Raw genomic sequence first — 57,671 nt, 5'->3', positions numbered from 1 at the left:
TGCCAAAAGCATGCTCATAAAGGCTACAATGGTTTTCCCAGAGCCTACATCACCTTGTAACAAGCGATTCATTTGAGCTTGGCTACCCATATCCGATCTAATTTCTTTAACGACTCTTTTTTGAGCATTTGTCAATTGAAAAGGCAAATGATTTTGGTAGAAATCATTAAAATACTGACCAACAGTAGTAAAAGGATGCCCTTTGATTTTGTGCTTTCGAACTAAGTTTTTAGTTATTAATTGCAGCTGAATGAAGAATAGCTCTTCAAAGATGAGTCTAAATTTGGCTTTAGCCAATACCTCCGTATTTTTTGGAAAGTGAATGTTGAATAAAGCAGCATTTTTTGGAATTAATTTTAATTCATCAATGATTTTTGCAGGCAAAGTTTCAGTAAACAAAGTGTGCGTTTCATGAAACAATTGTTGCATGAGTTTATTAATCACTCTGTTTGTGATACCTCTGTTTGTCAAGGTTTCAGTTGATGGATAAACGGGTTGCATGGCCGATCTTAAGCTTTTTTCATGCTCGCTCAACAATTCAATTTCTGGATGCGCCATGTTGAAGTTACTACCAAAAGCAGTACATTTTCCGAAAATAACGCACATTTCATTCAGCTTTAGACTTTCTCTAATCCACTTGTGACCCTGAAACCACACAAGTTCCATTTGGCCAGTATCATCAACAAAAGTAGCTACTAATCTTTTTTGGTTTTTACCAAATTCAACCGTTTTGATGTTTATAATTTTACCAATAATTTGAATTTCAGCAACAGAACCGGCACTTCTAGAATGTAGTTCATTGATTTTATAGTAGCGTGTTCGGTCAATATATCGGTTTGGAAAAAAATTCACTAAATCCTGATACTTATAGATTCCTAATTCTTTCCTAAGTAGTTCAGCCCTGTTGGGACCAACGCCTTTCAAAAATTCAATAGGTGTAAGTAAGAGGTTGTTTGACATTGAAACTTTATTAAATGAATCTATTTTAGTGGACAATTATACGAACTGTAAAAAAAAATACTGTTTTGATAATTTGTAAAATGCGAAGATAGTTTATTGAATGTAAATTTGGAAATGAGTTCTTTTGGAAATGGAGTAGCAATCATATATATTTGGTTCTAAAATTAAGGGGTTGTTTTTTAATGATCTTCTAAAAGCTTATTATCTAAAAAAAAACTACTCAAAACTCTTTTAAAAAAATATAAAATGACAACTCATCTCGCATTGCTTCGTGGTATAAATGTATCTGGTCACAGCATGATTAAAATGGAAGCACTAAAATCAGCTTTAGAAGCAATAGGTTTTCATAATGTACAAACATACATTCAATCTGGTAATGTTTTTGTAGATACTCATGAGGAGAGCGGTGCAGCTGTGGGATTCAAAATTAAGCAAGAAATTTTTAAAGTTTTTGGGCATGAAGTTCCCGTTGTAGTCATCACAGAAGATGATTTAAAAAACTGTTTTAAGAACAATCCATTTTTAAAAGAAAAAGAAGTGGATACTAAGAAATTGTATGTCGCGTTTTTGTCGTCTACTTTACAAGGAAACAGTATGAATGATCTTAAAACCAGCCAGTTTAAACCTGACGAAGCTAGTATTGATGGAAATAAAATATTTATAAAATACGCAGTAGGAGCAGGGAAAACGAGATTAGATCAAAAATACATAGAAAAGAAATTAAATGTTATTGCAACCATTAGAAATTGGAATACCGTAACGCAATTACTTCAAATTTTTGAGGATAGAAAGATTGTATAGATCAAAATGAGGTTGTTGGTATTAAAAATTTACTAATAAAAGAACCAACTCGTTATAAAATTACGTAAATTTATTAATACACATTAAAAAGAAACTCATGAAAAAAATCATAGCAATAGTTATTCTTAGTATTTCGTTGCATTCTTGTATAAAAGAACAAGAAGTAAATGGCTCCAAAGAGGATTTTAATGGGAAATGGACGCTAAGCCGCATGTCTAGTTCAAGACCTAATACTGAAACAACTGGCGAAGCAATGTTATGGCAAGAATCGTACACGTTTAACAAAGACAGTACTTTTACTAAAACTCGGGTTGAAAACGAAAAAAGTACATCAGTATCAGGAACATTTTCTTTTAAAAAAGAAACTGATGGTGAATACTTAATTCTTACTCATGCAAAGAAAACGGAACTCATAGGCAGTTGCATGGGAAATTTGCAAGAGATTTTCTATTTTTTAGATAAAAATACCCTTTCAAGTACTTGGAAAAACTGTGATGGACCTGGTTTAGAATACAAGAAGTAATTTTACTAAATGTTATTTTTTGTGTTTTAAGTGTTCAATGAAGTTTCTAAACTACTAAATTTTCTATAAATTTTTTTCATTGTAAATCCTTTAAAAATGGAATAGTTTACCTTTGAAGTATACTAAAACAGGTAAATATTCTTGAAATAATTTACTTACTATTTGCTAAGAATACTTAAATGTTTTGGTTTAACCTCAAAAACGAACCATGATAAAGACAGATGCATACAAACATGAATACGAGCGTTTACAAGCACTTGAATCGTATTCAATTTTAGATACTTTGCAGGAAGAGGAATATGATAATTTAACGTTTTTGGCTTCGCAAATTTGTGGTACACCTGTAGCTTTACTTGGTTTTGTTGATGAAACAAGACATTGGTTTAAATCAGCTGTAGGAATTAATAATCTAACTCAAAATCCTAGAGAATATTCTTTTTGCACACATGCAATTCAAGAGCCTAATACTGTTTTCATTATTCCAGATGCTCGCTTGGACAACCGCTTTCTTAATAATCCCTTGGTTACGGGAGATATGAAAGTTGTTTTTTATGCTGGTGTTTCTTTGGTAAATGATGAAGGTTTTCCATTAGGGACTATTTGTGTAATTGATCATAAACCTAATTCTTTGTCGGCAAACCAGATTAAATCGTTAGAGGCCTTGTCTCAACAGACAATGAAACTACTTGAATTACGAGTTAATAAAATTAAATTAGAAAGAGCGCTTCACTCACTAGAAAACAAGAATATTGAGTTAGAACAATTTGCATATACTGCAGCTCATGATTTAAAATCTCCATTGGCTAATATCTCTGGTCTTACAGATTTTTTAATCGAAAATTACATTGACAATATTGATGAAGAAGGCATCGAAATCATTCAATTGATTAAAAGTTCCTCTTTAAAATTAAGAGAAATGATAGAGAGTTTGTTGCAGTATAGTAAATCAAACAAATTGTCCCACGAAAACTACACCAAAGTATCCATTTCTAAACTAGAAAAGGAACTTATTGATCTCTTTTCTTTTAATAAAAATTGTGATTTTGTATTACAATCTGAATTACAATTTATAGAAACTAATAAAACAGCATTAGAGCAAATTTTAATTAATTTAGTTTCTAATGCTATAAAATACAGTGACAAAGAACGAACCAAAATAGAGATACTCATTTCTGAAGATGTTGATTATTATAAAATTACCGTATCAGATAATGGTGCTGGTATTGAAAAAGAACATCAAAAAGTAATTTTTGAAATCTTTGAAGTAGCTATAGATAAAGATCGTTTTGGAGAAAAAGGTCACGGAATAGGATTGGCTACGGTTAAAAAAATAATCGATAATATGGGAGGGAGTATTATGGTTAATTCAATAATAGGATTTGGTTCTACCTTTGATTTTACTTTGGCGAAAGCCGAAAAAAAGTAATATTTTATGGCTACAGTTTTAAAGATTTACTGGAATTAAATCACAATACCAAAATCCAAATTCATACACACTTTCATCAGAAGTATCACAAGCTGTATTAGAGGACTCGTTTGTTGCTGGTTTTTCATATTTTCTGTAGACAATTTCCCCTTTTTCGAATAGTATAGGTGTAGAGAATATTGGTCCATCATACGTAAAAGTATGAAATTCTCCGTTTTCTCCACATACATCAACATCGTTAGGCAAATCATTCAAAAAATCTTGATCTATAGTTCTTCCTACAAAACTTTTGTCTAAAAACCGTTCGCTTACACAAACAACAATGGTTTTAAAACCTAGTGCAAGAAATTCTTGAATTAAGTCATGAGTTGGTATTTTCCAGAGCGGGAAAACGCCTTTTAATTCCATTTCAGCCAGTTTGTCTTCGCGATATTTGCGTAAATCTTCTAGGAAAATATCGCCAAAAATAGAATGTGTGATGCCTTGTTCTATGCACTTTTGTAATGTGATTTTCATAGCTTCTTCATACGCTTCCATAGTGGGCATTTCGGGAATTTGCATGATTTCAAGAGGCAATCCTATACTTTTTGCCTGTTGTTCAAGCAGTGTCACACGTATACCGTGCATAGACACACGCTGGTATTGCTGGTTTACGCTCGTGAGCAAGGTTGTGATTTCAAGCATAGGATTTTGAAGTGATTTGTATAAGGCTAGTGCAGAGTCTTTGCCACTGCTCCAGTTAAAAAGGGCTTTGTTTTTCATATGATTTAGTTATACAAAAGTTTTGACGAAATATAAACGATTTTCATATAGAAAACCTTTGTAACTTTGGATTTTAAAGGATTATTAAGCAATGAAAAAAGTTCTATTTTTATTATTTTCAACAGTTGCTATGGCGCAGCAATCAAATCACGTTGATTTTATAACTGCTTTAGGCAAAGTTACAATAAATGATACTTCCAAAATTGTAAAAGGTACGGTTGAATTTGAATTTAAAGTGTTAAATTCAATTGACACCATAAAAATTGACGCTCAAAATATGGAGTTTTCTAATGTGAAACTAAATGATAAACCGGTTCCATTTATAAATACTCGTAAAGAAATTCAAATTGTTTTTCCATTTGTTAAAGGAAATAACAACTTGACTTTTGATTATCAGGCAAAACCCATACAAGCAATGTATTTTATAGGTTCAAAATCTACAGATGATTTACAGATATGGACTCAAGGGCAAGGAAAGTATACTAGTAATTGGTTTCCAAGTTTTGATGATGTAAATGAAAAAGTAGTGTTTAATTTGGATATTATTTTTGATAATAGATATGAAGTTTTGTCGAATGGGGTATTAAAAAAACAATCCAATCAAGGCGAAACTATGAAATGGGAATATAGAATGGAAAAACCCATGAGTTCCTATTTGTTGATGTTAGCCATTGGGAAATTTAAAAAACAAACGCAGCGATCAAAATCAGGTGTTCCTCTAGAACTGTATCTGGAAGAAAAAGACAGTTCCTTGCATACAACAACTTATAAGCATACTAAGGAGATATTTGATTTTTTAGAAAAAGAAATTGGTTTTCCTTATCCGTGGCATGTGTATAGGCAAGCGCCAGTTAAAGATTTTCTTTATGCGGGTATGGAGAATACAAGTGCAACTCTTTTCAATACGCGCTATGTTGTGGATGCTATAGGGTTTAAAGACCGCAGTTACCTAAATGTAAATGCACATGAGTTAGCGCACCAATGGTTTGGCAACTTGATTACAGCAGAAACGGGTAAACATCATTGGTTGCAAGAGGGCTTTGCAACCTATTTTGCATTACTAGCGGAACGTAACATTTATGGAGAGGATCATTTTTATCATGCCTTGTATGAAACAGCGCAGCAATTAAAATTTGCATCTAGAACTGATACAATTCCGGTTTTAAATCCAAAGGCAAGTTCTCTCACTTTTTACCAAAAAGGAGCTTGGGCGCTCTTTGTAATGCATGAAACTTTAGGAGATAAAGATTTTAAGAAAGTGATTAAAAACTATCTCCAAAAGAACGCATTTCAAAACGTAAATACACAAGATTTTTTTGATGAGATTACAAAGGTTTCAAAATTTGATGCTGAAAATTTTAGTAAAGTATGGCTAGAAACCACAGCATTTAATACATTAGAAGCTAATGAATTATTGCTGAAAAATAAATCAATTCAGGAGCTTTTTGAAGTTAACAAACTAAAAAACACACCGTTTCAAGAAAAGAGACAGTACTTAGAAAAAGTAATGCAATCGGATGTTTATTTTAAAGTCAAAGAAGCAGTTTTAAGTCAAATTCAAAATGAAAGCTGGAGCGATAAAATTAAACTCTATGAAATGGCTTTAAGGTCTAATAATACATCTTTACGACAATTGCTGGCTGTTGTGGTCTCTACCATTCCAGAAAATTTTAGATTGCAGTATGAAACCTTGCTTTTAGATGCCTCTTATGAAACCCAAGAAATTGCATTGACCACTTTATGGAATAATTTCCCAGATCATCGAACACGCTATTTGGATGTATCCAAAAACTGGATTGGTTTTAAAGATTTAAACTTAAGGATTGTTTGGCTTTCACTGGCGCTGGCAACACCAAACTATGTTTCGGATCAAGATATTTTGCAAAAGGAATTGATATCCTACACATCTCCAATTTACGAAGCAAGCGTGAGGCAGAATGCATTAGAACAGCTTTTACTCAATCAAATTTTGAGTGATGAAGTTTTACGGAGTCTAGTAAATGCAACCACACATCATGCTTGGCAGTTTTCTAAATTTGGTCGAGATACAATCCGAAAATTGATAAAAAATTCAGAAATAAGAATTGTTTTTCAAACCTTGCAACCTACGCTGCTGGAACAAGAAAGGTTACAATTGCAACGGTTATTAAATGAATAGTTTATGAAGTTAAAATTAGTTGGTTACCACAACTCACTTACTTCGTTTTTTAGGTAAGCCAGCGCAGCATTACTTGGAGATTGTTTGTCTAGTAAATCATTTAAGATTTTTTCTCGCATGGCGTCAGCATTTACAATATCTTCTGTTCTACTTACTTTGCGAATCATTTGAATCGTACTGTTTTTTGCAGTCAAAATAATAGTCCAAGAAGCATCTGATAAATACAACTGTTGTGTTAAATTATGTTCAAATTCTTGTTCAATTTGCGATATAATCAAGTTTTCATAATCACTTTTTTCTTGAGAAATAGGAGCAACTCTCAACAACATTTTAGTGGGATTGATACGCTCCAAGAATAGCACCATACGCTCGTATGCTTGAATTCTTTGCGGAAAAGCTAGTTTTTGATTTTCTTTTTGAATCAACCATCTTCGGGTATTTTGTTGATCTTTGAAATAAGATATAAAAATAGAATAAGCAACACCTCCAGTAATTAATGAGGGTAATGTATAGGCCAGTATTTCAAGAATTTTTGTCATGTTTCTATTTTCTAATTTTTTGCAACAAAAATATACTTTTTTAATCATAAATCAACTCCTGTTTAAATGAATAACTGCAAATGGAATCTTATTTTTGCATACATTTTTTTAGAAAATAATAAGACAACTCAATGGATTCATATGTTTTACCATTATTATGCTTAGCAGCATTTGCGGCCGGTTTTATTGATGCAGTAGTAGGAGGAGGTGGTCTTATTCAAACTCCTATGGGGCTTGTTTTATTACCAAGCTTGCCCGTTTCAACGGTTATTGGTACTCTAAAAGTTCCAGCTTTTAGTGGAACATCTTTTGCGGCCTATCAATATTTAAAAAAAGTAACATTAAACTGGAAATTACTCGCTATAATGATGGTATTAGCGTTTCCCTCGGCATATTTAGGGTCTACCTTGCTCACGTATGTAAGCAATGATTTTATGAAACCAGTGCTTTTAGTTGTTTTGTCACTGTTAGTGGTGTATACTTTTGCAAAAAAGAACTTTGGCCAACATATTGAGAAAAATCAATCCACGAGAACCCAAATTGCGAATGCAATAGGAATAAGTTTTGTGATAGGGATGTATGATGGTTTTATTGGGCCTGGAACGGGAAGTTTTTTGGTTGTAGCCTTTATAGTTATCATGGGTTTTGATTTTTTGCAAGCTTCCGCCAATGCTAAAATGGTCAATTTAGCAACAAATTTTGGATCTATTTGTTTGTTTATTTCTAAAGGAAAAATTATTTGGTCTATAGCTTTGCCTATGGCTGCATGCAATGCTTTAGGAGGCTGGCTTGGTGCAAAAGTTGCTATAAACAAGGGGAATTCCTTTATTAGAATCTTCTTTTTGATTGTCATAGTGGGTACATTGATCCGTTTTGCTTACGATGTTTTTTGGAAATAAAAAGAAAGTAATTCAAAGCATTTAGATACAAATTTACAAATGTAAATGTTGTCTTATTTACGTCTAAAACTTCGTCCAAATTCGTTATTTTTGCTTTATAAAATATACAACTATCCATGCATAAATACATAGATCAACTTAATGAAGCCCAACGCGAACCTGTTTTACAAAAAGATGGTCCTATGATCATTATTGCTGGTGCAGGCTCAGGAAAAACCAGGGTGTTGACCATAAGAATTGCCTATTTAATGCATCAAGGGGTTGATGCATTTAGCATCCTTTCCCTTACGTTTACCAATAAAGCAGCTCGTGAGATGAAAAAAAGAATCTCAGATATTGTAGGAGCTGGTGAGGCCAAAAACTTATGGATGGGTACTTTTCACTCGGTTTTTGCCCGAATTTTACGGTCAGAGGCTGAGCATTTAGGATATCCATCTAACTTTACTATTTACGATTCGCAGGATTCTCTAAGAGCAATTTCGGGAATTATTAAAGAAATGCAACTCGATAGAGATGTGTACAAACCCAAACAGGTTTTAGGTCGTATTTCTAATTTCAAAAATAGTTTAATAACGGTTAAAGCCTACTTTAACAATCCCGAATTACAGGAAGCCGATGCTATGTCTAAAAAACCTAGAATGGGCGAAATTTATCAAAATTATGTAGACCGCTGTTTTAAAGCTGGTGCTATGGATTTTGATGATTTGTTATTAAAAACAAATGAATTACTTACACGGTTCCCAGAGATTTTAGCCAAATATCAAAACCGTTTTAGATACATACTTGTTGATGAGTACCAAGATACCAATCACTCTCAATATTTAATAGTAAGAGCCTTATCAGATAAATTTCAAAATATTTGCGTTGTGGGAGATGATGCTCAAAGTATTTATGCTTTTCGAGGTGCAAACATCAATAACATTCTTAATTTCCAAAAGGATTATGAAGGTGTAAAAACCTTTAGACTAGAGCAAAATTACCGTTCCACAAAAAATATTGTTGAAGCTGCGAATACCATAATCGATAAAAATAAGGTTAAGCTAGATAAGATTGTTTGGACCGCAAATGATTTTGGACCCAAAATTAAAGTCCATAGAAGCTTAACAGATAATGAAGAAGGGCGCTTTGTGGCCAGTACCATTTGGGAACAAAAAATGCAGCAACAATTACCAAACGGTGCTTTTGCCATTTTATACAGAACCAATGCTCAATCCCGTGCTATGGAAGATGCTTTGAGAAAAAGAGATATTCCTTATCGTATTTATGGAGGCTTATCTTTTTACCAAAGGAAAGAGGTAAAAGATGTTTTGTGCTATCTTAGACTAGTTATTAATCCTAAGGACGAAGAAGCCTTGATGCGTGTGATTAATTATCCTGCAAGAGGAATAGGAAATACAACTATTGAAAAGCTAACCATTGCTGCAAATCATTACAAGCGTTCTATTTTTGAGGTAATGCAAAATATTGAACGAATTGATTTAAAATTAAATTCGGGAACCAAACAAAAACTATTGGATTTTGTAACCATGGTTCAGAGTTTTCAGGCCATTAATGAAAATCAGGATGCCTTTTATCTTGCCGAACATGTAGCCAAGAAAACAGGATTAATTCAAGAACTTAAGAAAGATGCTACTCCTGAGGGAATGGCTAAGATTCAAAATATTGAAGAATTGTTAAACGGTATCAAGGACTTTACCGAAGGCCAAGTTGAGGTTGATGGCGCCAGAGGATCTCTAGCGGAGTTCATGGAAGATGTAGCCTTGGCAACAGATTTAGACAAAGATACTAGTGACGAAGACCGTGTCGCGCTTATGACAATTCACTTGGCAAAAGGATTGGAATTTCCTCATGTTTTTGTGGTAGGAATGGAAGAAGATTTGTTTCCAAGTGCCATGAGTATGAGTACCCGAAGCGAACTTGAGGAAGAACGTCGCTTGTTTTATGTAGCTCTTACTAGGGCTGAGCATCAAGCGTATTTAACTTATTCTCAATCTAGATACCGCTGGGGTAAATTAACAGATAGTGAACCGTCTCGATTTATTGAAGAAATTGACAGTCAATATCTGGAATACATGACACCTCCAGAGAATAATTATAGATACAAACCCATGATTGATAGTGATATCTTTGGGGATATTGATAAATCTAAATTACGTCTTGCAAAACCCTCAAATGGAGTTCCACCCGTTAAAAATAACACTGAACCAGAACGTAATAATGAAATTACAATTCGAAAATTAAAACCTTTAAATAGTAATGCGCCCTCAACTAATACAGGAATGCTAGATTCTGGTCTAATGGCTGGTAAAATTGTCATGCATGAACGTTTTGGCAAAGGCGAAGTTTTAAATTTAGAAGGAGTAGGAGCTGATAAAAAAGCCGAAATCAAATTTGAAGTTGGAGGTATAAAAAAATTACTATTACGCTTTGCTAAACTTAATATTATCGAATAAGATTTAAAATTAAACCTGCAAAGGGTATTAGAAAGTCTAAATTAAAGCAACTTAACATATAAAAAATGGCTCAATTTATTAAAATTTACGAAAATAATCCCAACGAAGCTGCAATAGCAAAAGTGGTAAAAACACTTCGTGATGGAGGGCTAGTTATTTATCCTACAGATACTGTGTATGGTTTGGGTTGTGATATTACTAACACCAAGGCTCTTGAACGCATTGCAAAAATCAAAGGAATTAAGCTTGATAAAGCAAACTTCTCTTTTATTTGTCATGATTTAAGTAACCTATCAGATTATGTAAAGCAGATAGATACACCCACATTCAAGATTTTAAAGAGAGCACTTCCTGGACCGTATACTTTTATTTTGCCCGGTAATAATAATTTACCAAAAGAGTTTAAAAAGAAAACTACAGTAGGGATCAGGGTTCCAAACAACAGTATAGTTCTTGAAATAGTAAAACAACTAGGGAATCCAATAGTCTCTACCTCAATAAGGGATGAGGATGATGTAATTGAATATACAACTGATCCTGAATTAATATTTGAGAAATGGCAAAACCTTGTAGACCTTGTTATTGATGGGGGGTACGGAGATAATGTAGGATCTAGTATAATAGATTTGTCTGGAGATGAACCAGTTGTGATTAGAGAAGGGAAAGGTGATTTAAATATTTTATAAAGAGTTTATGATGACATTTTTAAGGGTAATTTTAGTTTTGTTTTTAGTGCAAAATACTGTTGCACAATCTATTTCTGGTAAAGTTGTAGATGAAAAATCAAAACCTATTGAAGCTGTAAATGTCTATTTTGATGGAACAACAATAGGTACTCTTACAGATAAAAACGGAAATTTCACCCTTAATTTTGGTGCTAAATTAAATAGTATTTTAGTTGTAAACTGTTTAGGATATAATCCAGAGTATATCACTAATTTTAAACCAAATGAGTTCTTAAACATAAAACTTAATATGTCTGTTAATGTACTCCGTGAAGTGGTGGTACAGCGTGATGGTTTTCCAAGAGCACAAATGATGGAGGTTTTTAAAAAGCAATTTTTAGGAACTACAAAACATGGAAAAAGTACCGTTATTGAAAACGAAGAAGATATTTATTTTGCATATGATGCCAAGACAAAAGTTCTAGAAGCTTTTGCTGATAATCCTTTGCGAATTATTAATAATTCTCTAGGATATAAGATAAACTACCAACTTGTCAAATTTGATTGCAAATTATATCCATGGACAACTATGCCTAAAGCGGTCAGAAATTGTTACTATGCCGGTCTTACTCGATTTGAAAGTATATCCAATCTTGCTAAAATTAAGAAAAAAAGAAATGCTGTTTACGATGGTTCTCGTTTGCATTTTTTTAGAAGTGTAGCAGCTAATAACTGGAAAAATGATGGCTTTAGATTGTTTAGAAAGAGTTGGGAAGTAAATCCCGCGGCTTTTTTTGCTGTTAAAGATACTCTTGATTTTAAGAAGATTACGGTTACTACCAATAAATATCAACCTGCTATTGTGAAAATTTTAGCTGAATTTGATTTATTACGAAAAGGGGATCAATCTAAAATAATTTTTGAAACGGATACTTTTTTTGTAGACAAACTAGGAAACAATTCCCACTCAGACAAAATTTATTTTTCTGGTTCTATGAGTGAACAAAAAGTAGGAGATATGCTTCCTATGGATTATGGAATTAATTGAATCTAAATAAAATAGTTTCAATCAAAAGGGAATTGTAAGACTAAGTTTTAGAGCTTTTTTTTCTATAAAATGCATAGTGGTCTTGAACTATTACATATTTCCTAATAGATATAAATCGAATAGGTTATATCAAAACAAAAGTGAAAAATGGTTTTCTTTTTTTTAAATTAGATTAGTTCAGCTTAATATTGAATCTATTTAGTATTACGCTTCCACAGTTTAACCAACTCATACCATAATACAGAAACTGCACCAACTCCAGTGGCTATCAATACTTGTTTCACGGTAAGATGTTCAAATTGAAAAAAATTGGTGAGTGGTTTTAGATAAAGCAACAATCCCGTAATAGCTATGGTAATTCCTGTAATTATGAAAACCAAATTGTTTTTATATTTTAAAGTAGTCAAAATAGAATAATAAAAAGAACGGTTTATTAGAGTTAAAAATACATTTGAAGTCACTAATACCACGAAAACCATTGTTCGTGTGATGTTTTCATTAAACCCATTGTATACTGAAAATTGATAAACAGATAAAGTTCCAATAGTAATAATCAAACCCTGAAGTATACTTGTAGAAAGTTCTTTCCAGCTAAAAAAAGTAGTGGTAAATGGTCTTGGTTTTTGTGTCATTGTATTCTTTTCCATAGGCTCATTTTCATATACTATGGAGCAAGTTGGTCCCATAACTAATTCTAAAAATATAATGTGAATGGGTGAAAAAATATTGGGATAAATCCATCCTAATGCCAAAGGGATAAATACGGTAAGTATAATAGGAATATGTATGGATATGATAAATTGTATTGCTTTTTTTAAATTTGAAAAGATTTTTCTACCCATTGCGATAGCATCTACCATTTTTGATAAATCATCATTGATTAAAATAAGGGAAGCGGCTTGTTTAGCTATTTCGGTACCTTTTTTTCCCATTGCAATGCCTATATGAGCAGCTTTTAGTGCAGGGCCATCGTTGACACCATCTCCAGTCATGGCCACAATTTCTGAATTCGATTTTAGTGCATTTATGATTTTTAATTTTGCCTCAGGAAACATTCTGGTAAATAAATTGATTTCTGAAACTTGTTTTTTGAATTCTTTATCTGATAATTGCATTAATTCGTCACCCGAAATACTTTTCTCATAGCCTATAAATCCTATTTGTTTGGCTATTGATGAAGTGGTTTCGGCATTGTCTCCAGTTATGATTTTTACTTTAATTCCTGCTTTATAAAAATGTTGCAACACTAGCTTAATGTTCTTCTTTGGCGGATCATAAAAAGCTACAAGTCCATAGAATTCAAATTGAAATTCTTGTTGGGTTTTGGGATAATTTTTACCTTCAAAAATAGCTTTTCCAACTCCTAAAATTCGATATCCTTCAGCTGATAATTCCTTTATTGCTCCTAAGATTGCGGCTTTTTCTTCATTCGAAAGTTTTGAAATGGCCATTATAGCTTCTGAAGCACCTTTGGCAGCAATAATCATTTCTCCGGTTTTATTTTCAAAAATATGGGTCATCATAGGAGGTTTTCCAGATAATGGATATTCATGAATCATTTTAAAATCGGGCCTTTGGTCATTTTCAATAACCTTAGAATAGATTTCGTGCAATGCTACTTCCATGGGATCAAAAGGAACGGGTTCACTTGCCCACATGGAGGTGGTAATTAATTCTTTTTCTTCATTGGATAATTCATTTTCTATAGTTGTAATTTTCTGAGATTTGAGTGTAAATATTTTAGCGAGACTCATTTTATTTTCGGTAATCGTTCCTGTTTTGTCAATGCAAATTACAGTAGCGCTTCCTAAAGTTTCTACAGTCTTCATTTGTTTAACTATAATTCCATTTTCCATCATTCGCCAAGCACCAAGAGCCATAAAGGTGGTAAATGCAATTGGAATTTCTTCGGGTAAAACACTCATAGCAAGTGTTAATGCTTTGAGCAAGCTGTCTAATATATTACGAGAATTTAAAAAGTTTATTATCCAAACAATCACAAAAATTACGGCTCCTGCAATAGCCATTTTTTTTACAAAATTGCCAATTTGAACTTCTAAGGGCGTTTTCTCTTCTTGAATTTCTTCTAGGCTTTTTCCTATTTTCCCTAATTTAGTTTCGCCGCCAATAGCAGTAATGGTTGCAATGGCAAGTCCGCTTGCTACGGTTGTCCCGTGATAAACATTGTTATCTTTGGTCGATTTGTCTTTGGTAACCGACATAGATTCTCCTGTGAGGATTGATTCATTTACAGAAAAATCATTAGAGGATTCAATAATTCCATCAGCTGCAATTGCATTTCCTTCTTCAATTAATAAACTGTCACCTATTACTAATTCTTCGGTCTTTATTTCAATTACTTCACTATTTCTAATGACTTTGCATTTGGGTTTTGTAAAATCTTTTAATTTTTCTAAAGCGTTGTGACTTCTTGCTTTTTGATAAGATGAAATTGTAGCTATCAAAATAATTGCTGAAGCTAAAAAAATACCATCCGAAGTTTTTCCGCTAATGAAATAAATGGTTGATGCGACCAATAATAAAATGGTCATAGGATCTTTAACAATCTGAATTAAGCCATTTAAAAACATATTGGGTTTTTTATAGACCGTTTTATTCTGACCGTATTTTTCTCTTGCTTCAACTACTTGTACATCTGTTAAACCATTAATATTAAAGGTATTAGAGTTCATAGGAATGTTTGATAAAATTGAGGATTTTAGTTTAATATCTAGGTTTAAAGTTTCAAATTCCGCAATCGCAGTGCATTTCCTATTACTGAAACTGAGCTAAAACTCATTGCTAGGGCAGCTATCATTGGCGAAAGCAAAATTCCAAAAAATGGATATAAAACCCCAGCTGCGATTGGTACACCTAGTACGTTGTAGAAAAAGGCAAAAAATAGGTTTTGCTTACTATTTCTCATTACGGCATGGCTTAAATTTTTGGCTTTTACAATGCCTTGTAAATCGCCTTTTACTAAAGTTATCTTGGCACTTTCTATGGCTACATCGGTTCCTGTCCCCATTGCGATTCCAATGTCAGCTTGCGCCAATGCAGGTGCATCATTGATACCATCTCCTGCCATAGCTACAATTTTGCCTTCTGCTTGTAATCGTTTTATTTCTTTGAGTTTATCTTCGGGTAAGCAACCTGCTTTATAAGAAGTTAAATTTAGGTCATCCGCAACTGCTTTGGCAGTATTCACATTGTCGCCAGTAAGCATAATTACTTCTATACCTTGACGCATTAATTCTTTTATGGCTGCTGCGCTAGATGTTTTTATAGCATCGGTAATGGAAACAAAACCAACAGCAACGCCATCAATAGCAATATAAGAAACTGTTTTTCCTAATTTTTGTTCGGCTATAATTTTGTTTTCTAAATCATCTGAAACTGTAGCTTTTACTTGTTCCATTAGTTTTTTATTGCCTAATGCAATCTTTTTGTTGGTTACTGTTCCTATAACTCCTTTTCCTGCAACGGCTTCAAAATCTTTAACTTCAATTAAAGAAATGGATTTTGTTTTAGCATAATTTACAACGGCTTGCGCCAAAGGGTGTTCACTGTATTGGTTCAACGAAGCGATGTTTTGTAAAAGATCATTATCGTCATTATTTGACGAATAAACCTTTTCTACCGATGGTTTACCTTCTGTTATTGTTCCAGTTTTATCGGTTATTAAGACATTAACTTTATTCATATTCTCTAAGGCCTCAGCGTTCTTTATTAAAACTCCTGATTGTGCCCCTTTACCCACGCCAACCATAATTGACATAGGTGTTGCCAAGCCTAAAGCGCAAGGACAGGCAATAATTAATACCGCTATGGCATTTATAAAACCATAAACTAATGATGGTTCAGGACCAAATTTTGCCCAAATGAAAAAGGTTATTGCAGAAATAATAACTACAGTAGGTACGAAATATTTAGCAATCTTATCGGTTATTTTTTGAATAGGCGCTCTTGATCGAGAAGCATCATTTACCATTTGAACAATTTGAGAAAGCAAGGTTTCTAAACCTACTTTTTCAGCCACCATAACAAAGGATTTGTTGCTGTTTATTGTCCCTGCAATTACATTATCGTCTTTCTTTTTGTCAACAGGAATGGGCTCGCCCGTAATCATGGCTTCATCAATGCTGCTTTCACCATCGGTGATTTTTCCATCAACAGGAATTTTTTCTCCTGGTTTTACACGCAATAAATCGCCTTTTTTGATATCGTGGATTGAGATTACTTTATCGTTTCCATCGATTACCAAAGTAGCTTCGGTTGGCGAGAGCTTTAATAATTCTTTGATTGCTCCGGTTGTTTGACTGTGCGCTCTGGCTTCGAGTAATTGCCCTAATAAAACTAACGTTAATATGACCGTTGTCGCTTCAAAATAGAGTGAAACAGATCCGTTGTGTGTTTTAAATTCAGCCGGAAAAATATTTGGAAAAAACAATCCAACCAAACTAAACAGAAAAGCAACACCAGACCCAATTCCGACTAAGGTAAACATATTCAAGTTCCAAGTAATTATAGATTTCCAGGCACGCTCAAAAAACATCCAACAGGCGTAAAAAACAACAGGAAGCGATAAAAGTAGTTGTACCCAATTCCATTTTGAGGCCTCCATTAATTTTAATAATGGATTGTTTTGCACCATTTCTATCATTGCAATGGCGAAAATAGGAACAGTAAATACAACCGCTATTTTCATTTTTTTAACCAAATCTTTATAGGTCTTTTGGTCTTCGGTATCAGTTGGATTCATTGGTACTAAATCCATTCCGCAAATAGGGCAAGCACCTGGCGTTTCGCTAATAACTTCGGGATGCATTGGACAAGTATATGAGGCTTTACTAACAGTCAAGTCTGGTGCTTTGACTAAATCCATTCCACATATAGGACAATCGCCAGCTTTATCATATACTTTTTCGCCCTCACAATGCATGGGACAATAATATTTGCCAATAGCGTTATTTGGTGTATTTAATTCTTTTTTGTGACTATGTGAAGGTGAAGTACAACATGGTTTATTTGTAATATCATTTGTTGCTTGAAGCGGTATTTTGCTAGTAGACATTTCTATATTATATTTTCCAACTGCAGCTAATGCTTCTTGAAACTGTGTTGTAGGAATGTGCTTTACCATAGTAAGAGTAGCTATTGGTGGATGTAATGAAACCTTTGCTTCAACGCCATCCATAGCATTCAATTTTTTTTCGACTTTGGTGCGACAACCATCACAAGTCATTCCGGTAATGTTGTAAGTGTGTATCATTTTTTATTTCAATAAATACTATAAATTAAACTTGTCATAACTTACTAAGTTTAATTCAGTTTTGTAATGTTGAATTAATTACTTTCCTCTTTTTTTTCAGGAACAGGCTCTGTTAATTTCATACCACATTTTAGCATTTGTCATTCATTTTTCCCTGTACTTCGGGATGCATTGAGCAGGCATACCTATTTTCTTGATTCCCCATCATTTTAGTTTTATCGTTCATTATTGTACTGTCATTGTCCATCATGGTACTATCATTGTTCATCATGAGGGAATGATCTGTTGTAGTTTCAGTATTTTTTTTATTACAAGATACCAATACGGTTGCCATTACTATGGCTGAAAAGAGTATTTTTTTCATTTTTTTTAGATTTTAATTCATAAATAGTTAGACCATGTTAAGCGATACAAATACCTTTTGTTTAGAATTAAATTAAGGTCGTGCATAATTGATTTATTTTATTGCAATAAATAATACTAATTTACTGATTTTGGGATTGATAAACTAGTATTTATAGTTGTAGCATATTTTTTAAATTTTAAGTAGTAGGGAATAGCTGTTTAAACTAGCTGCAGTTTTAGGTAAGTTTTCAATATACTTTTTTTTAATCGGCTTTGGTGGTTTTGGGTCTTGGTGTTTATAACAGGAATATCAACTAGTATTATTAACAATTCATTTAGTATTTCCTCAAAAGTTTGCTCTAGTAATGCAATAGTTTTTTCCATTTTTTGAGCATTTTTTAAATCTAAAAATTAGTCGTCAAATTCAATATATAAATCATTTTGTACCTGCGTAACACCTGGAGCATTCCACGCAATTCTGCTAGCCTCATTTTTTTGATAGCAAGAATCTACGTGTCCTATTAAAGTGACCACATTATCAACTACATAAACACGGATATCTTTGTTTTTTATTGCGCAGTTGCGCTCAATGGCAATTTCAATATCTTTTTTTTTAATGGTGTCTTTTGATAATGAAATTATCTTGATGTTATTTGTAATTCCTGTAATTCCGATGAGGTTATTAAGTGCATTTTTAGTTGCTTCTTTTTGATAGTTCCATTCCAGTTGACCACTTAAAAACACCCATCCATTTTCAACAATGACTTTAATTTTTTCGGTTGGAATATCCCAATGCCACATAAAAATATCCTCAATTACATTCTTAATTTCAGGATCAGGTCTACTGTTATTAGTACCACAAACAACTTTGATATCTTCGAGTACTGTTGCTACTCCAGCTACGTTTTTAGCAGCTTGTTCAGCTCCGTTTTTTTTAGCATAAGTATTTACTGATCCGGTTAGAGTAACCACGCCTCTATTAGTCATTACCCCAATTTCTGCGGCTTGCAATAGGGGTTCCCAATTGATTGCATCCACAACATTTTTTTGCAGTTCTTCGTTGCTTTTCATTTTGAAATTATTTAGTTTATAATGTATGTAAAGCTTTAGTTTTCATATAGATCTTAAAATGACCCAGAGCATCAAAAAAAATGATTTTTGTTACTTTAATTGGAGTTGGTCAGTAGTTATGGAATGGCGAAAACTACTTCATTTTCTGTCTTTACCTTATCTTCAAATGAATTGAAATTACTGATTGTTACCCTAGCAATTTCGTATAAAGCTTCTTTAGTAAAGAAAGATTGGTGTGGCGTAATTAAAACATTATTAAAAGACATTAGTCTTTCGATTTGGTCGTCTTTTATAATTTTATCTGATAAGTCTTTAAAGAAAAGGTTTTCTTCGCCTTCATACACATCGATTCCTAAATATCCAATTTGAGCATTTTTAAGCGCTTTGATTGCATCCTTGGTATTGATAATGGCTCCTCGACTTGTATTAATGATCATAGTTCCTTTTTTTATTTTTGAAAAAGTCACATTATTAAAAAGATGTCTAGTTTTTGGAGTTAAGGGACAATGAATTGAGATAATATCAGATTGTTCTAATAATTTTTCAAAAGAAACATATTTGACTCCTTTTTCAATCAGTGATTTAGATGGTAAAATATCATTTGCGATAACATTGCAACCAAATCCAAGCATTATTTGACAAAAAGCAGTTCCAATTTTTCCGGTTCCAACAACACCAACCGTTTTTTCAAACAGATTAAAACCCATCAAATTTTGAAGCGAAAAATTATTTTCCCGAACTCTATTGTAAGCTTTATGTGTTTTTCTGTCGAGTGTTAAGATTAATGCGGTTGCGTGTTCTGCAATGGCTTGAGGCGAATAAGCGGGTACGCGCATCACTTTTATGTTATGCTTTGCAGCAGCCTCTAAATCTACATTATCATAGCCAGCCGTTCGCAAGTCAATCAGTTTTATGTTTGCTTTTGCAAGTTGGTCAATTACATTAGCATCTAGTTTATCAGTCAATTGAATGCTTACTGCATCAAAACCTTTTACAACGGAAACTGTTTCTGCATTTAGCGGAGTTTCAAAATAGGTGAGTTGGTGTTTACCATCAACATTAAATTTATCAAGATATTCACGTTCGTAATATTTTGTACTGAAGATGGCTATTTTCATTTTTTGAGGACTATTTTTAATTTTATTTAATTGATTATTAGTTATTTATAATTAAATTTTTAATTTACAAGCTGTAAGTTTCTATTGTCAGTAAAAACTGTTTTAGTCTTATTGTATTCTATTTCTGCTCTGCATTTTTGTATTGTTAGTCTTGCCATAAGATAACTAACCGTAGATTCGGCTCCTTGATTGAGGTTCATGTAGTCTTCTTCTAAACCATCATAACAACCACCTGTGCACGGATTGTAAATTATTTTTTGGAGATGATTGTTACCCAGAAACCAACTAAAAGCTGTTTCCATTTTTTGTAGATAGGCAGTATTTTTAAAAGTATCGTAAAATTTAGCTAGAGCCAAGATGGTATAGGCAACATCAATAGGTTGTTCTCCGCCAATTACTTCTTTTGTAACGGCTTTGTTATAGTGTAACCATCCTTTATTCGAAATGACTTTGATAGAATTTTCAGTTATTGTTTTTGATAATAAAAAATCAAAGGAAGTCTTGGCTATTTCTTTGTAAATCATGTCGCCGGTAGCAAGGTAAGCACAAAGTATGGCTTCGGGAAGAATGCTGTTTCCATAGGTCATATAGCTCTCAAACCAATGCCAATTTGCTTTAGATTCATGTCTGTACATTTGAACTAATCGGTTCGCTAATAGTTTTATGAGCGCCTTATTTTCAAAATTCATTTCTTTTTTATTGCTGTAATAAATTCCTTTTATAGTAAATGCCATTGCCCTTGTTGAATGCATGCTGGTAGCTGATTCCAAGGCAGCTTGCATTGTTTTTTTGGCTTGGGTGATTAATGATTCTGGTAATAAATCATGCATAGAAACTAGAAATCCTAGCGCCCAAATTGCTCTTCCGTTAGAGTCTTCTAGATTTTCACTATTCTGATCTGTAAACTTTTTATTTTCGTTTACATAATTCAAAAAGGAACCGTCTTTTTGTTGACAAAACTGGATAAACTGATAATATTGAGTGATATAGGCCAAATCTTTCTCATCATTTGTCAATTCAAAATGCTGACACATGGCTACTAATGCTCTTGCATTATCATCTAGAGTGTAGCCGCTATTTAAATCGGGCTTGTTGATAATGGAGAACTGTATCATTGCAAAAGGCGTGGTCAAACTTTTAAAGTGTTCTAAATTGATTGCGGGAGTTTTGTACTTTAATTTAGATTTTCGATCCATTACACTATTTAACAACAAGGCATGTGCAATTGCAGCGTTTTCCCAAGCTGTTGGCGCCATTTTATGAATGCCTTTATTGGAGATTTCCTTACATAACTGTGGATTGTTTAATAAATTTAAAACTTGTTTTTGCAATTGCTCTGAATTTTCGAAGTCAATAATTATTCCGCCTCCATTTTTTAATAATTCAGAAGCATGGGGAATAGGGGTAGAAATTACGGGACAACCACAACTTATAGCATAAGAAAATGTTCCGCTCACCGCTTGATTTGGATCTTTTGAGGTAAAAAGATAAATATCCGTAAGTTGCAAATAATCCAGTAATTGCTCAAGTGGTAAGTAAGCATTGATAAATTTTACATGCTCTTTTAGCCCTAATATTTCGATTTTTTGCTCTAAACTATTGCGGTATATTTCACCTTCTTCCTTAACCACCGAAGGATGTGTTTTTCCAATTATAAGAAAAAGAATATCTGGATTTTCAACAACAATTAAGGGCATGGCATCTAAAGTAGTTTCTATTGATTTTCCAGAACTCAATAAACCAAAAGTTGAAATCACTCTTCTTTTTGATAGGTTGTATTTTTCTTTTAAAGCTTCCTTATCCGTATGTTTTACTAAATGAGTTCCGTGTGGAATGACGGTAATCTTATTTTTTAAAATACCGTAATCGTTTTCCAATAATTTTGCCGAAGCATTTGTCATAACTATAAATGAATCTACAAGCGCATTCATTTCGGCTATGTTTTCTTTTAATATTTCACTTGGATTGGGCAGTACGGTATGAAAAACAATAATTATGGGTTTATTTATCGCTTTTAAAAAAAGGATAAAATCTGCTTCATTCGTTTTGAATAAACCAAACTCATGTTGGATTAATGCAAGAGCTATATCCTTATTACTATTGATATTTTGTGCAAGAGCATCATAAGAATATGTATTGTCTGTTTCTAATACGTAAGTTACCTCATCATCATAAGCATACTTATTATTTTGCAATTCCAAGGCTGCAATTTTAATATTAAAGGTATTTTGGAATTTGTTGTTTAATGCTAAAATTAAGTCCTGTGAGTAGGTAGCTATACCACATTCACGAGGCGGATAAGTGGTAATGAATAAAATTTCGGGCAGGCTTTCTTTTTCTTTGATTTGAGTTTTATTCAAACTATACGATTTACTATTTTTAGCTGGATACGTATTGTTGCAATTTAATCTTAATTTATTTATCATCTTGTTTGTTATAAAGTAATAATTCTTTGATCAATCCTGATAGCGAAACAGAAGCAGTAGCAATTCTCTCGTCTGCAGCACCATAATAAATGTATAAAGTGTCTTCAAATACTACTGCACCTGATGGGAAACACACATTATTTACTTCGCCCTTTAATTCCCAATCTAATTCGGGTTTGAATAGGGGATACGGTAAGCGAGCAATTTCTTCTTTTGGATTTTCTAAATCCAGTAAAGCAGCACATGCCGAATAAACATATCCATTGAGTCCATCTTTTACACCATGGTAAATTATTAGCCAACCTTGATCTGTTTCTATAGGAGGACAGCCTCCACCTACATAACTAATTTCATGATCATATTTTGAGGTAAGTACTACATAATCATTAAAATGGCCGAAATAATCCTGATAGAATGCTTCGGTTAAATTTTTTAAATCTTCAACACCTACAACTATTTGAATGTCAGGTTTTATGCGGTGCATGAAATAGAATTTTCCGTTTATTTTTCTCGGAAAAAAAATAACATTTTTGTCCCAAACTAGTGATTTTTCCTTGTCAGATTCTAAAGCACTGATGTGTTCGTTATAACGAAAATATTTTTGATTAATAGGACTACTTTGCTCTGCCAGTTGATCAAATGCAGCGTAACTAATTTGCGGTACAATAATTCCTTTTTTTTCAAAATGAATTAAATCTTTTGAAATGGCAAGACATCCTAACGCGTTTATACCATCATAGGCAGTATAAGTTAAGTAGTATATGTCTTCTATTCTTACAATTCTGGGATCCTCCATGCCTTGACATTCGTAGTCAAATTCAGGTGAAAGCAGTGGTTTTTTGTGTCTATTCACTACTAATAAAGGTCCTTCAAGTTTACAATACCCAATGCTAGAATGATTGCCTTGGCTTACTGCACGATAAAAGAGATGTACAAAATTGCCTTCTCTTATGGCTGCGGGATTTAATACACCCTCATCTTCAAATGAAAATAACGTTTTGGTTAACAGTACCCCTTCTTTTTTGACTTGTATCATTGTTTATAAAATTAAAGTGAAGATTGACAAGAGCCAATCTTCACTAAATTAATTTAATAGTTTGTTTTCAATTCTACTCTACGGTTTTTAGCTCGACCTAGTGCAGTTGCTTTTGTTGCTACGGGATTGCTTTCGCCTTTTCCTATCCCAGTTATTCTGGTTGCTTCAATGCCTTTCCCGATCAAATAATTTCGTACCGACTCGGTTCGTTTTTGTGATAGTTCAATATTAAATTGATCAGATCCGTTGCTATCAGTATATCCTTCAATAACTAAACTTGCCGCAGCATATTTGTATAATATTTTTGTGAGTTCATCCAGTTGAGATAATGAGGCAACTATTAATTTATCGCTATTGTTCTCAAAGAATATTTTGCTTCCTAAATAAGTAATACGCACTGCATCTTGTTTTGTAATTTCGGGACAACCTTTGTTAGCCATTGTTCCTTTTATTTCGGGACATCTGTCATCTAAATTAGCGACTCCGTCTCCATCGCTATCAGGACATCCTTTTAAAGCTAACAGACCTGCAACATCAGGGCAACGATCTACATCATCCATGACACCATCATTATCGCTATCCATGATACAACCTACTAAATCTACTTTGCTTCCTGCTTTGGTATTAGGGCATTTATCATCTAAATCGGCCACGCCGTCGTTATCACTATCTGGGCAACCTTTTAATGCTTTGGAGCCAGCTAGTTCTGGACATCTATCCTCTGAATCAGTAACACCATCGTTGTCTTTATCTGGACAACCATTCAATGAAGCAGTTCCTGAAACGTCGGGACAATTGTCCAAGTAATCGGCTACACCATCCATATCACGATCTAACGGGCAACCCTTTTTATCTACAGTAATTCCTGTTAGAGTATCAGGACAGCTATCATTTTTGTCTGAAACTCCATCCTGATCGGCATCTTTCACACTTCCAAGATTAAAGGTTAGCCCAATCATGTGAGAGAGGTAGCTGTCTTTTTCGCCTGCTGTTACTCCATCTCTTTGATCTTTATTGGAGAAAGAAAAAGTTTCTTGAAGATTCAGCATAATTTCTGGGGATAATCTAAAATTGATACCTGCTCCAGCAGTTGGCAAAACATAATCAATTCGATCTTGATCAAAATTAACCTGATTGTCAAAAAGAATAAAACCAGCTCCAGCCACTACATAAGGTCTGATGACATATTCTGGAGCCGCCAAGTTAAAACGCAAGTTGAATGAAGCCGCATTAAAATCACTCTTAAAGCTTCCGGTATCTCCATTGTACCCAATAGTACCTTTGGTTAATAATAAATTGACATCAAAAAGTTTACCTAAATAGCGGGAAACCGACAGACCTCCAAAGCCATAAAAAGCTTTATCTGTCTTGTAAAAACTACGCCCGAGATCTCCATGATATTGAGTTACACCTCCATGATTACCTATGTTCCATTTTTTTTCGGCTGTTTGTGCATTGGCTGTCAATGTACATGCAATGCTTATAGCGAGTAGTACTAATTTTTTCATTTTTGTTTTGTATTAAAGATTAATTTTGTTTTTCGCTTTCAAGCGTTTCTAGAAGTAATTTTGCCACTGCTACTGATGAGGCTGCGTTTTGTCCGGTAACCAGTAAACCATCTTGTTTTACATAGGATTCAGAATCTTTTCCCTTACTATAAAGCGCACCTATTTTTGTAAGTTCATCTTCCAGTAAAAAAGGCACTATTTTGTTTAGGTAGACTGCTTCTTCTTCGGTATTAGAAAAGCCTGTTAGTTGTTTTCCTTTTACTAAATAATTACCATTTTGAATTTTCACATGTACTAAAGCAGCTGGTGCGTGACATACAAAGGCAATTGGTTTTTTATTAGTGTAAAAGTCTGCGATGAGTTTTATAGAATCGGTATCGTTTGCCAAATCCCATAATGGCCCGTGACCACCAGGATAAAATACAGCATCATAATCCGCATGGTTTATTTCGCTTAATTTTATAGAATGCGCTACTAGGTCAATAGCAGTATTGTCTTTGTAGAATCTTTGAGTATATTGGGTTTGTGCCTCTTCATCCTCACTTTTGGGATCAACAGGTGGCTGACCACCCTTAGGAGAAGCAATTGTGATTATAGCTCCTGCATCTTTAAAAATAAAATATGGAGCTGCGAATTCCGCTATCCAAAACCCAGTTTTTAGGCTACTGCTTCCTAAAGTATCATGTGATGTAAGTACAATAAGTATTTTCATGTTGCTATTATTTTTTAAAACATTATTCTTTTTCTAATCTTCTTGTGGTTATGTATTTACAGTATATTGCTCGTATTATATTGCTAGAAACTTTTAAATTAATTATAAGTTCAAAATTGAGTCTATTTGGTTGAAGTAGAAATGACCATACGCACTCCTAAAAGTGCTCCAAACACTTTTAAACTTTAGTTTTGAAAAAAAAAAAGGATTTTTTTTTAAGTTTTGACATTTGTTTTTAAAATATTCTGTACCAATTAAAATCGGTGATGACTAGTCTTTATTAGTTTGTATTAGTTATATTTTTTATGATTTAATCTAATCTTCTTCAATCAGTAATTCATTTTCAACACTTATAACACCTTTAGTTTTCCAAGCAATATGTCCTGCAATTTCTTTTTGACTCCCTGATTCTACAGTACCTTTTAAAGTTATTTTTGACTCTGAAATTTCTATTTCAATATCATTTGAGTCTAAAGCAATGTGGTTTTGTAATGCAAGCCTAAGGGATGCTGCATCTATTTTAATATCATCTTTTGATTTTATCCTAATTTCATTGCTAACTCCCTTAACACCTATTAGACTAATAATTGCTTCTTTTGCTGCTTCTTTCTGATAATTCCATTCTAATTCACCTGAAAGAGTCACCCATCCATTTATTGCTTTAACTGTAATGGTATCGTTAAGTGTATTCCAGTTCCACCTGAAAGTATTAAGAATTTCGGTTGTGATATCAATATCTTTTTTTTCTTCCCAACTATTAATGATTAAATCGATTTCATTGATAACTGATTTTACTCCGGTCATTTTACTTGATAATCTTTCGGCTTGTGTTTTCTTGTGATAGGTATCTACATGACCTTTCAATGTGATTATTCCATTATTTGAAATGACTATTATATTGCAATCAATACTAAAAAGTTCCTGTTTTAATACCTGAATTACATGTTGCCGTAAAATATCATCTGTTATCATTTTTCCGTTTTTTATATCAATTTCAAAGTGTTTTAAAGTACTTTACAAAGTTGGTTAATACAGTAGTGTATTAAAATGAGCATAGTCTGAGTTATATGTGATTTACAACACTTAATATTCTACTAAGATTAAAAAAGAGTAAATTTCAAAAGATATAGATATAATAATATAAGGCGATAACTACTCAGGTAGACTTATCTTTACATAAGTCAATACACTTTGACAAAATAAGTTATGGAGAAATCTGCTTTACTAGATGCCCTAGTGCATAACGCTATTGACGGAATCGTAACTATTGATGAACTAGGCATTGTAGAAAGTATTAATCCATCAGCTTGTAAATTATTTGCTTATTCAGAACAAGAGGTTTTAGGAAAAAATATATCAATGCTCATGCCTTTTGGTAATAAAGAGGCTCACGATTCCTATTTAAAAGACTATAAAATGTCTGGTCAATCCCATATAATTGGAATTGGAAGAGAACTAATAGGTAAAACTAAAAAGGGAAATCAATTTCCATTTAAAATTGGTGTAAGCGAGGTGAATTATGCAGGAAGAAAAATTTATGCGGGATTTATTCATGATCTTACCCAGCAAAAAAAGGATGAAGAAAGGCTTAAAAATTATGCTTCCCATCTAGAAGAACTTGTAGAAGAGCGAACAAAAACCTTAAACGATACGATTAAAGCACTTGAAAAAGCAAAAGCAAAAGTAAGTGCTACTTTAGAAAAGGAAAAGATTATTGGTAAATTAAAAAATCGTTTTTTATCAATGGCTTCGCATGAGTTTCGTACTCCCTTAAGCACAGCACATTTATCAGCTTCTCTTATCGAAAAATATGCTGAACCGTTAGAGAATGCTAATATCATCAAACATGCTGGTAAAATAATTAATGCTGTTACAAATTTGACCACCATACTAAATGACTTTTTATACATAGAACAATTAGAAGTAGGTAAAGTAAATGCAAAACCCACATGTTTTGATCTAGTGCAATTAGCCGAAGAGATTACTGAGGAAATGCAATTATTAGCAAAAGACAATCAGCAAATACAACATACTCATTATGGATTTCAGAAAGCTATAAACTTAGATCAAAATCTAATTAAAAATAGCATTATCAATCTAATTACCAATGCTATAAAATATTCAGACGATGGTTGTACTATTGAATTTACTACCGAAATAAATGATACACATTGTATCATTTGCGTGAAAGATGAAGGAATAGGGATTCCTGATGAAGATCAATTGCATTTATTTGAACCTTTTTTCAGAGCACATAATACGGGTAATATTCCAGGTACTGGACTTGGTTTAAATATCGTGGCACGTTATATCGCCTTAATGAAGGGTACTGTTTCGTGTGTAAGTAAAATACACAAAGGGACTTTATTTACACTAACATTTTCAACAATATGAGCAAGGTATTAGTAATTGAAGACAATAATGAAATAAGGGAAAATATAGTTGAAATCCTAGAATTGGCAGACTATGAAGTCATTGTTGCTAAAAATGGAAAGGAAGGGGTTGATATGGCTACAATATATTTACCAAACGTCATTCTGTGCGATATCATGATGCCTGAATTGGACGGTTATGGAGTACTGTATCTCCTTAATAAAAATACCGAAACTACTAACATTCCCTTTATTTTTATTACTTCAAAATCAGAACGACTTGATTTGCGTAAGGGAATGGAAATGGGAGCCGATGATTATCTTACAAAGCCATTTGGTAGATTAGAACTTCTCAATGCTATTGAAAGTAGATTAAAGAAAAAAGAATGTCAACATCATTTTTACAGTAAATCTCTAGAGAGTCTGGATAAAATTGTTTCAAAAAATAATGGATTAAACGAGTTAAAAAAAATCATAGCCGAACGAAAAACTAGATTGTTCAAAAAGAATCAAGTCATACACTATGAAGGTGACAATGCTACTGGTATTTACCTTGTAATTTCAGGTAAAATTAAGACTATTAAAATGACCGAAGATGGTCATGAACTGATGACAGGAATATACCAAAAAGAAGATTTTTTAGGAATCAACATTATTCTTTCCAGCAAACCCTACGATGATACAGCAACTGCCATGGAAGATAGTTATTTATGCTTTTTTCCTAAAATTCAATTTGATCAAATGTTACAGCAATATCCTGATGTAGCAGGAAAATTTATTGAAATCCTTTCCAGTGAAATTCGGAACAAAGACGCATATTTATTGCAACTTGCTTATCAATCAGTTAGAAAACGACTTGCTGAGGCAATTTTGAGATTGTTTAAAAATGAAACTAGTATTAGAATTAGTAGGGATGAACTTGCCGCACTAACTGGAACCGCCTCAGAAACCGTAAGTCGGACATTGACAGAATTCAAAAATGAAGGTCTGATTAAAAAAAAAGGAAGTGTATTAACAATTCTTAATTTTGATAAAATTTGTAAAATGCGGAATTAGTTTCTTATTAAAAGATGTAGCTTTTACTTATTAAATTGAAATTTACATTTGTTTATTTTCAAGATTCTAAAGATGAGGTTTGAAGACCATTGAAAGAAATAGGTTAGGGGTAACATGATTTCTGCAAAAACTATTGTACTTCTTTTAAACTGGATTATTATGAAAATATTTTTTAGGGGTTGGAATAACTTTTTTGCGAACACAATCAAACCATTCTACTTCTTTAGTAACTTCTGCGCAGCATTCGTTTTTTGAGTTAAAAAAACAGCTTTTAATTTTGATTTTATCACCAATATAATAATTTTCTATTTTGATAAAAAAAGACTCAGTAAACATCAAATTTTTATAACAAACTAATTCATGATTCTCTACTTGAAGACCCAGATGCTTAGCGTTGAGCTTCTCTTTTGAAAATCCATTATCAAACAAAAAACGATACAATAAACGTAACGTATATGAAATGTATGCGGTGCTTTCCATTTCCATATCATCATTTACATCCTGTCCAGTAACAACATAATTTATACAAATCATTTAAATTCAGTTAGGGATTATTAAAAAGGAGGTCAGTCTAATTGTAAACTGACCTCCTGAAGACTGCTATTTCACAAAAAAATAAGCATTTTGTTTAGCTACTTATAGAGTATGAATGCAATATGAATTATTTAGTTAATGTGAAATTGTATGCAATTTTTACTTTATCGGCAATTTTTTTACTCACTATACTAGGAATGTCAATATTAAAATCCTCTGGTTTCACTTCAAATGAGCCAGTAGCATTAACACCGTTTGCAACTTTTACAACTTTTATGATCACTGATACTGGTTTAGTTTTACCGTGAATGGTTAAATCTCCTTTTAAAGTAAAATTTTTTGTGGTATTTGTTATTTTTGAAAAATCAAAATCTTCAATTTTTCCCTTTAAAGTTGATTTCGAAAACTTTTCTGATTCCATGTAGTTTTCATTGAAATGTTCTTCCATTAAAGCCACTTTAAAACGAAAGCCTTTTATGAGAACTAAAGCTGCGAAATCACCCGTTGATTGTTCTAAAACTGCAGATACACTTTTATTCTCAGCCGCAACTTCTTCATAGGAAGGCATAGAAGCCTGAAATTTTATATTTCCTGTTTTTGTTATCAGTTTTTGAGCAAATCCATTGGTATTTACTAGAATAATCAATAAGAGTAAAAAGGAGTTGATAAAGGATTTTTTCATCTGTTAGCTGTATTGGTTTTATTTAATTTATGCAATCCGCTTAGTTTTGTACGTGTTTGGTTCATCGTTTTTCATTTTATCTTGGTTTTGATGATTTCCAACTCTAATTAATCTACGGTTACGTTTATTTCATCATTAATTCTCTCTAAGTCCATCTGTATTCCACTTAAGAATTATGTCAATATTCGCTTGAGACATTCTTCCTGCTTGTGGCATAATTCCTGATTGTCCGTTTTGTAATTGTATACGGCCTAATAAATTTGCGTTTTCAACAGCTGCTTTTACTTGTGCAAATGTTGTTAAAGGTCTAAATGAAGCAGAACCTCCACTTGAATGGCAGCGTACACAATTGTTGTCTACAATAGTCTTTGCATTTCCATTATAAGTAAATGTTGATGCTGTTGGAGGTGTAGGATTTGGCGTAGGATTTGGTGCAGGATTAGCTATTGGTTCAATAGTGTCGGTAGTGTCAGAACTACAGCTCCATAATCCAGCAAGTAAAATTGTTAGTGCAATTGTTTTTTTCATAGCATTTATTGTTTTATGGTTAATTAGAATACTCTGTATAAGTTAAATCCGAAAAAGAAATTTCCTTTACCCCATTCGCCAGATGCATTGGTAAGATACGCACTCTCGCTCATGGCTTGTGAATTGGTAAATATGAGTTGAAAAACATGTCCTCCTGTTTCTACATCAAGTCCCACTGATAATGGGTTTGTATAAAATTTAGGCTTGTCAAAATTGTGCATGTATTCTAGATTGACTGATAATCTTTTGGTGATTTTAAAGCGTCCACCTCCTCCAAAAGAAAACTGATTGTCTCTTTCTATATCAGGATTGTAAAGATTTTTGTGTACAAATGAAGGAATCAATTCTAATGACAGTTTTTCATTCACCTTTCTTGATATCAATACCTGTTGAACATAAGCTATACGGTGCTTAAATTCTAAGCCAGGAAATTGTTTCTTCTCTAAAAACGTATTAATATCTGCCACGGAATACCCCACAATGTCTAGAGGAAAACTATCGCCTTGTCTTGCCATTCGGTACTTTATTCCTGTTTCATACATTTTGTTTAAAGTATGTCGAGAAACATTAACGGATAGCCATTCTGTAATTCCATAAATACCACCAAGTTTTGTTGTGGCATTATCTAGACCAAAAAAACTATCCAAACCATCTTCAACAGAGCCAAAACGATGAGATACCACAAAATAAAATTCTTTTTTGGCAGGCATTTTTGTAGTTTGTAAGGTTACCAGTTGCAGTGCTTTAAAAGTAGCGGTACTGTAGTTCTCAGCTGTTTGATTCGTATCAAGACTATTAAGTAAATCATCCTGTGAATAGGCTAGAGTAGTCAAAAAAAGACAGGTAGAGATTAAAAAATTCTTCATAAAATGGATTAGTTGCTTTGTTTATTAATGATACATTGGTCTAGTTTAACTTCTTGAAATAGCTCGTCGTAACCAATGCATTTGCCTTTAACGGATAGTCGACTATTTAATAGTTTGTTTCTTTTCTTTTTAATGAAAAGGCAAAAAACAATGCTATCGAGAACCACTACAGAATCCGTTTCTTTAGTTACTTTTCCAGTTACCTCAATAGTTTTATTTAAATACAGTGAATCTGACTTTTCTTGATTTGAATTATACTCATTCATCAGATTTGTCGCAGATGTACTTACTGTTGGTTTTTCGGATTCTATATTGCGTGCTTCTTTAAATAGAAAACCATAATAAAAATAGATACCTGCTGATGCTAGTAGGAGTAGCGTTACAAATATTGTTGCTGTTTTTTTTCTTTTCATATTTTTAATTGGATATGATTCAATAGTAAAACAGCTAGGGTCCAGGTTACCCTACCTAAATAATTGCTATTTTTAGAAAAAAAATAAAAAGAAGGACAAGGTTATTTGTAAGAACCTTGTAAAGAGTGCTTTATAATGAAATTCTGAAGCTTATGTTTGGCGTTCTTTGAAGTGAAAAAGTTTCCACTTCCTCTATAGCGTTTGATAAAGAGCTAATTCTATAGTACTCGTTAATCTCATTTTTTCTGTTCAAGATGTTTAAGATGGATATTCCTAATTTATATTGGACTCCATTTGCAGTTACCCACTTGTAAGTAGCGGAAAGATTAACTTGTGAAAAAACGTTTACATTGGTATTGTTGGGTTTATTATAATTGATCACGGGGTTAGAAGGGTCGATTTGCGAACTAGCTGGAGAGGTTTTTGGTCTACCTGAAGTCCATTTTGTACCGAGTGCCATTTTGAAATTGTTTCTCTCATAAACTCCTGCCCACGAAAAAGTATGCATCAACTCAAAGTTGTTAGGAAAAATAGGGTGTTCGTAATTAGAAAAATCATAATTATTATCATTATAAGTATAACTTACCCAAGTAAGAAAGTGATTCATCTTTTTTTGAATCAGAATTTCTGTTCCAAATATTTCATAATCTCCTGTTGTTCGAATAAACTCTAATTGATTTTGAAAACCTTGACTTGAGGTTGTAATTCCAGTAACTTTTTTATAAAAATTTTCTATATCCAAGATCCAATCGTCCTTTTTATAAAATAAATTCAACGATACTTGTTTGCTCCTTTGAATAGGAACTGTGGTGTTGTCTGATAAAACCCAACGTCTTTTTTCGATGCCGAAATAATCTTTTTGCAAATAAATAATCTGTTGCGAATTCTGGCTTTTTAACTCACCTAATAGTCCTATATTCAGACTTTTACTAATGCCGTAATTCAACTGAAATCTTGGTTCTACAATATATTTATTAAATTTTTCGATATAATTCATTCGTGTTCCTAGCTTACCATATATTCTAGAAATGGTGTCATTATATATTCCTTCCAAAATCAAAGTATGCGATCTCAACACCTCTTTGGTTTTACGATAAAAATCAGGATTAGTTACCTGCTCCAAATTCGTAACTCCTATTTCGTTAAACTGATAACCATTATTAAAACTAAATTCAGCACTAATGGTATGGTTATTTTCCAAATTTATTCCATTATTTTGCACTGTATTTTCCTGAATAACGATTTGATTCCCAGTAGTAGCTTTTTGGTTGGCCAAAAGTTTATAGGAAGAGTTATAAGTATTAATTTTAGAAGTATTCTTGCTATTCCACTTTCTTTTCCAAGATAAATTTCCGCCATAATTTTGCTGCTGCAACACATTTTTTTCTGATTTGTTTAGGTCGTTTGTAGCCGCACTTTGTAACACTTTCAAATTGTCTTTTATGGTTATTACATCCAGTACTATTTGGTCTTTGGCTCCTATTTTTTGAGCATATTTAAGCGTTGCATCATAGAAATCAAATTCTTTATCGCTTTGATACTTGATATTTTGATTTTTGGAGAAATCAGAGATTGTTGTATTTTGAAATATTTTATTGAAGTATTCTTTAAAGGTGGGAGTTTCTATAAAATCAGTAATCGATTTACGTGCAGCAATTTCGATATAACTCTTTTTCGAAAGGTTGTACTTTGCATACATATCAGCATTAATCATGTTGATTCCTGCGCTAAAAGTATTTTTTTCTGCAGTTTCTGGAGTAGAAGAAATATTTACTACACTAGACACACTTTCCCCATAAAAAGCAGAACTTCCGTTTTTATAGATAGCAATAGTATGAGCCAAATTAGGATTAAAAACCGATATTAAACCAAAAAAATGTCCCGTTTGAAACATTCGTATTCCATTCCACAAAAATAAATTTTGGTCGTGAGTCCCACCGCGTACATTGATGCTAGACACACTTTCGTCAATACTATTTACACCTGAAATTTGCTGCATTGTTTGCAAAGCATCTGGCTCGATAAGTCCTGGCAAAATACCAAATTTCTTGGGTTTAATTTCAAATGAACCGTCCTTACTTTTTGAGATTCCCGAAGCCAAAATAGCATTGGTTTTAATCTCTTCTAGTTCTGTGATATCAGGGTCTAATAGAATTTCCAAACACTTTTTATGACCTGAATTAGTAGCAACAATTCTTTTGGTTATGTATCCGATATGACTAATCCAGAGTATGTTTTTCTCAGATTTTTCACTTTCAAAATAACCATTTGCATCCGTTGTAAGCTGGATTTTATCGTTTAAATTGATATTTGCGTTCTCGATAGGTTTTTTGTCTGCCGAAAAAACGTAGCCACAAATTATATTAGCTTCCTTGTCTTTTTTGTAAATATTAATGAATTGATTTCCTATATTTTCAAAAGACAAATTGGTCTTTCTTTCAAGATATTGTAGTTTTTGATTTAGTGAAAGTGACCTTTTAGGAGGGTGTAGTTGCAGTCCCGTGATATTGTCTTCGGTGTAATTAAAGCTAACCTTATGCTGTTGTTCGATCTCAATTATAATTTTTTTAAAGGGCATACTCTTTTCTTTGTCCTGAGCAGATAGACTCAGGACAAGAAAAAATGTAAAAAACAAAAAATAAAATTGTTTGGGGTACAACATTTATTTTTCGTCAAATATTATTTTATTCTTTGAGACTTTTTTTATCTCTAAACTATAGGTTGTACTAATTATTTGCAAAGCAACATCTAGATTTTTCGTGGGCAATTTTCCAGTAAATAAGGACGTAGTATCTTTTGCGTTTACTTCAATTGTAATATTGTATTGTCTACGAACTTCGTCTAGCAAGGATTTGATATTTTCCTTATAAAAAGCGATTTGATTGTCCATCCATTCTGGCTTCGATGAAGTTGTTCCTCTATTTATTTGTTTACCATTTTCAAAAATAACGCTTTGTCCATGCGTTAACAGCACTTGAGTGTTTCCATAATTTACTTTTACACATCCTTCGTAGCAGACAACATCAAACCTATTTTTTCTAGCTTTTACGTTGAATTGCGTCCCTAAAACGGAAACTTTCCCCAGATTAGTCTGCACTTCAAAACGTTTTCCTTTGGCTACTTTGAAATAAGCTTCTCCGTTTAGTTCAAGATATCTGTTGCTGTCCCAATTCCATTTTTTAAAGTGTATTTCAGAACCCGCATTCAGCACCACTTCGGAATTATCCGGTAATAGAAAGGTAGTTTTTTCACCAAAGTTTGCTGTTTGTGTTTGTGGTACAAAATTTTGGATTGCGAAAGTAATTCCAAGCGCCAAAACAAGGATTGCCGCTGCTTGAAAGAACCATTTTTTGTATAAAGGAACTACTTTTGTAACTGTTTTTTTCTGCTTTAGAATATTCGCTAGCATCGCATTTTCATCCCAATCCTCTACTTCTAAATGTGCGGTATAGTCCTTAATTTTTTGGTATTTTTCAAAATCGGGACTTGCTTCAAATGCCATTAATTCATCCTCTGACAAATCATTGTTGAGCCATTTCGCTAGTATGTGATTTTCTTTCATTGTACTTTTATTATATATTAAAACAACTGGGACTCTGTTTACCCTACTTTTACAAATCAATTTCTTTGCGTAAGCTTACTAAAGCCAAATGAATGCGCTTTTCTACTCCCTTTACGCTAATATTTAAATCCAATGCAATTTCGCTATATTTTTTTCCATCAATACGATGCATCAAAAAGGCCACGCGTTGTTTTTCGTTTAAATTTTCAATGGCTTTCAACAGTTTTGCTTGAAATTGTTTTTCCTCCAAAAGATATTCTGGGCTTTCATTTGTTTTATCTAAACCTGTAAAGTTTTTTTCATATCGCAACACCACTTTTTGATGTGCAATTTCATTTAAACTGCTATTGTTTGCTATCGTATAAATATAGGACTTTGCCTTTTCAATCGGCACTGCATCACAGTTTTGCCAGAGTTTGACAAAAGCTTCTTGTGCTACATCTTCTGCTTGTTCTTGATTGCCAAATTTGTAAATAAGAAAATTCCGAAGTGCTTTTATATGACTTTTGAAAAATGAGGAAAAGATTATTTCGTCGCAAGTGTTAGATTGGTTCGTATTTGGCATTTATATTTTCAATTTATACCATGCAAAAGTATTTGTTTTTAATTTAAGTAGGGTAAAAACAAGACTGATTGTTTTATACAGGTCTGAAATGTTTTTTATATTCATGAGGTAATTTGGTTTAAAAATAACAATAAACCGAAAACCTTGATGCTGAATTTATTGAAAAACTGTTTCTTTAAATTTTATTACCTTTGTAAAAACAGAAATATGTTCCCTTTAAAAAAATATATATCAATAGCAGTTTTCCTAGTTTTATTATCTTGCCAAAGCGAAATAGTAGAAGAGGATAATAATATACAGGGAACAGTTACAAATGTTTCTCCTCTTACGACTTATCTGCAAAGAGTTGCAATGGTCAAAACGGTACAAGATAATATAATAGACAAGTCCAGTTATTGTACCATAAAACTTCCTTATACACTTACGGTTAACAATACAAACATAGCCGTAAATACTATTTCCGATTATCAAAAAGTAGTAGATAATATTACTGCAAATGCTACTGATGATGATATCGTAAAAATAGATTTTCCAGTAACTATGGTGTACTATAATTACTTCGAAAAATTGATTCCAAATGAGGCTGATTTTAAATCCTTAATTGATTATTGGAATCTATATCCTGATCTTTTGAGTAAGATTAATGGTTTAAATATTAATTATCCAATTACAATAAATATTTATAACAGTTCTAATCAGTTCGCTAGTTCCATGTCAATCATTAGCGATCAAGCCTTTTTTTATTTTATAAAAAATTTGACTGCTAGTCAATATATTTCTTTACAATATCCTATTTCAATAGTGGATCATAATAATCAACCAAGGACGATTTCAAGTAATCAAGATTTCGAAAATGCAATCAAATATGCTATTGATTACTCCCCAGAAAATAATATTGTGTCCCTAGATTTTACAGAAACAATAACAAAGGGTTCATGGGCAATCCCTTATTTTTTTGTTACTTTAGATAAAACTTCCTTGTATAGCGATTATTCATTTGTCTTTAAAAATGATTATACGGTTGTCGCTACAAGAGGAGGTAGTATTGAAACTGGGCAATGGGAATATGTACTACTGAATGGAGTAAGAAAACTAAAAATAAATTTCAATTCACAATTACTGAGTAAACTGAATACTTATTGGGAATTATTTGAGTTTAATAATTCCCAAATACGGCTACGTGCTGTAAGTAGTAATACCAATTATCTTTATTTTGAAAAAAAATAACTTCTGATATCAGTTGAAATTATTTTAAATAGTTGTTTACCTTAGAATTCAAAAACACAATTCACGACAGTACTGGTTGATTTATTGTACTAATTATTTTTGGTACAATAGCCAATCATTTTTACAAAACGCCGATCGCTGACGTATTTTTTGGTTTTATCCTTTTTTTAATGCTTTCAAAGTTAACAATGCAATTTCTTCGGTTACTTGAGTTGGAGAATTACAATCACAATTAGTCAGACCTATGACATAAATATCTTCACTCGGAATATAAACTCCCATTGATTTAAAGCCAAAAACGCTACCACCGTGTCTTCTTAATTGATTTCCATTTACATTGATTAAATGCCAACCATAACCATAAGTGAATTCTTCACCATTGTTCAATTTGTATTTTGTGAATGCCTTTTTTAGTGTTTCGGTATTCAGTAATAGATTAAGATTTAAAGCATTTTGCCATTTGAACATATCGCCAGTTGTCGACATTAAAGAACCTGACGAAAATGGAATGCTGAAACTAATTTGTGTTTTATTAACATATCCATATTCTTTTTTCTGATAACCATATGCTCTTTTAAGTATAATTTTTCTGTCACTTGCATATTGTGAGTTATTCATGCCAACCTTATCAAATATATTTTTGTTAATAAATTCTTCGTATTTTTCTCCCGAAACTAATTCTATAATATATCCTAAAAGCACATATCCTGAATTGTTATAATCAAATTTTTCGCCAGGAGCAAAATCAGCAGGTTCATTTTTAAAGAAATCAACCATCATTTTTGGTGTCATTTCCTTTTGAGAAATATCACGTAACGACTTCATTTTTGTAAAATCTTTGATGCCTGAGGTATGTGTCAATAAATGATGTAAGGTAATTTTGTCTCCCAAAGGATAATCTGGAATGTGTTTAGAAACTAGATCATTAACACTCAACTTACCTTTTTCTTCTAATATTAGAATAGAAATTGCTGTAAATTGTTTTGTCATTGAACCAATTTGAAATACATTATCAGAAGTTAAATTAACATCAAGTTCAAGGTTGGCTTTACCGAATGATTTTTGATAGATTGGTTTTCCTGCTTTTGCTACCAAAAATTCTCCACCTGGGCCATTTTTATCTGTAAACACTTTTAGAAGTAAACTATCAATTTTAGCTTCGAGATTTTGAGAATAAACGGAGTTTAATGGATTGCCGATAATGATAAAAGCAATTAAAAGTAAATAAGTTGATTTGATATTGATGATTTTCACTTGATGTTTTTTGATTCATACTTTATTTATCCAGACTATTTGTCATTTTGAAACCTATAAATAAAGACACTCCTGCCATTAAAAATATCATTGCAGGATAGAGTGCATCTTTATCTAATGATGTGTAAGTTGCTAACAGTAAGGCAATAAAAACGCCTGCGCCAATACCCATAAATAAAAGTGCTAGATTTAAAATAATTATTTTTTGAAATGAGTTTCTATTAGAACGAAAAATACTAGCATTTGCGCCTTTTTCTATAAGTGCTAAACGTTCTTTGTTTCTCGTTGATAAAAAAATATAAACAATACCGAAGATTGTTAAAAAAAGACTTGTTGGAATTAAAATTGCTTCGTACATAATTTTTGATTTAAATTGATTATTAATTAATAGGTTCATAAACTATGACGGCCATAGTTTTATTTTGGTTACACAATTATTAAAAATATTTTTTGTTTGAACTTGTAACCCAATTCGGTTTATTGTCGTCTTATCATCAATATGGCTTTTATAAACGATCAATATCATATTAACCAAGTAATCAAAGGGAACACAAACGCATTTTCTATATTGGTAAACCAATATAAAGATTTGGTGTTTACTTTGTCTTATAAAATGCTGAAAAACAAAGAAGAAGCAGAGGAAGTTTCCCAAGATACGTTTGTAAAAGTTTTTAATTCATTGCCTAAATTTAAAGGAGAATCTAAATTTTCGACTTGGATTTATACAATCACCTACAATACCTGTTTAGATAGATTAAAAAAAGTTAAAAAAGAGAGAAGTGTTCTTTATATAGAAGATTTTAGCGAACATCAAGTAAAAGCAATTGAAAAGGTTTTGAGCACAGTTGATGAAAATGAGAGGAATCAAAAAATTCAAGAATGTTTGTTATTATTACCCAGCGAAGAAGCGTTTTTGCTAACTTTGTATTATTTTGATGACCAATCTATAGAAGAAATAGCAAAAGTAATAGATTGCAATTCAAATAATGCTAAAGTAAAATTATTTAGAAGTCGAAAAAAATTAGCTTCAATTTTAAGAGAGCGATTAGAACCCGAAATACTAGCATATTATGAAAGTGAACGAAGATGAACTGTTAGAGAAATTTGTAGATAATATGATGAAGGATTCTGTATTAGAAACCCCTTCGTTTGATTTTACTTCAAAAGTAATGTCGCAAGTATTGGACGCAAAAACCAGTGAAGTTTATGTTTATAAACCATTGATTTCAAAGCCAGTTTTCATAATTATTTTGGGATGTTTTATTATATCATTTATTTATATTTTTATTAATAAAGAAACCCAAACAGATACTTTGGTTAATTATCCAAATTTCGATTTCATTCCCAATTTTAATATAACCTCAATATATATTTTCCCTAAAATCACAATTTACGCAGTTGTTTTAGCAACTTTAATGTTATTTATTCAAATTTCTTTTTTGAAAAAACATTTTGACGATCAGTTTGATAAATAGAATTTTTTTGATTTGTGGTAAATTGTTTTAGATTGGTGTATGTGTTAAAAATAAAACCAAATTTATACTACTACAGCGGGTTTTAAATTATATTAAACCCGTTTTTAGATTTGCCATTTCAGCGATAGTGAACAGCTGCAGCAAATCGAATAGATATAATACCAACTTTACATGAAATCAGTGGCTTAATTTTGTAGCTGTAAAGCTCATTTTATAATTCTTTTGAACTCAGGTAGATTGATTTTTGGTTTTTAGTAAGCTCATGTAAAATTAAATGAGCAAGAAATATTATATTGTTTATGGAAATGTGAACATATGAAACTTAAGTTTACTTTTTAATTTAATTGACAGTTTTGACTAATTACTTTACAATCTGAATTTCATTATGTTAACAAAAAAAAAAACACTCTAATTATCACCGAAAACACATTCCAATTAGTGTTTTTATAAATTTTAGTAATCAAACTCAGCTTACTAGTTTTTGTTAGACTACCATGCAAACATTATAATTCAATTAACACCTCAAAACATAGCCTCATCCTCTTAATGCCTAATTTTGTATTACAAATAAAATTTTTATGAAAAACGCTATTCCTATATCTTTATTAGAATTGGCTTTAATTACAGAGAACAGCAATGCCAGTGATACCATGCAAAAAACCAAAGAGTTGGCGCAACTGGCAGATCATTTGGGATACAATCGGTTTTGGTTGGCAGAGCATCATAATATGGCTCACGTAGCCAGTACGGCAACGGTGGTTTTAATTGGTTATATTGCCAGTCAAACTCGAAATATTCGGGTAGGATCAGGCGGGATCATGTTGCCCAATCATTCGCCATTGATCATTGCGGAACAGTTTGGTACCTTGGCTACTTTGTACCCTAACCGAATTGATTTAGGTCTTGGAAGAGCGCCAGGAACTGATGCGTTGACAGCACAAGCCATTCGAAAAGATTTTTTTGAAGAAGCCCAACAATTCCCCAAGAATGTATCCAAATTACAAAGATATTTCTCTGAAGCCAATGCTACAGAAAAAGTGAGGGCTTTTCCGGCCGAAGGGATGAATGTACCCATTTGGATTTTAGGTTCTAGTATGGATAGTGCAAAATTGGCAGCTGAATATGGCTTGCCGTATGCTTTTGCAGGGCATTTTGCACCCAGACAAATGCTACAGGCATTTGAATTTTACAGAGAAAATTTTCAACCTTCAACTTTTTTGAGCCAACCCAAAACAATGGCTTGCGTGAATATCATAGCAGCCGACTCTGATGAAGAAGCTCAATTTCTATCGACTAGTTTGTATCAAATGTTTTTGAATTTAATACGAAACGATAGAAAAGCTTTGCAAGCTCCCGTAGCATCTCTTGATGAAATGATGAATGAGGAAGAGCGCTTTCATGTGAATCAAATGACTGCTTGCACCTTTACAGGCAGTAAAGAGAAACTGACTAAAGATTTAAAAGAATTTATTCAATATACTCGCATAAATGAATTGATGATTACCAGTCCCATTTTTGACCATCAAGATAAATTAAAAAGTTTACAGATTTCTAAATCGGTAATGGATGCGATTAATGAATAATGGATAGGGTAGTTGCCAATAAAAAAACGCTGTAAAATTTTAGTTTTACAGCGTTTAGCTTTTAATTCCGCGGAGAAAGAGGGATTCGAACCCCCGGACCTGTTACAGTCAACAGTTTTCAAGACTGCCGCATTCGACCGCTCTGCCATTTCTCCAGTAAGTCGCTATCATTTTTTGATTGCGAGTGCAAATATAATAAGTTTTTTCGAATCTGCAACATTCTTTTATGATTTTACTAAAAAAAGAATGTTAAAAAAACAAGTATGGTATACGGATCAATTTTTAAAAACAAAAAACAGCACGAATTTTACGTCTTTATATTTAGCTAAGAAAATTGGATTTCTAATGAGATCGTAGAAGGGGAGTCCTTTAATGAAAACGAAAACATTTGAAACAGAAGATTTTTAAGGCTTTTATGAAATAGAAAAGCCCAAAACTTGCGTTTTGGGCTTTTTTTGCGGAGAAAGAGGGATTCGAACCCCCGGACCTGTTACAGTCAACAGTTTTCAAGACTGCCGCATTCGACCGCTCTGCCATTTCTCCAGTATGCCGATCTCATTAGCTGATTTCGACTGCAAATGTAAGGCTCTTTTTGGGTTATGCAAGAGTATTTTTGAAAAAAAATAAAGATAATTTCGAATTATTTTATAAATTATTCATAATCTTATGGTTACAAATAAATTTATTTTTTACTTTTTTTTCAAAACAAACTAATACCTTACGTATTCTGTTATTTCTAATCCATAACCAATCATTCCAACGCGTTTTGTGCCTTCGGTATTAGTTACTAATCTTATTTTTGAAATGTCAATGTCATGTAGTATTTGAGCACCGATACCAAAATCTTTGCTATCTATAATAATTTTTGGTGCTTTTAGAGTTCCATTTTGTTGTAAAACTTTTAATTCACTCAATCTATTTAAGAAGTTTAATGATTGTATGTCTTGATTTATGAAAATTAATGCCCCTTTTCCTTCTTCATTAATCACCTTAAACATGTCGTCTAATTGTTGGTCGGCATTATTAGTTAATGTTCCCAATAAATCATTATTCACAAGTGATGAGTTAATTCGAGTGAGTATGGAATCCCCTAAGTTCCAAGTTCCTTTTGTTAAGGCAATATGAATTTGCTTGTTTGTTGTTTGTTGGTAAGCTCTTAGTCTAAAAGTACCAAAACGAGTTTCTATATTGAAATCTTCTTTTTTTACAATCAAACTATCATGTTGCATTCTATACGCAACTAGGGCTTCAATTGAGACTAATTTTAAATTGAATTTCTTAGCAACTTCTACTAATTGTGGAAGGCGAGCCATGGTTCCATCTTCATTCATTATTTCTACAATGACACCAGCAGGTTTAAACCCAGCAAGTCTTGCAAAATCAATTGCAGCCTCGGTATGACCTGTTCTTCTTAATACACCACCTTGTTTTGCTATAAGCGGGAAAATATGTCCTGGTCTAGCTAAGTCATGTGGTTTTGTATTTTGATCTACTAATGAAAGAATTGTTTTAGCTCTATCAGACGCTGATATTCCAGTTGTAACTCCATTTCCTCTTAAATCCACCGAAACAGTAAATGCAGTTTCCATAGGATCTGTATTATTACTTACCATTACATGAAGTCCTAATTCTTTACAACGGTTTTCTGTCAATGGTGCACAAATTAATCCACGTCCGTGTGTAGCCATGAAATTAATCATTTCGGGTGTTACCATTTCGGCTGCTGCCAAAAAATCACCTTCGTTTTCACGATCTTCATCATCAACAACTATGATTACTTTACCTTGTCTGATGTCTTCTATTGCTTCTTCAATAGTGTTAAGTTGTATTGTATTTGAGCTCATTGTGTGTGTTAGTTTTGTGTTGTTGGGAATAATTTTTTTAATAACTTTTGGATAGGCAAAAGAATGACATCCATATTAATAAGTCCAATATCGTTTGTGGCTCGATAGGTTAGTAATATAGCAAAAGGTGTTAGTATAATAGAGGATAGCCAAGCTCCTAAAAAAGGAGTCATTCCATCTTCTTGTGCAAGTCTTTTTCCAAAAGTATTGATGAAGTGGTAGGTTATAAAAATAAGAACAGCAAAAACAATTGGCAATCCTAAACCACCTTTTCTAATTATTGCTCCAAGGGGTGCACCAATAAAAAACATTAAAAAACAGGCAAATACAATTACAAATTTATCGTAAAATGCTAGAAGGTGTTTATTGATGTTTTTTTGTTTGTTTAAAATTTCACTTCTAATTGTTTCAATAGAGTAGGAGGTGTTAGTAATATTACTGCTTGCTATTTTTAAAATTTCTGATTTTTGCTGATTGGTATACAAACTCAAAATATCAGTAGGTAACTCTTTTTTGACTTTTGTTTTTGGGAAAATTTTTGGAGCAGGATAATTTATTCTTGCAGTTGGATTATCTGTAAAATTTTTAACTTCCATTTTGATATTTTTATTCAAAGAATCAAGGGTGTATGATAATTCATTGATGGTCAACATCGTATTGGTATTGGTTACCGATGCATCGTTGACGTCAGTTTTATTTAATTCAGATAAATCAATGTTGATTATTTGTTTTTTGAATGAGCTTTTAGCAAAAGGCATCTTGCTTCTGTCTTCGTATTTCTTTGGTACAATATCTTCATAATAATACCCATCGTTTAAAACTAACTGCAAAATACTAGATTCTTCGCTACTAATCAACGAACCGTTTTTGGCTTTTATTACAGTTTTACTTCCATCACCAATATTAGATTTTTTGTGAATGGTGATGCCAGTAAGATCATTACCTTCTTTTCCTGACTTTTTGTTGACTTTAATGTTGTAAAACCCTACGTCATTAAATTGTCCTTCAGCAATAGCAAGTGCTGGTTTTACTTGAGCAATATTTTTACGGAAATTAATAAACTTATATTCAGCATATGGAATAACATTGTTGGCAAAAAAGAAAGCCATGATGCTCAACAATATGATAAAAATTGTTAGCATTCTCATGGCTCTTTGTAGTGATATTCCAGAGGATTTCATGGCTGCAAATTCATAATTTTCAGCAAGATTCCCAAAAGTCATTATGGAAGCTAGTAAAATAGATAATGGTAATACTAGCGGAACTATACGCGGCATTGCAAAGGCTAAAAATTTAATAACCATTACTAGGTCTAAATCTTTACCCGCTAATTCTGATATAAATAACCAAACGGTTTGTAAAATGAAAATAAAAAATAAGATTACAAATACCGTAGTAAATGTAGTCAGGAACGTTTTTAATAAGTATTTGTCAAGAATTTTCACCTAGTTCATTAATCTAATTTGTTGATGTAGTAATTTGGATATTTACTTGCCGCAAATGTAAATTGATTTTTTGACAAAGGTTGATTGGTTTTAAAAGAATTAACGGTTAATGTGGTTTTTGTTCCTTTTTTACCTATTTCAATAAGATTATAGATGTGTTTTGTTTGAATATCAATACCCAATAAAACCTCTTTTCTTTGATCTTTTGTACTTACTGGCACCAATTTTATATATTGAATTTTTCTACCCTTAACATTTTGAACAATATCCATTGTGTATTTGTAACCTGAATTAAAAAAAGTCAACATTTTTGACGGAGTGATGGCATTATCATCTTTTTCATTAACAGTTGAAATAGTAATTTCTTCGTCCTCTGGGACAATAGTGTATGTTTTTTTTCCGTCAAATATTTTAGTTACTCCCATGAAATTTAGAACGTATTGATTCCCTTTCATTGTTACATTTCCTTTACTATCTTGGTTGATGTTTTCTTTTGCATTATTTAATGAATATTTAAAATCAATAGCAATATTATTGTAGCTTTTAACTTTGGCAGTAACTTGATCCAGTAAATCTTTGGCTTTTTTATCCTGAGCATTCACTGAAAAAGCAAGCAAAAAAAGCATACTAAATGTAATAATTTTTGAACTAAAAGTTTTCATCTCAATCTTTTTTGTTTTCAAAGCGTTTAATTTCATGTTTTAATTATTTTGTTCATTGTTGAAAAATTGATCTAGAGAACTCATATCAAGTATGTTTACGCTTCTTGCTTTACTTCCTTCAAATGGTCCAACTATACCAGCAGCTTCTAATTGATCAATAAGTCTACCGGCTCTGTTGTATCCTAATTTTAATTTTCGTTGGAGTAGCGAAGCCGAACCTTGTTGTGCATTAACAATAATCTCTGCAGCTTCCCTGAAAAGCGTGTCTCTTTCAGAAATATCTACATCAAGATTAATGCCACTTTCTTCTCCAATAAACTCTGGTAGCAAATAAGCAGTAGCATAGGCTTTTTGAGCTCCAATAAATTCTGTTATTTTTTCAACTTCTGGCGTGTCAATAAATGCACATTGTACACGAACTACATCGTTACCATTTGTGTATAACATGTCTCCACGTCCAATCAACTGATCAGCTCCTTGCGTATCCAAAATTGTTCTTGAATCAATTTTTGAAGTTACTCTAAATGCAATTCTCGCAGGGAAATTGGCTTTTATCAAACCCGTAATTACATTTACAGATGGACGCTGAGTTGCAATAATTAAATGTATTCCAATAGCTCGGGCTAATTGAGCCAGTCGTGCAATAGGTACTTCAACTTCTTTTCCTGCAGTCATGATCAAATCAGCAAATTCATCTACTACAAGAACAATATAGGGTAAAAAACGGTGTCCATTTTCTGGATTCAATTTTCTAGCCTTGAACTTATCGTTATATTCTTTGATATTTCGTACCATCGCATCCTTCAATAAGGAATAACGATTGTCCATTTCTACACAAAGAGAGTTTAATGTGTTTACAACTTTAGCATTATCTGTAATAATAGCATCATCCATATCAGGGAGTTTAGCTAAATAATGTCTTTCTATTTTATTAAAAAGAGTAAGTTCTACTTTTTTTGGATCAACCAATACAAATTTTACTTCAGCTGGATGTTTTTTGTACAATAATGATGTTAAAACCGCATTTAACCCAACTGATTTTCCTTGTCCAGTTGCACCTGCCATCAATAAGTGCGGCATTTTGGCTAAATCCACAACAAAAGTTTCATTAGAAATAGTTTTTCCTAGTGCGATAGGCAATTCCATTTCGGCCTCTTGAAATTTGGCTGAGCCAATGACACTTTTCATAGAAACCATAGTAGGATTCTTATTTGGTACTTCAATACCAATAGTTCCTTTTCCTGGGATAGGAGCAATAATACGTATTCCTAAAGCGGATAAAGACAAGGCGATATCGTCTTCAAGACTTTTAATTTTTGAAATTCTAATTCCAGCCTCAGGTACAATTTCATATAATGTAACCGATGGACCTACGGTAGCTTTTATTTGTGCAATTTCTATTTTATAATTGCGTAAAGTATCTACAATTTTATTTTTATTTTCTTCCAGTTCTGCCTGGTTGATTGTAATTCCTCCTGTTGAATATTCTTTTAGTAAATCAATTACAGGAAATTTATAATTTGATAGATCAAGAGTAGGGTCAAATAAACCAAAATCAGCCACTAGTCTTGAAGCCAAATTCTCTTCAATGATATCTTCTTCAGCAGCTTTTTCAATCACAAAAGTATCTTCGGTATTTTTAATGATTTCAGGTTCCCTTAGAGGCGCAACAACCATTGAGAGTGGTTTTGTTACAGGATCCCGAACGATGTCTGAAGCATGACTAATTGTAGGTTTTAAAGCATCTTTGTTAATTTCAAACTGATTCCCATTCGTTTTTAAATGAATATCATCTTTTTCTTCTTCGTCAACAGCAAATTCTTCTAAGTTGTAATTACTATTGGATTCATTTTTTGTTGAAGCATTTACAGATTCTATTGTATTCTCTTTGGATCTATCAAAAAAGGATTGAATGGTTTCTGGCGAAAGTTTCATTTTGAAAATGATATAAATCACTAATCCGAAAATTAAGGTAAGCAAGGTTCCTGTTTTACCCAAATAATCTTGTAGGAATAAATTGAGTTCATACCCAATAATACCTCCTAATTCTGGTAGTGAAGTGGCAAAAAAACCAAATAGAATTGAAAGAACAATAATTGCAAATAAGTCCCAAAACCAAATGTTTTTCAATCTCTTAACGGGAATTCCCACAATAAGATACATACCTGATAAGAAAAATAAGCGAACAAATATAAAAGAAGCAACACCAAAGCCTTTATAAACAAAAGTGTCTGCTAATAATGCTCCAAATTTACCGAGCCAGTTTTGAACAAGTTCTTCTCTATTAGTTAATTCTTGAACTGCACTTTGATCTTGCTGTCCGTAAATGAAAAATGAAATAAAGGCCAATAACAAAGCCACAGAGAATAGTACTAGCATGGTGCCAAAAACTATTTTCTGTTGTTTTGAGATTTGGATTTTTTGGGTGCTCGTAGAAGTAGTTTCCTTCTTTTTATTGATAGGTGCTTTTACTGTTTTTGCCATTGATGTATTTATAAATTACCTAGAAAAGAAACGGGATGTAAATAATTAGCCCAATAACAAATGCTGTGATTGCGGCAAAGAAAACAGCACCAGCAGCAATATCTTTGATAAACCCAATTTTTTCATGAAAATTAGGATGTATAAAATCAGCAATCTTTTCTACCGCAGTATTTAACCCTTCTATGCTTATTACCATACCTATAGCTAGGGTTTGTATTAACCATTCCGTTTTTGAAATACCAAAATAAAAACCAGCAATGGTAACAATGATTCCAAGGAAACATTGTACCATAATGCTGTGTTCTGTTCGTATTAATTTGGTTGCGCCGTTAAAAGCAAAACGAAAACTTTTTAATCGTCCTCTAAAAAAAGTATTGTCTTTTTTGAACTCCATTTATAAGGTATTAAAGCACGTTTAAAGCGGCTTCGTAATTAGGTTCGTCAGCTATTTCAGCAACTTGTTCCGTGTGCGTGATAACACCATTTTCATCAACAACAATGATTACTCTAGAATGTAATCCAGCAAGTGGACCATCTGTAATTTCTAAACCGTTTGTTTTACCAAAACTACCTTCGGTAAAATCAGATAAATTTACTACGTTCTCTAATCCTTCAGCACCACAAAAACGTTTTTGTGCAAATGGTAAATCTCTTGAAATACATAATACAGTTGTGTTTTCAAGGGCACTAGCGCTTTCGTTAAATTTTCTAACAGATGCTGCGCAAGTACCAGTATCGATACTTGGAAAAATGTTTAAAACTAATTTTTTACCTGCAAAATCTTGTAATGATGCAACTGATAAATCAGTTTTAACTAATTTAAAATCAGCAATTTTACTTCCTATAGTTGGTAATTCGCCCGAAGTGTGTATTGGATTTCCTCCTAATGTTATTGTAGCCATGTTTTGTGTTTTTTTATGAAGTTCAAAAGTATGAAATTTATTTAAGAATAATGATGCATCGACAGTTCTAAAATTGATGTTTTTTTTATATTTAATCTTGTATTTTTTTTGGTTTAACCAAAAAAAACGCACCCTAAAAAGTGTGCGTTATATTCTTATTGTAGTACTGATTATTTATCAATAGAGCCTAAAACTCGTTTCATGAAGGAGTTTAAAGCTTCTTTTTTATCAGTGCCATTTTTAACAAGTTTGTGGACTTCTAAGGCACCATACATATTTGAAATTAACTCTCCGATAACATCTAGCTCTTCATCTTTTAAGGACGAAATCTCAGTCATAGATTCAAGAACATCAATGGTTTCAATTAAAAAGTCTTCGTCATTTTCTTCAATAAATTGAGTTAAATGTTTTATAACGGGTAGTTTCATTTTTTATAAATTTTAAGTGTCTGATTTTAAAGTATAATATTCTAAATTACATTGGCATTAGACTTATAGATAATGCACGGAAATTTTAAAATTTAAACAAAAATATCATTACACTATTTCGTTTACCAATTCGTTTAAAACTTCGGCTTTATTGGTCTGAGTTTCGTTTACCAATTGTCCATTTACAAATGTTGCAAATGTTGGTAAATTACTCACGTTAGCTAGTTTTCTTGATTCTGGAAAATTTTCAGCATCAACAAGAGCGAAAGTTATAGTTTCATTTTCTGAAGCTAATTTTTTGAACTTAGGCTTCATGATACGACAATTTCCACACCAAGAAGCAGAAAATTGAACTACTACTTTTTCGTCTTTTGCAATTAAATCTTTAAGGGTATCATCGGTTAATTCGATTAACATAAGTTTTTTTTTTTAGGTTTAAAGAGGCAAAGGTTCAAAGGTTAAAGTTTTTAGAACTCCATGAATTTGAGCAACAAAAAACCTTTGATGCTTAGAACCCTGAACCTTTGTATCTTTATTTAAATTAGTTTAAACTCAAGTATTCAGCAGTACTAATTCTATCAGCACTCATTGCTTCTTTACCAGCTTCCCAGTTTGCAGGACATACTTCACCTTTTTCTTGTATGTGAGTGTAAGCATCTACCATACGTAAGTATTCGTTTACGTTACGACCAAGTGGCATATCGTTAACACTTTCGTGGAAAATTTTACCAGTCTCGTCAATTAAATAGGTAGCTCTGTAAGTAACATTAGATCCTTCAATGATGATTGAATCTGTTTCTTCGCTATATTCTGTTGACTCAATATCTAAAATACCTAAAATGTTAGAAAGGTTTCTGTTTGTATCAGCAAGAATTGGGTAAGTAACACCTTCAATTCCACCGTTGTTTTTTGGTGTGTTCAACCATGCAAAATGCACTTCGTTAGTATCGCAAGATGCACCAATTACAATTGTATTTCTTTTTTCAAATTCAGGTAATGCTGCTTGAAAAGCGTGTAATTCAGTTGGACAAACAAAAGTAAAATCTTTTGGATACCAAAACAACAATACTTTTTTGTTGTTGTTTGTAGCCTCTTCAAAAATATTTATTTTTAAATTATCACCCATTTCAGAGATGGCGTCTACTGCAATACTTGGAAATTTTTTACCTACTAATGACATTTTATTTACTTTTAAGTTGTTTTATTTGATGGTGCAAAAGTAGTTATACTTTATTATAAATAAAACGCTCAATGATTATAAATGTTTATTGATTGATAAGGATTTCTTATGACATTAAATTTAAAATTATAACAAGTTAATTTTTACAGGAAGTGCGCCTTTAGTGGTATGATTTTTAGTAAGCAGCTCGGCGGTAACTTTCTGAAATTCTTGAAAATCTTGATATGTGTGTACTAAACCTTTTGCTTTTTTTAAGTTAGGTATAATTTGTAAAGCATAAGGATTTCCAAAAGTGTACACAAAACAGTTTTTGTTTTGAAGTAATACACTTAAAAAATCCAAAACTGAATCTTCGATTTCAAAATTATTTAAAGGTTTTACTTTCGGTACAAAAATAGCGACCAAAACCGTTTCAAATGTATCCAGTTGACTTTTTAAAACTTCTAAATTACCATTATCTAAAGTAAAATTAAAACTCGAAGATGGCAGTTCAGATGCAAGCGCATCAAAAAAATAATTATTAGCCTCTTTGTAAAAACTTACTTTGGCTAAACTATTCTTTTTTTGTGCTTCAAAAATTGAAGTTGAATTGTTTGAATCTAAAATTGTTGTAACGCTCAATTGAGCAATTTTAGAATTTAAGTCGGATGTTTTTTTAAAATCAAAATCGACTTTTTTATAGACATCTATTTGATTATCAATATCAAGAATCCCAACTTTTTCTTTACACTGCATGATGCGCTCAAAACTTGCATTGATTCTTTCAAGAGATGCATTTTTTACAATTTCATCTATACCTTCGGCTACGTTTTCAGCAAAACACAATACATCATTTCCAGCGTGAAAAGCTTCCCATTCTAGTTGTCCTTTTTTCTCATATAATTTAGAAACACTGTGCATGTTTAAGGCATCAGATATTACGAGACCTTTATATCCTAATTGCTTCCGTAAAAGTGTTTCGATTATGTTTTTTGATAAAGTAGCAGAAGTATTTTGGTTTTCGTTCCAAGACGGCACTGCTAAATGGCCAATCATTATAGAATCGACGTTATTTTTAATTCCTTCTATAAAAGGTACTAATTCATTTTCCATCAATTCTTCTCGTGATTCTTGAAGCACCGGTAATCCTAAATGAGAATCTACGCTAGTATTTCCGTGTCCAGGAAAATGTTTAAGACAACCTAATACACCCGCGTCAGTAAGGCCTTGTAAATAAGCAACAGCAAAATCAGCTACTTTTTTTTTGTCTTCGCCAAAAGATCTATATCCAATCACAGGATTGTTGGGATTGTTATTAATATCAGCCAGAGGTGCTAAATTGTAATGTATACCAACTGATTTTAAATCTAATCCTATTTGTTTTCCAACTTGATAAACCAAATCAATTTCGCTATCTGGCAAAGCGCCAAGCGTAATGGCATAAGGATATTGAGGCGTTTTTTCTACACGCATGGCCAATCCCCATTCGGCATCAATGCTCATTAAAAGGGGAGTAGAGGCGCATTTTTGATAGCGCACAATCAATTCTTGTAATCGAATGGCGCTATCATCATTGAACTCTATTTTTTTATTCGATTCGTAATTTGTTGCAGCACTAGCACGACTGTGAAAAAAAGTCAGTCCGCCAATGTTGTATTTTTTAATAAGAGACTCCATTTCTTGAATGTGCTCTTCGCTGTCATTGATAAAAACAGCTGGAAAGAAAAATTGACCTACTTTTTGTTCTAATGTCATTGTGAAAGGAATATGTCGCTAATTCTAAACATATAAGTCATGTAAGTAAATTAAACAGAATGAATAATTACATAAAACGGATTGTATGCAAACAGTCATTTTAAGAGCGTCTTAGATACTTAAAGGAACTTATATGACTTATATGTTAAATGAAAGCTAGTTTGTTTTCTCTTGTTCTAATTTTTTTCCAAAATCCTTTGGGAAAATTAAATATCTAGACAAAATGATTCCTGGAATGGTTGCCAAAAACACCCAAATAAAGAAATTGCCATACCCGAGATATTCTTGGATATAACCACTTAACATCCCTGGAAGCATCATTCCTAAAGCCATAAATCCGGTTGCTATAGAATAATGTGAAGTTTTTGATTCTCCCTCAGCAACATAAATTAAATACATCATAAACGCTGCAAAACCTATTCCATACCCTAATTGTTCAATAATAACCACGGCAGTGATATAAGGATTAAAGGACCAATCGATAGTAAAAAGATTCAAGTCTAAATAAAGGTTAATTAGTGTAGTAGGTTGAAAATGAGCTAACAATACAAATCCAATAATAGGCAAATGCATGATCAAAATCATAGGTAGCATACAATAGCCCAATCCTTTTTTTGAAATAGCAATACCGCCTAAAATACCGCCAATAGTTAGCGCAATTAACCCAAAAGTTCCGTAAATAAGTCCCACATCTTCGGTAGATAATTCAAGTCCACCTACTGTTTTTTTATCTACTAAAAAAGGAGTCAGCATTTTAAGAAGTTGAGATTCTCCCAGCCTAAAAAGCAAAATAAAAGCCAGAATTAAACCGATTTGTTTCTTTTTGAAAAAACTAGCAAAAACGGTGCTGAAATTCTTTTGCTCTGTGACACCAATTTCTTTTGGTAACTCCTTTTTTGGTGTAGCAAAATAATTATAAATCGTTAAGAAAATCATTACTAAACCAACGAAAATCATTGTATAGGACCATGCTTTTTGCGTATTAGCATAATGATGTTCAAGATAACCTGCAAGCAAAATAATCAATCCATTTCCTGTAAGCATAGAAGCTCTGTAAAATGTACTTCTAATTCCTAGGAAAAAAGACTGCTGATCTTTGCTCAATGCTAGCATGTAAAATCCATCACTTGCCACATCATTAGAAGCTGATGCAAATGCTGCTACCCAAAAAATGGATAAACTCAACAAGAAAAACTGACTAGTTGGTATAATAAAACCAATAAGCAAGAAAGCAATGGAGATAAACAATTGCATGCTTAAAAACCATTTTCTTTTGGTTCCATGCAAGTCTATAAAAGGGCTCCACAATGGTTTAATTACCCATGGGAGATACAGTAAGCTTGTGTAGAGGCCAATATCCTCATTACTGATACCTAGGTTTTTGTACATCAATACAGAAACGGAAATAATAATTACATAAGGAAATCCCGATGCAAAGTTTAAAAGCGGTATCCAGTACCAAGGTCTATTATCTGTTGCCATAAATCTTAGAAAATTAGTGTTCTGCTACGTTTATAAATGTTGGATCGCTTTCATTTCCATAGTAGTCAATAAAAGTGACTGCGCAGGTCTTGTTTTTATGTAATTTATAAGTTGGAACAAATATTTGAAGCGTTTCTAAATTTTCAATTAAAGCTACTTTATCAATGATATGACTTGCGTCATTAACATCGATTTTAGCATTGGCTGAAGAGCCGTAAATTACTGCATAGCGCATTTTTGAGCCCGTGGGATATACAATTTGAAATCCCGATGCTATTTCATTGCTAAAAGCCGCTTGAACTACTGGTACAACTTCATTTTTTTTAATAGCTGCTGGAACCACGGTAGGTAAGGCTGGGTATTTATATTGGTTTTGTACTAGAAGATTTGTAACACTTTGATTTTTATTTACAAATGACTTGGCACTAAAAAAAGCATTTCCTTGCACGTTTTTATAGGTTCTGGTTAGGTCAATTTGATTGGGTAATTCATTGGGGTTATTCCATTTTTTATCAGAATCTGCGTTAACTTTATAACTGCTATTTCCTATGTAAATGGCTGTGTTATTAGAATTTTCAGACCACCAGCGTAGGAGTTTTGCATACGATGCTTTAGGATGATCAATACTCCAATACAACTGCGGAATAATATAATCAATCCATTTTTGATCCATCCAAGCCAGTGGATCGGCAAATAAATCATCATAATTGGTTTGACCTGCTTCGGTATCAGAACCTTTTGGATCAACTGATTTGTTTCGCCATACTCCAAAGGGACTTATGCCAAATTGAACCCAAGGCTTATTTTTCTTGATAGCAACAGCTGCATCTTTTACAAAAGTGTTCACGTTAGAGCGTCTCCAATCTTCAAGTTTCATTCCGTCTCCGTATAACTTAAAAGATGCACTATCATTAAATTCTTCTCCCGGAATGCGATACGGGTAAAAATAATCATCAAAATGAATGGCATCAATATCGTAATTTGTTACTACTTCATTTACCACATTCAATAAATGTGCTTGTACTTCTGGCAAAGCAGGATTATAATAGATTTTACCACCATATTTTATCATCCATTCAGGGTGTTTGAAATAATCGTGCTCAGAACTTAAAATTTGGGTGTTGTAATCCATAGTTGCTCTGTACGGATTTAACCACGCATGAAATTCAAAACCTCTAGTGTGAGCTTCTGTAATCATCCATTGAAGTGCATCGTAGTAAGGATCTGGAGCTTTTCCCTCTTTTCCTGTTAAAAAACGTGACCATGGCGCAAGTTGTGTTGGATAAAATGCATCGCCCACACTTCTTATTTGCACAATGACAGCATTGTAATTTAGTTTTTTATATGTATCAAGTAGTTCTAAATAATCTGCTTTTTGTTTGCTTACACTATCGGTACCTTTTTTAGGCCAGTCAATATTTACAACAGTTGCTATCCATACAGCTCTAAACTCATTTTTAGGATGAAGATTTGGTGACTGTGCTATACCGTTTGTAAAAAAAAGGAGTAAAAGAATTGTGAGAAATATGGAGTTTTTATGAGTCTTCATTAAAGTCAAATCGTTTTAATTTCCAAAAATAGTTTTTTTAGTGAAATAGAACGCCAAATTTTGAAATATTCACTAAAACATCAGTGCAATTTGTAGACCAAAACTAGAGTTTCATTCTTCATCTTTCAAATTAAGATTCTAAATTGTTCTTTTATCTTCTTTATTTTTTGGTTTAAAACCAAGTGATATTTTTATATTTGTAAATTAACAAATTTAGGACTTATAGATGTCAATATCGCTTCAATTGGAACAATTATCCCAATCATTTGAGGGAACTCTTTTACAAGATGAATTACATAAAACCTTGTATGCCACAGATGCATCTGCTTATCGTATTAAACCGCTTCTTGTAGCTATACCCAAAACTGAGAATGACATCATCAAAATATTACATTTTGCGGCTCAAAATAAAATTTCAATAACGCCCAGAACAGCTGGTACATCACTAGCTGGGCAAACGGTAGGAAACGGAATCATTGTTGATGTATCTAAATATTTTACAAAAATAATTTCCTTTGATGCTACAAATAAAACTGTAACGGTGCAGCCAGGAGTGATTCGGGATGAACTTAATTTGTTTTTAAAGGAATACGGTTTGTTTTTTGGACCCAATACGTCTACCTCAAATCGCTGCATGATGGGCGGAATGGTAGGTAACAATTCCTCTGGCACGACATCCATACGCTATGGAGTCACAAGAGACAAGGTTCAGGAGATTCATGCTATTTTAAGTGATGGCTCGAAAGTTGTTTTTAACGAAATTACTTCTGATGCATTTATCGAAAAAACAAAAGGAAATACGCTTGAAAGTGCTATTTACAGCTCTTTATATGAGGAACTTTCAAATATTGAAAACCAAAAAGAAATTGTCAAAGAATTTCCAAAACCTGAAATACATAGAAGAAATACAGGCTATGCAGTGGATTTGCTGTTGCAGTCAGAACTTTTTGGTGGAAACCAAAAAACTATAAATGTAGCCAAACTCATTTGTGGAAGCGAAGGAACCCTAGCTTTTATTACTGAAATTACATTAAAAGTTGATGTACTTCCGCCTACCAATAATGTTATGGTTGTGGCTCATTTTCATTCTATCCAAGAAAGTCTTGAGGCCGTTGTTACTGCTATGAAGCATCATTTGTACACTTGTGAAATGATGGATGACACCATACTTGATTGCACAAAACACAATAGGGAACAGGCTAAAAATAGGTTTTTTATTCAGGGTGAACCCAAAGCGGTAATTATGCTTGAAGTAGCCTCCTATAAAAGTATGGAAGATGCAGAAAATCAAGCAGATCTATTAATAGCGGATTTAGAAAAAAACAATTTTGGCTATGCCTTACCTAAAATTTATGGTGCTGATATTGATAAGATTAATGAGTTAAGAAAGGCAGGTTTAGGTCTTTTGGGAAGCATTGTGGGTGATGACAAAGCTGCTGATTCTATTGAAGATACAGCGGTTGAATTAAGTGATTTACCGCAATACATTGCTGATTTCTCAACCATGATGGAACGTCACGGTCAAAGTGCTATTTACTATGCTCATGCAGGTGCTGGTGAATTGCATCTTAGGCCAGTATTGAATTTAAAGAGCAAGGAAGGCGTTCACCAATTCAGAAATATTGCTACAGAAGTTGCAATTTTAGTCAAAAAATATCGTGGTTCACTCAGCGGAGAACATGGTGATGGGATTGTGAGAGGTGAGTTTTTGCCATTTATGATTGGGCAAAAAAATTACGAATTGCTTAAAAGAATCAAATTTGCTTTTGATCCTCATTGTATTATGAATGAGGGTAAAATTGTGAATGCTTTCAAAATGGATGAAAATTTACGATTTGAAGCTGGAAGATTAGAACCAGAAATCAAAACGATTCAAGATTTTTCGGACAGTATGGGTGTTCTTAGAGCTACCGAAAAATGCAATGGCTCTGGTGATTGTAGAAAGTTACCTTCGGCAGGAGGAACCATGTGTCCTAGTTATAGAGCAACTAGAAATGAGAAAGATACTACCCGTGCAAGAGCTAATGCATTGCGTGAATTTTTAACACATTCGGATCAAGATAATAAGTTCAATCACAAGGAATTATATGAGGTTTTTGATTTATGTGTAAGTTGTAAAGCA

At 32.6% G+C, this 57,671-nt stretch carries 51 protein-coding genes and 2 tRNA genes (2 of these 53 cut by a window edge); 15 read left to right on the top strand and 38 right to left on the bottom strand.

Annotated features, from left to right (window positions below):
• Positions 1 to 960 carry the 5' end (the start) of an ATP-dependent DNA helicase RecG gene (gene recG / locus LQ189_RS07555; protein ID WP_230155474.1) on the bottom strand. The gene continues 1,188 nt to the left of window position 1, outside the view, so 960 of the gene's 2,148 nt are visible here — the first part of the coding sequence; its start codon is at positions 958 to 960; the stop codon falls past the left edge of the window.
• A gap of 246 nt (positions 961 to 1,206) precedes the next feature.
• Here recG and LQ189_RS07550 point away from each other — a divergent pair, with 246 nt between their 5' ends.
• The 3 genes from LQ189_RS07550 (at position 1,207) to LQ189_RS07540 (ending at position 3,710) form a co-directional block, all read left to right on the top strand.
• Positions 1,207 to 1,761 (top strand): DUF1697 domain-containing protein, encoded by a 555-nt coding sequence (locus LQ189_RS07550; protein WP_230155472.1) that lies wholly within the window; start codon positions 1,207 to 1,209, stop codon positions 1,759 to 1,761.
• A 97-nt stretch (positions 1,762 to 1,858) separates the two neighbouring features.
• The gene (locus tag LQ189_RS07545) at positions 1,859 to 2,284 is read left to right on the top strand and encodes a DUF5004 domain-containing protein (RefSeq protein ID WP_230155470.1); all 426 of its coding nucleotides are present in this window, start codon (positions 1,859 to 1,861) and stop codon (positions 2,282 to 2,284) included.
• A 208-nt stretch (positions 2,285 to 2,492) separates the two neighbouring features.
• Positions 2,493 to 3,710: an ATP-binding protein gene (locus LQ189_RS07540; RefSeq protein WP_230155469.1), complete on the top strand. Its 1,218-nt coding sequence runs from the start codon at positions 2,493 to 2,495 to the stop codon at positions 3,708 to 3,710.
• 18 nt (positions 3,711 to 3,728) lie between these two features.
• Here the strand turns inward: LQ189_RS07540 and LQ189_RS07535 are convergent, their stop codons facing one another.
• On the bottom strand, positions 3,729 to 4,472 hold the full coding sequence (locus LQ189_RS07535) for a diphthine--ammonia ligase (RefSeq protein ID WP_230155467.1): 744 nt from the start codon (positions 4,470 to 4,472) through the stop codon (positions 3,729 to 3,731).
• A 91-nt stretch (positions 4,473 to 4,563) separates the two neighbouring features.
• Between LQ189_RS07535 and LQ189_RS07530 the strand changes: the two genes are divergently transcribed.
• Complete coding sequence (locus LQ189_RS07530; RefSeq protein WP_230155465.1) at positions 4,564 to 6,630, top strand: M1 family metallopeptidase; 2,067 nt, start codon at positions 4,564 to 4,566, stop codon at positions 6,628 to 6,630.
• 23 nt (positions 6,631 to 6,653) lie between these two features.
• Here LQ189_RS07530 and LQ189_RS07525 read toward each other — a convergent pair whose 3' ends face one another.
• Complete coding sequence (locus LQ189_RS07525; RefSeq protein WP_176330691.1) at positions 6,654 to 7,169, bottom strand: hypothetical protein; 516 nt, start codon at positions 7,167 to 7,169, stop codon at positions 6,654 to 6,656.
• 131 nt (positions 7,170 to 7,300) lie between these two features.
• Here LQ189_RS07525 and LQ189_RS07520 point away from each other — a divergent pair, with 131 nt between their 5' ends.
• From LQ189_RS07520 to LQ189_RS07505, 4 genes are all read left to right on the top strand, one after another.
• A complete protein-coding gene (locus LQ189_RS07520) occupies positions 7,301 to 8,068 on the top strand; it encodes a TSUP family transporter (protein WP_230155463.1) in 768 nt (255 codons plus the stop codon).
• A 116-nt stretch (positions 8,069 to 8,184) separates the two neighbouring features.
• Positions 8,185 to 10,521, top strand: a complete 2,337-nt coding sequence (locus LQ189_RS07515; RefSeq protein WP_230155459.1) for an ATP-dependent helicase — start codon at positions 8,185 to 8,187, stop codon at positions 10,519 to 10,521.
• Positions 10,522 to 10,586: 65 nt separating this feature from the next.
• On the top strand, positions 10,587 to 11,207 hold the full coding sequence (locus LQ189_RS07510; protein ID WP_086453380.1) for an L-threonylcarbamoyladenylate synthase: 621 nt from the start codon (positions 10,587 to 10,589) through the stop codon (positions 11,205 to 11,207).
• A 7-nt stretch (positions 11,208 to 11,214) separates the two neighbouring features.
• Entirely contained in the window at positions 11,215 to 12,234 is a 1,020-nt protein-coding gene (locus LQ189_RS07505) for a carboxypeptidase-like regulatory domain-containing protein (RefSeq protein ID WP_230155457.1), read from the top strand.
• A 194-nt stretch (positions 12,235 to 12,428) separates the two neighbouring features.
• Here the strand turns inward: LQ189_RS07505 and LQ189_RS07500 are convergent, their stop codons facing one another.
• The 11 genes from LQ189_RS07500 to LQ189_RS07450 form a co-directional block, all read right to left on the bottom strand.
• On the bottom strand, positions 12,429 to 14,927 hold the full coding sequence (locus LQ189_RS07500; protein ID WP_230155455.1) for a cation-translocating P-type ATPase: 2,499 nt from the start codon (positions 14,925 to 14,927) through the stop codon (positions 12,429 to 12,431).
• A 44-nt stretch (positions 14,928 to 14,971) separates the two neighbouring features.
• Complete coding sequence (locus LQ189_RS07495) at positions 14,972 to 17,506, bottom strand: heavy metal translocating P-type ATPase (protein ID WP_230155453.1); 2,535 nt, start codon at positions 17,504 to 17,506, stop codon at positions 14,972 to 14,974.
• A 130-nt stretch (positions 17,507 to 17,636) separates the two neighbouring features.
• Positions 17,637 to 17,870 (bottom strand): hypothetical protein, encoded by a 234-nt coding sequence (locus LQ189_RS07490; RefSeq protein WP_230155451.1) that lies wholly within the window; start codon positions 17,868 to 17,870, stop codon positions 17,637 to 17,639.
• Between the two features lie 200 nt (positions 17,871 to 18,070).
• Positions 18,071 to 18,235, bottom strand: coding sequence for a hypothetical protein (locus tag LQ189_RS07485; RefSeq protein ID WP_230155449.1), 165 nt, complete (start codon positions 18,233 to 18,235; stop codon positions 18,071 to 18,073).
• A 27-nt stretch (positions 18,236 to 18,262) separates the two neighbouring features.
• Entirely contained in the window at positions 18,263 to 18,922 is a 660-nt protein-coding gene (locus LQ189_RS07480; protein ID WP_230155447.1) for a BON domain-containing protein, read from the bottom strand.
• 116 nt (positions 18,923 to 19,038) lie between these two features.
• On the bottom strand, positions 19,039 to 20,040 hold the full coding sequence (locus tag LQ189_RS07475; RefSeq protein ID WP_230155445.1) for a 2-hydroxyacid dehydrogenase: 1,002 nt from the start codon (positions 20,038 to 20,040) through the stop codon (positions 19,039 to 19,041).
• A gap of 59 nt (positions 20,041 to 20,099) precedes the next feature.
• Positions 20,100 to 22,466, bottom strand: a complete 2,367-nt coding sequence (locus tag LQ189_RS07470) for a glycosyltransferase (protein WP_230155443.1) — start codon at positions 22,464 to 22,466, stop codon at positions 20,100 to 20,102.
• On the bottom strand, positions 22,456 to 23,502 hold the full coding sequence (locus LQ189_RS07465; protein ID WP_230155441.1) for a pesticidal protein Cry7Aa: 1,047 nt from the start codon (positions 23,500 to 23,502) through the stop codon (positions 22,456 to 22,458). The genes LQ189_RS07470 and LQ189_RS07465 overlap by 11 nt, the downstream gene beginning before the upstream one ends.
• Before the next feature lie 53 nt (positions 23,503 to 23,555).
• Positions 23,556 to 25,010, bottom strand: coding sequence for an OmpA family protein (locus tag LQ189_RS07460; RefSeq protein ID WP_230155439.1), 1,455 nt, complete (start codon positions 25,008 to 25,010; stop codon positions 23,556 to 23,558).
• Between the two features lie 19 nt (positions 25,011 to 25,029).
• Positions 25,030 to 25,722 carry a type 1 glutamine amidotransferase domain-containing protein gene (locus LQ189_RS07455; RefSeq protein WP_230155437.1) on the bottom strand — a complete coding sequence of 231 codons (693 nt, stop codon included), beginning with the start codon at positions 25,720 to 25,722 and terminating at the stop codon, positions 25,030 to 25,032.
• A 315-nt stretch (positions 25,723 to 26,037) separates the two neighbouring features.
• The gene (locus LQ189_RS07450; RefSeq protein ID WP_230155435.1) at positions 26,038 to 26,694 is read right to left on the bottom strand and encodes a BON domain-containing protein; all 657 of its coding nucleotides are present in this window, start codon (positions 26,692 to 26,694) and stop codon (positions 26,038 to 26,040) included.
• A gap of 234 nt (positions 26,695 to 26,928) precedes the next feature.
• Between LQ189_RS07450 and LQ189_RS07445 the strand changes: the two genes are divergently transcribed.
• Together LQ189_RS07445 and LQ189_RS07440 are read left to right on the top strand one after the other, a co-directional pair.
• Complete coding sequence (locus LQ189_RS07445; protein ID WP_230155434.1) at positions 26,929 to 28,116, top strand: PAS domain-containing sensor histidine kinase; 1,188 nt, start codon at positions 26,929 to 26,931, stop codon at positions 28,114 to 28,116.
• Complete coding sequence (locus LQ189_RS07440; RefSeq protein WP_230155433.1) at positions 28,113 to 29,150, top strand: response regulator; 1,038 nt, start codon at positions 28,113 to 28,115, stop codon at positions 29,148 to 29,150. Before LQ189_RS07445 ends, LQ189_RS07440 begins: the two co-directional genes overlap by 4 nt.
• Positions 29,151 to 29,294: 144 nt before the next feature.
• On the opposite strand, the gene LQ189_RS07435 is transcribed toward LQ189_RS07440, so the two are convergent.
• The 8 genes from LQ189_RS07435 to LQ189_RS07400 form a co-directional block, all read right to left on the bottom strand.
• Positions 29,295 to 29,684, bottom strand: coding sequence for a hypothetical protein (locus LQ189_RS07435; RefSeq protein WP_230155432.1), 390 nt, complete (start codon positions 29,682 to 29,684; stop codon positions 29,295 to 29,297).
• 127 nt (positions 29,685 to 29,811) lie between these two features.
• Positions 29,812 to 30,366 carry a YceI family protein gene (locus tag LQ189_RS07430; protein WP_230155431.1) on the bottom strand — a complete coding sequence of 185 codons (555 nt, stop codon included), beginning with the start codon at positions 30,364 to 30,366 and terminating at the stop codon, positions 29,812 to 29,814.
• Between the two features lie 135 nt (positions 30,367 to 30,501).
• Entirely contained in the window at positions 30,502 to 30,894 is a 393-nt protein-coding gene (locus tag LQ189_RS07425) for a hypothetical protein (protein ID WP_086454881.1), read from the bottom strand.
• 23 nt (positions 30,895 to 30,917) lie between these two features.
• Positions 30,918 to 31,760 carry a DUF5777 family beta-barrel protein gene (locus LQ189_RS07420; protein WP_230155430.1) on the bottom strand — a complete coding sequence of 281 codons (843 nt, stop codon included), beginning with the start codon at positions 31,758 to 31,760 and terminating at the stop codon, positions 30,918 to 30,920.
• 8 nt (positions 31,761 to 31,768) lie between these two features.
• Positions 31,769 to 32,173 carry an OB-fold putative lipoprotein gene (locus LQ189_RS07415; RefSeq protein ID WP_230155429.1) on the bottom strand — a complete coding sequence of 135 codons (405 nt, stop codon included), beginning with the start codon at positions 32,171 to 32,173 and terminating at the stop codon, positions 31,769 to 31,771.
• Between the two features lie 130 nt (positions 32,174 to 32,303).
• Positions 32,304 to 34,751, bottom strand: a complete 2,448-nt coding sequence (locus LQ189_RS07410) for a TonB-dependent receptor (protein WP_230155422.1) — start codon at positions 34,749 to 34,751, stop codon at positions 32,304 to 32,306.
• Positions 34,752 to 34,835: 84 nt separating this feature from the next.
• On the bottom strand, positions 34,836 to 35,735 hold the full coding sequence (locus tag LQ189_RS07405; RefSeq protein ID WP_230155420.1) for a FecR family protein: 900 nt from the start codon (positions 35,733 to 35,735) through the stop codon (positions 34,836 to 34,838).
• Between the two features lie 49 nt (positions 35,736 to 35,784).
• The gene (locus LQ189_RS07400) at positions 35,785 to 36,300 is read right to left on the bottom strand and encodes an RNA polymerase sigma factor (RefSeq protein ID WP_230155418.1); all 516 of its coding nucleotides are present in this window, start codon (positions 36,298 to 36,300) and stop codon (positions 35,785 to 35,787) included.
• A gap of 207 nt (positions 36,301 to 36,507) precedes the next feature.
• Between LQ189_RS07400 and LQ189_RS07395 the strand changes: the two genes are divergently transcribed.
• Positions 36,508 to 37,527 carry a hypothetical protein gene (locus tag LQ189_RS07395; protein ID WP_230155416.1) on the top strand — a complete coding sequence of 340 codons (1,020 nt, stop codon included), beginning with the start codon at positions 36,508 to 36,510 and terminating at the stop codon, positions 37,525 to 37,527.
• Between the two features lie 156 nt (positions 37,528 to 37,683).
• Here LQ189_RS07395 and LQ189_RS07390 read toward each other — a convergent pair whose 3' ends face one another.
• Both LQ189_RS07390 and LQ189_RS07385 read right to left on the bottom strand, forming a co-directional pair.
• The gene (locus tag LQ189_RS07390) at positions 37,684 to 38,781 is read right to left on the bottom strand and encodes a serine hydrolase (protein WP_230155414.1); all 1,098 of its coding nucleotides are present in this window, start codon (positions 38,779 to 38,781) and stop codon (positions 37,684 to 37,686) included.
• A 22-nt stretch (positions 38,782 to 38,803) separates the two neighbouring features.
• Positions 38,804 to 39,139: a DUF6249 domain-containing protein gene (locus LQ189_RS07385; RefSeq protein WP_230155409.1), complete on the bottom strand. Its 336-nt coding sequence runs from the start codon at positions 39,137 to 39,139 to the stop codon at positions 38,804 to 38,806.
• A gap of 141 nt (positions 39,140 to 39,280) precedes the next feature.
• On the opposite strand from LQ189_RS07385, the gene LQ189_RS07380 reads away from it, so the two are divergent.
• The 3 genes from LQ189_RS07380 to LQ189_RS07370 all read left to right on the top strand — a co-directional run bounded on the left by LQ189_RS07380 (position 39,281) and on the right by LQ189_RS07370 (position 41,839).
• Complete coding sequence (locus LQ189_RS07380) at positions 39,281 to 39,871, top strand: RNA polymerase sigma factor (RefSeq protein WP_230155407.1); 591 nt, start codon at positions 39,281 to 39,283, stop codon at positions 39,869 to 39,871.
• Positions 39,852 to 40,256: a hypothetical protein gene (locus tag LQ189_RS07375; protein WP_230155405.1), complete on the top strand. Its 405-nt coding sequence runs from the start codon at positions 39,852 to 39,854 to the stop codon at positions 40,254 to 40,256. Before LQ189_RS07380 ends, LQ189_RS07375 begins: the two co-directional genes overlap by 20 nt.
• 578 nt (positions 40,257 to 40,834) lie before the next feature.
• Positions 40,835 to 41,839: an LLM class flavin-dependent oxidoreductase gene (locus tag LQ189_RS07370; protein ID WP_230155403.1), complete on the top strand. Its 1,005-nt coding sequence runs from the start codon at positions 40,835 to 40,837 to the stop codon at positions 41,837 to 41,839.
• Positions 41,840 to 41,909: 70 nt separating this feature from the next.
• Here the strand turns inward: LQ189_RS07370 and LQ189_RS07365 are convergent.
• From LQ189_RS07365 to LQ189_RS07300, 14 genes are all read right to left on the bottom strand, one after another.
• Positions 41,910 to 41,994: transfer RNA gene (locus LQ189_RS07365), tRNA-Ser, on the bottom strand.
• A gap of 303 nt (positions 41,995 to 42,297) precedes the next feature.
• A tRNA-Ser gene (locus tag LQ189_RS07360) sits at positions 42,298 to 42,382 on the bottom strand.
• Positions 42,383 to 42,549: 167 nt separating this feature from the next.
• A complete protein-coding gene (gene ribB, locus LQ189_RS07355; protein ID WP_086453949.1) occupies positions 42,550 to 43,683 on the bottom strand; it encodes a 3,4-dihydroxy-2-butanone-4-phosphate synthase in 1,134 nt (377 codons plus the stop codon).
• An 8-nt stretch (positions 43,684 to 43,691) separates the two neighbouring features.
• A complete protein-coding gene (locus tag LQ189_RS07350) occupies positions 43,692 to 45,128 on the bottom strand; it encodes an LptF/LptG family permease (protein WP_230155401.1) in 1,437 nt (478 codons plus the stop codon).
• A gap of 8 nt (positions 45,129 to 45,136) precedes the next feature.
• Entirely contained in the window at positions 45,137 to 45,790 is a 654-nt protein-coding gene (locus LQ189_RS07345; protein WP_086453958.1) for an outer membrane lipoprotein carrier protein LolA, read from the bottom strand.
• 39 nt (positions 45,791 to 45,829) lie between these two features.
• Positions 45,830 to 48,274, bottom strand: a complete 2,445-nt coding sequence (locus tag LQ189_RS07340) for a DNA translocase FtsK (RefSeq protein ID WP_230155400.1) — start codon at positions 48,272 to 48,274, stop codon at positions 45,830 to 45,832.
• Between the two features lie 19 nt (positions 48,275 to 48,293).
• Positions 48,294 to 48,668 (bottom strand): diacylglycerol kinase family protein, encoded by a 375-nt coding sequence (locus tag LQ189_RS07335; protein WP_086453946.1) that lies wholly within the window; start codon positions 48,666 to 48,668, stop codon positions 48,294 to 48,296.
• A 10-nt stretch (positions 48,669 to 48,678) separates the two neighbouring features.
• On the bottom strand, positions 48,679 to 49,176 hold the full coding sequence (gene tpx / locus LQ189_RS07330; protein WP_230155398.1) for a thiol peroxidase: 498 nt from the start codon (positions 49,174 to 49,176) through the stop codon (positions 48,679 to 48,681).
• 170 nt (positions 49,177 to 49,346) lie between these two features.
• Positions 49,347 to 49,604: a hypothetical protein gene (locus tag LQ189_RS07325; RefSeq protein ID WP_086453945.1), complete on the bottom strand. Its 258-nt coding sequence runs from the start codon at positions 49,602 to 49,604 to the stop codon at positions 49,347 to 49,349.
• 108 nt (positions 49,605 to 49,712) lie between these two features.
• On the bottom strand, positions 49,713 to 50,021 hold the full coding sequence (locus tag LQ189_RS07320; protein ID WP_086453944.1) for a co-chaperone YbbN: 309 nt from the start codon (positions 50,019 to 50,021) through the stop codon (positions 49,713 to 49,715).
• Between the two features lie 124 nt (positions 50,022 to 50,145).
• Positions 50,146 to 50,784 (bottom strand): peroxiredoxin, encoded by a 639-nt coding sequence (locus LQ189_RS07315; RefSeq protein WP_230155397.1) that lies wholly within the window; start codon positions 50,782 to 50,784, stop codon positions 50,146 to 50,148.
• A 126-nt stretch (positions 50,785 to 50,910) separates the two neighbouring features.
• Positions 50,911 to 52,518 carry a glycoside hydrolase family 3 protein gene (locus LQ189_RS07310; protein ID WP_230155396.1) on the bottom strand — a complete coding sequence of 536 codons (1,608 nt, stop codon included), beginning with the start codon at positions 52,516 to 52,518 and terminating at the stop codon, positions 50,911 to 50,913.
• A 156-nt stretch (positions 52,519 to 52,674) separates the two neighbouring features.
• Complete coding sequence (locus LQ189_RS07305) at positions 52,675 to 54,000, bottom strand: MFS transporter (RefSeq protein ID WP_230155394.1); 1,326 nt, start codon at positions 53,998 to 54,000, stop codon at positions 52,675 to 52,677.
• Positions 54,001 to 54,013: 13 nt separating this feature from the next.
• Entirely contained in the window at positions 54,014 to 55,549 is a 1,536-nt protein-coding gene (locus tag LQ189_RS07300) for a glycoside hydrolase family 10 protein (protein WP_230155392.1), read from the bottom strand.
• Between the two features lie 226 nt (positions 55,550 to 55,775).
• Here LQ189_RS07300 and LQ189_RS07295 point away from each other — a divergent pair, with 226 nt between their 5' ends.
• On the top strand, positions 55,776 to 57,671 hold the 5' portion of the coding sequence (locus LQ189_RS07295) for an FAD-binding and (Fe-S)-binding domain-containing protein (protein WP_230155389.1). Its footprint extends 1,020 nt past the window's final position; only the first 1,896 of its 2,916 coding nucleotides appear in the window; the start codon lies at positions 55,776 to 55,778; the stop codon falls past the right edge of the window.

The organism is Flavobacterium sp. CECT 9288, from assembly GCF_918731615.1.
Classification (GTDB): domain Bacteria; phylum Bacteroidota; class Bacteroidia; order Flavobacteriales; family Flavobacteriaceae; genus Flavobacterium.
The sequence above is the reverse complement of the archived record's forward strand: the minus strand, read 5'-3'. Positions and strand labels throughout refer to the sequence as shown.

Excerpts from the sequence above, each read along its gene's own strand:
- LQ189_RS07550 (WP_230155472.1), top strand. The coding sequence starts at position 1,207 with ATGACAACTCATCTCGCATTGCTTCGTGGTATAAATGTATCTGGTCAC.
- LQ189_RS07545 (WP_230155470.1), top strand. The coding sequence starts at position 1,859 with ATGAAAAAAATCATAGCAATAGTTATTCTTAGTATTTCGTTGCATTCT.
- LQ189_RS07540 (WP_230155469.1), top strand. The coding sequence starts at position 2,493 with ATGATAAAGACAGATGCATACAAACATGAATACGAGCGTTTACAAGCA.
- LQ189_RS07535 (WP_230155467.1), bottom strand. The coding sequence starts at position 4,472 with ATGAAAAACAAAGCCCTTTTTAACTGGAGCAGTGGCAAAGACTCTGCA.
- LQ189_RS07530 (WP_230155465.1), top strand. The coding sequence starts at position 4,564 with ATGAAAAAAGTTCTATTTTTATTATTTTCAACAGTTGCTATGGCGCAG.
- LQ189_RS07525 (WP_176330691.1), bottom strand. The coding sequence starts at position 7,169 with ATGACAAAAATTCTTGAAATACTGGCCTATACATTACCCTCATTAATT.
- LQ189_RS07520 (WP_230155463.1), top strand. The coding sequence starts at position 7,301 with ATGGATTCATATGTTTTACCATTATTATGCTTAGCAGCATTTGCGGCC.
- LQ189_RS07515 (WP_230155459.1), top strand. The coding sequence starts at position 8,185 with ATGCATAAATACATAGATCAACTTAATGAAGCCCAACGCGAACCTGTT.
- LQ189_RS07510 (WP_086453380.1), top strand. The coding sequence starts at position 10,587 with ATGGCTCAATTTATTAAAATTTACGAAAATAATCCCAACGAAGCTGCA.
- LQ189_RS07505 (WP_230155457.1), top strand. The coding sequence starts at position 11,215 with ATGATGACATTTTTAAGGGTAATTTTAGTTTTGTTTTTAGTGCAAAAT.
- LQ189_RS07500 (WP_230155455.1), bottom strand. The coding sequence starts at position 14,927 with ATGAACTCTAATACCTTTAATATTAATGGTTTAACAGATGTACAAGTA.
- LQ189_RS07495 (WP_230155453.1), bottom strand. The coding sequence starts at position 17,506 with ATGATACACACTTACAACATTACCGGAATGACTTGTGATGGTTGTCGC.
- LQ189_RS07490 (WP_230155451.1), bottom strand. The coding sequence starts at position 17,870 with ATGAAAAAAATACTCTTTTCAGCCATAGTAATGGCAACCGTATTGGTA.
- LQ189_RS07485 (WP_230155449.1), bottom strand. The coding sequence starts at position 18,235 with ATGGAAAAAACTATTGCATTACTAGAGCAAACTTTTGAGGAAATACTA.
- LQ189_RS07480 (WP_230155447.1), bottom strand. The coding sequence starts at position 18,922 with ATGAAAAGCAACGAAGAACTGCAAAAAAATGTTGTGGATGCAATCAAT.
- LQ189_RS07475 (WP_230155445.1), bottom strand. The coding sequence starts at position 20,040 with ATGAAAATAGCCATCTTCAGTACAAAATATTACGAACGTGAATATCTT.
- LQ189_RS07470 (WP_230155443.1), bottom strand. The coding sequence starts at position 22,466 with ATGATAAATAAATTAAGATTAAATTGCAACAATACGTATCCAGCTAAA.
- LQ189_RS07465 (WP_230155441.1), bottom strand. The coding sequence starts at position 23,502 with ATGATACAAGTCAAAAAAGAAGGGGTACTGTTAACCAAAACGTTATTT.
- LQ189_RS07460 (WP_230155439.1), bottom strand. The coding sequence starts at position 25,010 with ATGAAAAAATTAGTACTACTCGCTATAAGCATTGCATGTACATTGACA.
- LQ189_RS07455 (WP_230155437.1), bottom strand. The coding sequence starts at position 25,722 with ATGAAAATACTTATTGTACTTACATCACATGATACTTTAGGAAGCAGT.
- LQ189_RS07450 (WP_230155435.1), bottom strand. The coding sequence starts at position 26,694 with ATGATAACAGATGATATTTTACGGCAACATGTAATTCAGGTATTAAAA.
- LQ189_RS07445 (WP_230155434.1), top strand. The coding sequence starts at position 26,929 with ATGGAGAAATCTGCTTTACTAGATGCCCTAGTGCATAACGCTATTGAC.
- LQ189_RS07440 (WP_230155433.1), top strand. The coding sequence starts at position 28,113 with ATGAGCAAGGTATTAGTAATTGAAGACAATAATGAAATAAGGGAAAAT.
- LQ189_RS07435 (WP_230155432.1), bottom strand. The coding sequence starts at position 29,684 with ATGATTTGTATAAATTATGTTGTTACTGGACAGGATGTAAATGATGAT.
- LQ189_RS07430 (WP_230155431.1), bottom strand. The coding sequence starts at position 30,366 with ATGAAAAAATCCTTTATCAACTCCTTTTTACTCTTATTGATTATTCTA.
- LQ189_RS07425 (WP_086454881.1), bottom strand. The coding sequence starts at position 30,894 with ATGAAAAAAACAATTGCACTAACAATTTTACTTGCTGGATTATGGAGC.
- LQ189_RS07420 (WP_230155430.1), bottom strand. The coding sequence starts at position 31,760 with ATGAAGAATTTTTTAATCTCTACCTGTCTTTTTTTGACTACTCTAGCC.
- LQ189_RS07415 (WP_230155429.1), bottom strand. The coding sequence starts at position 32,173 with ATGAAAAGAAAAAAAACAGCAACAATATTTGTAACGCTACTCCTACTA.
- LQ189_RS07410 (WP_230155422.1), bottom strand. The coding sequence starts at position 34,751 with ATGCCCTTTAAAAAAATTATAATTGAGATCGAACAACAGCATAAGGTT.
- LQ189_RS07405 (WP_230155420.1), bottom strand. The coding sequence starts at position 35,735 with ATGAAAGAAAATCACATACTAGCGAAATGGCTCAACAATGATTTGTCA.
- LQ189_RS07400 (WP_230155418.1), bottom strand. The coding sequence starts at position 36,300 with ATGCCAAATACGAACCAATCTAACACTTGCGACGAAATAATCTTTTCC.
- LQ189_RS07395 (WP_230155416.1), top strand. The coding sequence starts at position 36,508 with ATGTTCCCTTTAAAAAAATATATATCAATAGCAGTTTTCCTAGTTTTA.
- LQ189_RS07385 (WP_230155409.1), bottom strand. The coding sequence starts at position 39,139 with ATGTACGAAGCAATTTTAATTCCAACAAGTCTTTTTTTAACAATCTTC.
- LQ189_RS07380 (WP_230155407.1), top strand. The coding sequence starts at position 39,281 with ATGGCTTTTATAAACGATCAATATCATATTAACCAAGTAATCAAAGGG.
- LQ189_RS07375 (WP_230155405.1), top strand. The coding sequence starts at position 39,852 with ATGAAAGTGAACGAAGATGAACTGTTAGAGAAATTTGTAGATAATATG.
- LQ189_RS07370 (WP_230155403.1), top strand. The coding sequence starts at position 40,835 with ATGAAAAACGCTATTCCTATATCTTTATTAGAATTGGCTTTAATTACA.
- ribB (WP_086453949.1), bottom strand. The coding sequence starts at position 43,683 with ATGAGCTCAAATACAATACAACTTAACACTATTGAAGAAGCAATAGAA.
- LQ189_RS07345 (WP_086453958.1), bottom strand. The coding sequence starts at position 45,790 with ATGAAAACTTTTAGTTCAAAAATTATTACATTTAGTATGCTTTTTTTG.
- LQ189_RS07340 (WP_230155400.1), bottom strand. The coding sequence starts at position 48,274 with ATGGCAAAAACAGTAAAAGCACCTATCAATAAAAAGAAGGAAACTACT.
- LQ189_RS07335 (WP_086453946.1), bottom strand. The coding sequence starts at position 48,668 with ATGGAGTTCAAAAAAGACAATACTTTTTTTAGAGGACGATTAAAAAGT.
- tpx (WP_230155398.1), bottom strand. The coding sequence starts at position 49,176 with ATGGCTACAATAACATTAGGAGGAAATCCAATACACACTTCGGGCGAA.
- LQ189_RS07325 (WP_086453945.1), bottom strand. The coding sequence starts at position 49,604 with ATGAAACTACCCGTTATAAAACATTTAACTCAATTTATTGAAGAAAAT.
- LQ189_RS07320 (WP_086453944.1), bottom strand. The coding sequence starts at position 50,021 with ATGTTAATCGAATTAACCGATGATACCCTTAAAGATTTAATTGCAAAA.
- LQ189_RS07315 (WP_230155397.1), bottom strand. The coding sequence starts at position 50,784 with ATGTCATTAGTAGGTAAAAAATTTCCAAGTATTGCAGTAGACGCCATC.
- LQ189_RS07310 (WP_230155396.1), bottom strand. The coding sequence starts at position 52,518 with ATGACATTAGAACAAAAAGTAGGTCAATTTTTCTTTCCAGCTGTTTTT.
- LQ189_RS07305 (WP_230155394.1), bottom strand. The coding sequence starts at position 54,000 with ATGGCAACAGATAATAGACCTTGGTACTGGATACCGCTTTTAAACTTT.
- LQ189_RS07300 (WP_230155392.1), bottom strand. The coding sequence starts at position 55,549 with ATGAAGACTCATAAAAACTCCATATTTCTCACAATTCTTTTACTCCTT.